Genomic DNA, 57,671 nt, shown 5'->3' with positions numbered 1-57,671 from the left:
GAGCTCGCTAGATGGTCGCCACGGGGCCCTGGAAGTCACCGACATTGCCAACCTCGCCGGTGTATCCCGGATTTTGCTGGCCGATGCGTCAGACCTTTTGGTGGCAGCACGCCGACAGGCAATGAAGAAATCCCCTCGCCGTGCAGGGGGTGGCCATGTCTGAAGTCATCGTCAAGATCCAGCAAGTGGCAGAAGCCGCTTTGGCCTATGCCGATACCCTAACCAGTGAGTGGCTGCCGGAAGGCAGCCGCCAGGGGAGCGAGTGGGTCGCCCGAAACATGACACGCGGTGATCGCTCGTGCGGCTCCTTTGGTGTTTCCCTCGACACCGGCAAGTGGAATGACTTTGCCGACCGCAGCGCTCATGGAGGAGATCTGGTTTCCCTTTACAGCTACCTGAACGGGTGCCGCCAGGTAGACGCGGCCATGGCCATCGACCGTCGCCTAGGATTGGGCGTCTTTCGCTGGCACGGACATGCCGGCAATCCTGACAAGACCCTCGCGCGCCACCAGCAGAACGTGGCCGATAGTCAGCGACAGCGACGAGAAGCACAGGACACCGCAAGGGCGCTTGCTCGTCAGGAAGCGATAGGGCACGCCAAGTCGGCATGGGAAAGAGCGCTCCCAGCCAGCCCCCTCCATCCCTACCTTACCAGTCGTCAGGTCCAGGCCTTCGACTTACGACAGTGCCACCGTGGCTCTCTGCTCATCCCCCTGTATGCCGGTGGCGAGATCGTCAATCTCCAACGCATCCTGCCCGACGGTACCAAGCGGTTTCTCAAGGGTGGCCAGGTCCAGGGCGCCTATGCGCTGCTCGGCAGGCCAGTTCCTGGTGGCCGACTGTTCATCTGTGAGGGATGGGCTACGGGTGCAACCCTGCATCACCTAACGGGAGATCCCGTCGTCTGTGCCATGCATGCCGGCAACTTACTGGCGGTGGCAAAATCCATGCGTACCGTCTTGAACGGCTCCCTTGATCTGGTAATAGCGGGGGACGATGATCGCCAGACCTCAGGCAACCCGGGCCGCCAGGCCGCCAATGACGCAGCTCTTGCACTCGGGGCACTGGTGCTCTACCCCGAATGGCCGGACGACTGCCCGGATAACCTGACCGACTTCAACGACCTCTACCGTTGGTATCAGGTACAACGGCGTGACGCAGGGGGTGGCCATGACTGAGAGCCAGTCCCCACTACGCCTGATCGGTCAACCGGCCGCGCCGCAGATTGAGCGTCTGGAGCGCCCTTCCTATGCAGTCTATGACGGCCCGATCAGTGTCGGTGGCAAGGTGTTTCGTGCCGGCACCTGGTTCCACGGCATCAAGCATTCCCACGGTGACGAGGCTGGCCAGCCCTTCGACTTGTGGATCTGCGGCCCACTGCATGTCGACGCTGAGACCATCAACAGCGATGACAGCAGCGTCGGACGACTATTGCGCTTTAAGTACCGCCACCGGGAGGTGGAGCACGTCATGCCGATGGAGGCGCTTGCCGGTAAAGGTGAAGAGGTCCTGAAAGCGCTGATGCGACAGGGTCTGGAGATCGACTACACCCATCGTCGCTATGTTCCTGCCTACATCGCCAGCCACCATGGCCTGGAGCGGGTACTGGCTACCACCACTCGACCAGGCTGGCATGACGCCAGCGGTGCCTTCGTGCTACCCGGTCGCATCATCGGCAGCGCAGACGTTCGCTATCAGGACAGCGGCAAGGGCGCGCTGTTGTTTACCGAACGAGGCACGCTGACCGGCTGGCAGACCGAACTGGCGCACTATTGTCAGGGCAATCCGGTCCTGATCCTGTCGGTCTGCTGTGCACTAGCAGGCCCTCTATTGGCCAAAGTGGGCGTCAATGGTGGTGGTGTTCACCTGGTCGGTGATTCCTCAAGCGGCAAGTCGCTGGCCCAGGCCATGGCCGCGTCGGTCTGGGGCAACCCTGGTGTGTTCGCCGCGTCCTGGGACATGTCCAAGGGCGGCATCGAGATCGAGGCCGCATCACGCAACGATACGGTATTGATCCTAGACGAGATCAAGCGTGCCGACCCCAAACGGGTGCAGGAGATGGCCTATGCCATCGCCAACGGAACCGGCAAGGGCACCATGACTCGCGAGCGCGAAGGACGGCCCAAGCTCTACTGGCGGGTGCTGGCCCTGTCCAGCGGCGAACGCTCGCTTTCTGAGCATGCCGCCATCTCGGGCAATACCGCCCATGCCGGCGCCGAACTACGCATGGTGGATGTCAATGCGGGCACTCGGACCTACCGCGCCTTCGACAACGTTCATGACATGACTGGAGCTGTCTTTCATCGGCGCCTTACCACCGCGGCTTCTCAGCACTTCGGGCATGTCGGACCAGCATTTGTCGAGCGGCTGGTGCAGGAGAAGGACCAAGAGCAGGTCTACCACCGCTTCACCGAGATCCGAGGACTTTTCGAGGCTAGCAGCCCCCAGGCCGGCCGCGTCGCTGACCGCTTTGCCATCATCGGTCTGGCGGGCGAACTGGCCATCACCTATGGGCTACTGCCCTGGCCAGTGCAGACCGCCGCCCATGCCTGCCAGCAACTCTTTCAGGAGTGGCTAGCCAGTGTGGGGGATGGAAATGCCGAAGATCGTCAGATTCTCACGGCCATCGCGGACTTTATCGCCCTGCACGGCGACAGCCGCTTCTCCGACATATCGGCAGAGTTGCCCAACCCGAATGTCCGACAGCGCGCAGGCTACTACGAGATCGAGGACCGAAAGCGGTTCTATCTGTTCAACCGCGCTTCGTTGGTCGAGGCCTCCAACGGCTATGGGCGCGAACGCATCATTCGCACATTGGAAACCTACGGTGTGCTGGCCAAGACCGACGCGGGGCGGCGGCAGAAAAACTATCGCCTGCCAGGAGGAGGAAGTACCCGCTTTTTCGTGGTTGACCCCGACAGACTCGATACGGAAAGGAGTAGCGCATGAGCCAAGGCAATTCTTCACATGAACCTGATTTTCATGGCAACACCGGCAACGGGGCAACAACCCATAAACCATGCGGCTTACAGGCGTTGCCTATAGATAAGAGAGGTGGCAACAACGGCAACACATCTCTTTCTATACCAGTACCTATCCCAATTTCTGTTGCCGATTCAAAAACACCGGCTACAGGTTGCCATTTTCAATTCATTGAAAATAAAGCGTTTTACCTCTGTTGCCACGTTGCCACTAATTTTCAAAACCAGACAGAGGAATATAAGGAAGGTGCAACGCAATCAATAGGCATTCGCAACTCTGTCCCGCTTGGCGGCCACGCTCCCTCTCTGGCAGGCGAACCGTCAGTCCTGTGCCAGGGCACCCCACTTTCAGTTTCCTCCTACGCCGGCAACCACTGATCGAGAACACACGATGACCACGAGACAAGCGCAACGCACCTATAGCTCAGCTACTCAGGACGACAACACCATGACAACCACAAACCAACAGCAATACCTAGCGGATCCGGTTGATCTCCTCTCGTCCATCAGGCAATTTCCAATCCCGGTGAGCGTCAAGGTACTCAACCAGGAAAAGGCATCAGCACGTCTAGACCAGGCCATCAACGACTACCGCGAAAAGCGAGACGAGCTTGCCAACACCAACGAGACTCTGGAGAAGTTACGCAAGACGCATCGAGCTCTTCTAGAACAGAGCAAGGCTGCTGAGAAGGCATGGAAGCAGGACTTCATGTCGAGCCATGGCAAGCAAAGCAAAAGCGTCCTCGAGCAGCAAAAGCAACAAGCTGAGTCACGTGTGCAGGCAGAGCAACACGAGGACATGATCCGCCTGCTTGAACCCAAGGTCGAACAGCTGCAACTGCTAACCGCACTCGCTCGTCAGACATATGAGTCAGCGGCTCAAGCAGCCAAGGAAGTGCATGCCTACAGCGCGCTGTTACAGAACATGCAGGAGCTGGCCACCGCAGAACAAGCACAAGCAGTGCGCGATTGCCTTGAGCCGATGTTCGAACACGTCGCTATCGAGACCTGCAACGACCCGCTGTACATGGCCCAATTCGGCATCGATACCAGTAAGCGGCTCGGGCGAGGATTCCTCAGTCATCTCAACCGAGAAGAGACCCAGCAGGTCGACCATGACATTGAGCAGAGACAGTTGGCCGCTATCGGTGCTCTCTTCCTCAAGCTGCTACCGCTACCTCATCCCAGCGATAAGCAGCAAACAGTGATCCCAGCGCTGAGCTGTGAAATACCGAAAGATGCCATCCAAAACAGCATGGCGACCGTAAGACGACTGAAGGAGCTGGAGGCCGCTCTGGCAAGCGTTTCAGCCTAAGGGCAGTTACTACAAGCTCCCTACCCATCAACCCCGCCATACGGCGGGGTTGATCCGTTTCGGGCCCTATCAAAAGCGCAGCCCTGGGCGTCCTTGAGTAACCAGCTCTCCTGGCTCACCAGCGCCCAGTTGCCACCATCCCCCTCCTCACCCGTCCGCCACCCTGGCGCGCTGTCGACACCCCTCCCCGCCTGCGCGCTAAACCCGTCGGTTTTAATGCACTCATGCGCTGGCCACCAACACGCACCACTACTAAGCTCTGCCAGTGATAGAGGTACACCAGAACTCATGCGGAATCATGCGAATTTATGATGAGGATGCGACGCGTTGGAGTAGCGTCAGTAGCGGAAAGGGTAAATCTGTGCCAAGTTCGCAACAGTATGGTCCCACAAAGACCTGACTGGTCCGGAGGCTGCTTGCGACCCAAAGCGGCCTCTTCGGCAAAGACGGTAGGATTTTATATTCAAATATAGGATTGGCAGTCCGATACCTGTAGAGAGAAGAGATATGACTTCAATATTTGGGTGGATTCTTCTTGTCCTGGGACTTGCCGGAACTATGATCAACGGTCCGGTATACATACGGATAAAATCGAGCGCGCGCCGTATACGCCGAGAGTCAAACAACGATAGCGACACTTTCACACAGGCGTTGCCCTCAGTAAGCGAGTATTTCGGAGGGCTACTGGTCCTGTCACTAGTGTTTTTGTCACTGGGAGCGTTCTTGGTACTTCGGTAGCACGGAGAGAACATGACAATAGTGGGCGTCATCTTAATAATTATCGGCGCAAGCTCGCTGATCCAGTCATTCAGGAAGTATGATTCGATGAACGAGATCTTAAAGGCGGGACGAGATCCAGCATCGCTCCAATCGTCGATCTGGTCGCTTAGGCTAATTGGAACGGCGACTCTAGCTGGAGGATTATACCTTGTCGTATAGAACCTCTAACAAATGTCTTAAGGCGACTGATTTACGTTTCACTCAACCCAGCACCTTGGTCCTGCGTTGTATATTATGAAAATTTTAATGGCCGATCTTGGCTGAGGCTGTGTGAAAATATTTTTGGAAAGTTATGGCTGTCAAAAAATGATTAGCAAGTGTGTGCTCTCGTTCACTCAAGAGTAATTGCACAGCGAGAAAACTATCCAGATTTCGCTTACGAACGCCATCTTCAAGACGGCCTATGGGTTTTCACACAGCAGGGGGCGGTAGCGGAATTTCTGTGCAGATGCAATATAGCAGTTGACATAGCATTAATTCGTCATTCATAGCTAAAGCCCTGGGCGGAAGGTTTTAATCAAGATGTTCTTCGAACAGGGGGAGTATTTTCCAACCCTCACGGCAAGAATGTGGACCCATAATCTCACAATTAGACACGTCCCCAAAAGCATGTAAGTAGAAAGCACTGAGAGAGAGTACATTTTGATTGATCGAATGAAAATTCTAGTGAGCTCCCAGCCTTGGTTTTGGCATTTCAGAACATGGCTAAGGAATATTGCTTTTGTGTTCGAGCGCAGCGCATACAAATGTAACGTCTCAGCTACCGAATCAAAGACAAACTTATCCATTTTATTCTCCATTGCATGGATCGGAGTAAAAAGCCTATTTTGGGTCATTTTGGCTTTGACTGCACTGCATTTCATAGAGGGTTATATCAGGAGTAGTCAGTCTTGGCTCCCACCACTTAGTGCAGACGATAGAGATTTCAATATCGAGCAACTTAGGCTATATGCTCAATTGCTCACCGCAATATTCTCAATCTACTTCGCTACGATTGGCATTATACTGAGTACTGGCTACACCAGGCTTCGCCGAGATATCATCCGAATTCTCACCAGCGAGCAGGTGGGGAGTGTATATTCTCGACTTTTGGTGCTTACAGCGATTTTCTGTTTAGTTGCAACCGCCTTGCCTTTGTTTGGGTTCGCACCCAGCTTATTCGTATATATTGTCGGTACAATTTTGACATTATTGAGTGCTTTGGCATTGTTTCCTTTGGGTCAGAGGCTGTTCAATTTTTTTGATCTCAATCTGCTAATTCGCAGCGAAATACTCCCCAAAATTTCTCGTCACATCGAAGGTGCCTCAAACCCTCGGAACTCAATTTCTTTGGCTAGCCATCATTCGATGGCAGCACGACAGGCCCTTGAGCAACTTTCCTATATTGATGATCGTATTAAAGCGGGAAAAGAGGGATTGCAGGACAACCTTCCTGCGCTGAGCGACGCCTATACAGCATTGCTGCTCCGCTACCTTAATCAGAAGCACACCATCGACCAGGAGAGCTATTGGTTTCCGAGGCGAAAAAGGCACAAGCAATGGTTTTTTGCTGGTGATAGTGTGACATCTAGGGCGTTGCAAATGAGCAGCCAGCAAATACTAGTTGAGGAAAAGCCAGATCACCGATGGCTTGAAAAGCAGATCGTGAACAGGCTGGCAGGCCACATTGAGCTTGCCTTTAAAGTCGGTGACTTAGATCTTGCGTTAAAACTCATTAGTCGTTTCTCGACCCGTCTTTCAGCTTACGCAGTAAGCTTTCATTTCGACGTTGGCATTCAGGAAATAAAAAGATTTAAGGAGGTAATTGAGCAGGCTTTCACCTCATCGGTCGACGTAGCGGATGATGAGTCAACGAAACTAAAGATTGGCATAGCAGACACATGGGCTGCGCTGGGGGCCAGTCTCTGCTTAGAAACTCTACGCCGAATGATCACCTTTGAAAAAGAGCTGAAACAGTTCTTTGAGGCGGACGATTGGAGTAGGAGCTCCCTGCATTACCTCCCCCCGTTTCTGCAAGTTGAGCTCGCTTTCATTGTTGAGCGGATTGAGTTTGAGAAAGATATCGAGGGGCAACGCCTATCCAAGCCAAAATACGTCCAACAGCTAGCGGTCCAAAAGCTATTGCAGCACTACTCAAAAGTGCTACCTACTGTATGCGACTTTTACAATAATATGATTCCTGGTTTTGTGGATTTTTTGGCGCAGTTGAAAATGCCAGAGGCCGCAACACAGGTTGCCCTTGCAAGCTTGCATAGCCATTGGAAACTTCCATCCTGGTTTGATGAGCTCGCTAACCTAGTAGAGAGGTACCAGGATTATAGGCATTATAGCGAGGATCAATACACACTGTGTGATATTAATATTGCTGAGATGTCTGAGCAGCTTGCTTCTGCGCGAGCTGGAGCAATTGATAGACTCAGCAATGAAGCTATGGTGGGTCACATCTTTAGGCTAGAACACAACGATGAACTCCCCGATCATTTCGGGCAAATTTACTTCGAACTGGCCGAAGCTTGTATAAGCGCGATTGAAAATAATGATGAAAGCAAGCTGGACAGAATTCTTCCAATGTTTTTATACTTAGCATTTCTGGCGGCGGATTCAAAATTTATTGATCCAGCCCTTGAAATAAACGACGAATTTCGACTTCATCTAATTTCTACGGTGTTTAATGACTTGGCGTCTGTCTTGGGGTTTGCGATCCTCTATGGAGCCTATTTTGACAATGAGAAGTTGTCGGAGAATGCTCTTTCCCGGTTCGATGCTTGGATCGAGCGTTTTTCTGATAAGCAACAATACCTTAAACGGATGGTGCTCATATCAAATCCTTACAGCTTTAGCATGAGTGCGTCGCCACGCGACCTAATTCGGATTAACTGGAAGTTGTCGTTCGAACATCGCGCAAGACACGACGGATTTGGGGATCAAATGAGTATGGAGCGAGGTAATCATCACCCAAATAAAATCGTGAGAGAGTTTCTAATATCACTTTCAGATCCTTCTCATCTTTTTTTTGCACAACATATTATTCCGAAGCTTGAGATAGTTGACTTCAAAATCGACCACCACATCACCGCCCTTGCCAGCCGGTTTCGTCAAGGCAGCGAAGAGGAATAACATGAAGATTTTTAGAGCTGAGCCTTCGCGCTGGCATCACTTTGGTAAAAATGAAATCGGTTTAGTTGATCGCCTCTTCATAAAAACCGAAAGAGAGAAGCCAGACTTCTATCGCCGGATGTTTGATAAGGATTTTGCAACAGTTTTTTTCTCGCCAAACCGGCAAAGTGGTGATTTATTTGAGATTGTATCGAATGCAGAAGAAATCATGACAAAGCTAATCGGCAACACTAAAGTGAGATGCGCTCCACGCTCCATTGACGGAACAATACGTAAGTTGGTTGAGGAAATAGGTCAATCTCTAATCTGGTTTGGAAGAGCATACTACTTTCTTTACGATGATAAAAACAATGGACAAGTCCACATAGCTTCATTCAGTTCAGGCGGCGTTGTTCGCCTCTTGGGCACGCATATTCAGTGGGTACCGTCACGCAGAGAAAGTTACTGGGATCGAGATAATAAAATCCACCCAAGAGAAATACGCATCCTAGATGCGGCCAAAACAATGCGATTTGATATGCCTATACTATTCAAACGTATGCTATCCACGCAGAATAGGACAATTACTATCATTGATAAACACCAATATGAGGCTATCAAGTTTCAGCCTCTGGCTACACACGAGAATCCTAATCCGACTAACCATTTCGATTTCCGTATTTGGAGAGAAATTCAAGAGCGCGCTTTGTATCGTGCCACGCGAAAAACTGGATGGAACGGTAGAGTACATGACTCGTCAAATCTCTCAGACTTCTTTGTTTGTCACCGGCTTATCCGCTTTCGTCGAAACCAACTATTGCTAAGAGACGAAATTTTGAAACAACTCAGCAGTGAGCTTTCTAGGATTGGTAAAAGTTACAACGCTGAATTCTCAGTTAATATATCACCAACTGATAAATTGCCTACCGTTGCACACTTGAACGAACTGGAGGTGAAACTGACGCGTGAAGAGGTTGGGTTCAACGAAATCATCGAATATTGCTACACATGCTAAATGACGTTTTAAGCGCCGCAGTGCAGTTTTCTGCAAGCCTGATAAATGCTTATAATGGTCCCGGTGCGGTCGCGGATAACAACATTTGTTAACTCTTTATTTCATAAAAAACAATCAGTGCTTTTGACTTGACACGCAAGCACACACTCGAGGCAAACTTTATATCAATATGATCTAAAGGACCGCTTCTGGCCGAGAGAGGACTGGAGGGCGAAACCCTCTCTACCAAGGCGTTGATGCACTGCCGTGTGTTGGGGGAAGGTGGTATAGAAGGTGGTATACCAAGAGTAGCCTTCGCGAATAAAAAACTTTAGAATCAACACCTTATGACCAATTATTGAATCCTGCAGAGACGCCATCGCCTACTTCTTGAATACCCAGCATCACTTCACGGCCCACGCTCACTAGCGATCCTCCTATCACGTGTTGATGTTTCGCCAACCACACTGCTCAGACAGTTGTGCTCTGGGCTGTCATACGGCATTCGAGTGCTCTGTGCGATGTCAGAGACAGCGAGCTTGATGTACTACCGCCTTCATCAAGGCCATGGTGCTGAAGACTATAGAGTCGTCTTGCGTCACTTCCTGCTAAGGGGCGCATTGCCCTCCTTCACCCCTCTGTTTTCATATGAAAGCGCTCTCGATAGACCCCAGGGCTAAGTCCTACGCGTTGGCGAAATAGCCTCGTAAATGAGCTCACGTCGCTATAGCCAACTTGAACCACAATTTCTTCAACACTATGGGAGCTGCTGTCGAGGAGCGCGCGGGCTGTTTCCAGTCGCAACTCCTGCAGGTAGACCAGCGGTGTCTGGTTCATGACGGCGCGAAAGCGCCTGATCAGCGTTCTATCGCTGACAGCAAGTGCTTTTGCAAGATCCGTCATCCGCACACGTTTCGACATATGGCGTTGCAGCCACTGCTGAGCCCGGCTTACCAGAGCATCTGAGTGCTGCTTCCTCGCCAGCAAGGGGAGGTAGGGAATCTGGCTCACCTGACTCACATCTATCAGCATGGTCTTCGCACATTGCGATGCGAGAACAGGTCCGGCACAGCGCTCGATAACACGTATCGTCTGAATCAAGTACGACGCTGAGGCGCCTGCGCACATCAGGCGATCATCTTCCGTCACTACGGACTGAAGCCGAAGGTCCACCTCTGGGAACCTCTCACGAAACTGGCGCTCAAGCCACCATGTGGTAGTGGCCACTCGCTTATTCAGCAGGCCTGTTTGTGCAAGAACAAACGTACCGGTGCAATTGGCTGCCACCCAGGCCCCTGCTTTCCATTGCTGCAACAGCCACTCACTTGCCCCCGCTTGCTGTGCGAGGAAGTGATCAAACTCACGCGAACCGCCATAAAAAACGCTAGGCACGAACACCAGATCATAATGCTGCCGTGTGTCCAGCGGATGCGTTTGCAAAGGAAGGCCATTGCTCGCGGTGACGGGGCCTCCCGCGGCTGAGACAAAGTCCCAGTGAAAGTAAGCCGACACCGGCGCCTGAGCGAGACGCAGATGGGAATTTGCCACATTCAGGATGTCGGCAAAGCCCGCCGCAGTCGATGCATAGCACTGATCAAGAGTGAGAATGGCTGCGTGGGGCATAGGATGTCGTAAATCGCATACTTTATGTCATTTTACACACTGTATGTGGATGCCATAGGCCTGTCCAATGTCGATGACCACCGTCGTATCCCATCTACCGGAACAGGACCCTTCCTCATGGAGCGAAGCGAAGCCATTCAGTGCAGTGTCCAGGACAGCATCATGCACATACGTATTGACCGGCCTGAAAAACGCAATGCGATCACCATGCCGATGTTCACTTCACTTACCGCAGCCCTGAAGGATGCCGAACAACGGGATGATGTGCTCTGCATTGTGGTAACAGGCAATGGTGAGAGCTTCTGCGCAGGTCATGACCTGAAAGCCTTCGAGGAGTGGCCCCAACAGCCCGAAGACCCGGTGCCATGTTTTTTGCATGCCATCGCCAACGTGCGCAAGCCGCTAGTCATCGCTGCGCATGGCTCTGCTGCGGGAATAGGCGTCACCTGGCTTCTTCATGCTGACTGGGTCGTCACAAGCGCTGAAACGACGTTCAAGCTACCCTTTGTCGCCCTGGGCATCGCTCCCGAGGCGGCAAGCTCTATGCTGCTTCAGCGCGCCATAGGGCTTCCGCGTGCCAAGCGTTTGATCTTCGGTGGAGAGGCCTTCACGGGTGAACAGGCATATCAGTGGGGGCTCGTCGCAGAGCTATCGCCGCCTGAAGAGCTTCAAGAACGGGCATTTGAGCGCGCAAGAGACTTCGCATCAAAGGGCCCCATCATACTTCGGCGCATAAAGGACTGGTTGCATCCCGGCGATGAAAATCACCAGCGCATTGACCAGGAAGTGGAAGAAATCAATGCGGCGGTGGTTCGCAGGACGGCATCCAAAGAGCATTAGGGAGTCAGACACGCAACATTGAGGCGAACAATCCCCTCCCCTGGGCTGTCTCTTCGATATGGGGAGAACCCGGGGCCAAGGATGAAAGGGACACCTGGCAGTCAATCGAGCAGGACTACCGTCGAGATAACTCCCGCACTACGTCCAAGCAAACGATAAAGGCGCGCCCCTAGGCACGCCTTTCACTGCGATTCTTCTACGGCTTCAGTTGATCAATGCTTCGCGCAAATCAGCCTTCGCAGCTTTCGCCCAACCAGCGGCCTTCCTGATGAATGGTGACCTGCTGGCCGTTATCCATGTCGATCACGCTGGCGAAGTGCTCGTCGCTGTGGAGGGTGATGTCCGCATCGAAGCTGGTGCTGCGTGCACCCGCGGTGCATGAGGCCTGGGCGTCGATGGAGTTACCATCACGGTCGATGGTGATGCCCTCACAGCCAGATTCGGTCCAGTCCTTGCGCATGGTGGCGGCCAGGTCATCGGACTCTTCTGCGGTCATGCACTGGGTAGTGGTTCTTTCTTCGGTCATCTCGGCGGGCAGCTGTGCGCCTTCCATGCTCTGGGTGATCTCCCACTGGCCCGGCTTGAGATCTGCAGCCAGGGCGGTGGATGATACGGCAACGAGCAGTGTCGCAAGCAGAAGGTGACGTGACATGGATCCATCCTGTCGATAAGTGAAGCTCAGTATCCTATCAACGCCAAGGACACACTGCATAACTTACGGCGCTCGACATCTCGACTGCTGGGGGGTGCTAAAGATCCTTGTTTTACCGCATGAAAACTCCGGTCTTTCCGCTCCGGCAGCGATCGACCTGTCATCGCTCGAAACATGTATTCAGCGTTTCCCTAAGACACTGTGAACACCGTGTTCGGCAGATCACACGGCTAGCTCGACCGCGCCTTCTCTGGGCCTGCTCAGGGGCTACTCAGGGGCTACTCAGGGCCTGCTTATGCCAGGCTGACGGCGGCGGCATCTGCTGGAGCGATGACGTGGCTCAGCATGGAGGCCACCTTGGCGGTGTGGGACTGCGCCATGCGTGTCGCGGTTTCCTCGACGTAGGCTCCCACCTCGTGCGGGTCCAGCGCACGCTGCACCATTCCCAGGTACTCGGCCTGATCGGCACCATAGTCACGGGTGCCCAGGGCTACCTGGCCGACGCCGTAGTCACGGCCGAAGGCGCCGAGATAGATCGATGCCAATGAATCGCGCGCGTCACTCTGTTGGAGACCCGCCATGGCGGTTTCCATCGGCATGAAGCGGGCTTTGCCTCGGGCAGCGATACAACTGTCACAGGCCATGGCCAGCTCGTGACCACCGTAACGGGCAATCCCTTCTACCCGGGCGATGGTCACCTGGGGCAGTTGACCAATACGGGTCAACAGTGCCTTGAAGTCCTGATAGGCGTATTCATTGCGGACGTTGAACTTTCCATCCAGCTTCTGGCAGCTGCTGCCACCAATCTGGGCGTTGAAAATATCGGGATGACGCGACTGAAACACCACGACGCTGATAGTGACGTCCAGCTCCAGCTGCTGTACCACTGTGGTCAACTCTTCCAGTGCCAGCTCACTGGAGTGTTCGGTGGGCGCATCGCTGAAGCTGATCCAGGCGATGGCGTCGTCGATCTGAACATCTAGGGTGGCAAGCTTCTGGTAGCGCATGGGGTGTCTCCGCTGGCATGGTCGCTTGGCGATGTTGGCTTAGCGATACTGTTCTGTTGTCGTCGTTGTCTAAGCCAACTTAGCGCGCCGTTGGACCAAGCAGAATAGCTACTTTCCGCTTTCAGAATTTAGGTTTTCTATATAATGCCAGAGCACTTGATGTAAACGCTTGAAGCCGCGCGATAATACCCTCCCCTCATCTTTCAGGAGTCAGCGCATGGATACCGACGGCTTGCGCCTGTTTGTCCTGGCGGCAGAAACACTGAATATCAGCGCAGCCGGACGTCAGCTGGGAATCGCCCCCGCCGTAGCCAGTGCTCGACTGTCGAAGCTGGAAACCCAAGTGGGGGCCGACCTGCTGCACCGCTCGACCCGCAAGGTCTCGCTCTCACCGGAAGGCGCCGCCTTTCTGCCTTTTGCCAGGGAAATGCTGGCCCAGGCCGATGCCGGGCTTGCGGTGCTTGGCAAGGACAGCGAAGACGTGGTCGGCCGACTGCGTTTTGCAGCCTCCAGCACCTTCGCCCAGCAGTACATTGCTCCTATCCTCCCGGAGTTTCTGGAACGTTATCCGGGCATCAGCGTCGATCTCCGACTCTCCGATACCCAGATGAACCTGATCGAGGGCGGTTATGACCTGGCCCTGCGCAACTATCCCATCGAGGACAGCAGTCTCAAGGCGCGCAAGCTGGCCGACGATCGCCGTATTTTGTGCGCCTCCCCCGGTTATCTGGAGCGCTACGGGGTGCCCACATCCCCCCAGCAACTGGCCGAACATAGCCTGTTGGTATTCCAGGACGGGGCGCCCCGCGCGCTGGCCAAGCATGGCGTCAGAACCCCTCACACCTTTCCCCCCGCCGGGATCAAGCCGCGGGTGTACTGCGATGACGGCGCCAGCATGAGATACGCCGCGGTGGCGGGAGTCGGCATCACCATGCATGCGCTCTGGAGCGTTCGCCACAACCTCGACCAGGGCAATCTCATTCGCGTGCTGCCGGACTACGAAGTGGACGATCGATCGGCAATTTGGCTGGTCTACCCAAAGTCCAGCGTGGTCACGGCCAAGGTCCGGGTGTTTATCGATTTTCTGCTGGAAAAGATCGGCGACCCGCCGGTCTGGGAGCGCTAACGACGGCGCGGGCTATGTCGTCACGGGCCAGCTTCGCGAAATGGAAGAAACTGATTCCGGCCTCATGGCGTTTTTCTGCCGTGGCGATTCGGACATTCTGAGCAGCAACTCAACCCCTGACTCAGGAGTCGCACCATGTCCGCAACTACTCTCTCTGCCAGCACCCTCTCCACCAGCACCCTCTCCACCAGCACCATGCACGCCATGGTCCTCAACAGCTACGGCCTCGACGCACCCTTTGAGCCGGCGACCCTGCCGCGCCCCACGGTGACACCGGGTCACGTGCTGGTGCGCGTCAGCGCCACCAGCGTCAACACTATCGACACCATGATCCGGCAGCTCGGCCAGGAAGAGCTGCCCATCGCGCCGGCCCTTCCCGCCGTGCTCGGCATGGACTTCGCCGGTACCGTGGTCGAGGTCGGCGAAGGCGTCACCGACGTTGCACCGGGGGATGAGGTCTACGGCTGCGCTGGCGGCCTGGGTGATCTGCAAGGCACCCTTGCGGACTACATGCTGGCAGATGCTCGGCTGATTGCCCGCAAGCCTGATCGCCTGTCCATGCGCCAGGCAGCAGCACTGCCGTTGGTGGCGATCACTGCCTACGAGGGTCTGACGCGGTCAGGCGCAGGTAACGGCCACAAGGTGCTGGTCCATGGCGGCGCCGGTGGCGTTGGGCATGTGGCAGTGCAACTGGCCAAGCACTTCGGCTGCGAGGTCTTCGCCACCGGGTCTGGCGCCGCCCAGCTGGCCCAGATCGAGGCCTTCGGCGCGACCGCCATCGACTTCAAGGAACAGTCCGTCGAGGACTACGTGCAGCGTTACACCGACGGCGCCGGTTTCGATGTCATCTTCGATACTGTCGGGGGGAGCAACCTGCTCAACTCCTTCAATGCCGTAGCGCTGAATGGCCAGGTGACCACTACCCTGTCTCTGGCAGAACTGGACATGTCGGCGGCACACTTCAAGGGCGCATCGCTGCACGTGATCTTCATGCTGATTCCGATGATTCACAATGTCGGCCGCGAGGTTCATGGCACGATCCTGGCGCGCCTGGCCGAGATCATCGATGCCGGTGCACTGACCCCATTGGTCGATGACCACCGCTTTGGCCTTGGCGATGTCGGCCAGGCGTATGCTCATCTCACCTCCGGCAAGGCCGTGGGCAAGGTGGTGGTAGAGCTGGACGCTGAAAGCGACGCCTGATCGCCTCGCCAGGTGCCCCGGCCATCCATGCCTGGCCACGGCGCGATTATTGCGTCCTGAAAGACAAAGGGCTCGCCATCAGGCGAGCCCTTTATCTATGGCAAACGCGAGTGGCGACCTGTGCAGCATACGCAGGGGCCAACCCCGGCTCCTGTCCTGTCACCGCTCCACTCTCTTGCTCTAGGAAAACCACCGCGCCAGCTTGACCCGCGCCAGTTGTCGATGCTCTTCCTTGACGTAGGAGGCCACGGTGATCAGCGCCACCGCCAGCATGCCCATGTCGTCGGTGTAGCCGACCAGCGGGGTCAGATCCGGCAGCGCGTCGATGGGGGAAATAAAGTAGCCAAGCGCCCCATAGATGGTGGTCTTGGCCCACACCGGGGTGTCCTTGTCGCGAGCGGCGTAGTACAGCGTCAGCGCCCGTGACAGGGTGACCTCGCCAGCGGCCTTGGCATAACGGCTGACCTTGGCCCAGAAGCGTTCGTCCGAATAGTGTTCCGCGTGATCTGGTTCATCGGCCAGAATCACTTCTTGCCTGGTGTTGTCATTCATCTCATCAACCTCCTGATCAGCTACCGGCAGCCTGGCCTCATTCCGTGAGCCAAGCCAGCACTGCGTCAATGCCTGCCTGGACGAGTCGCTGGATGGCACGCCATTGCATGCCTTACCTGTACCGCATGGGCTGTGGGGTCTGCCCCGCGGGCGCCGGGCACCGCTCGGCAGAGGTATGCAGCGCTTGCTTAGTGAAGCAGGACTGCCGCGGCGACTTCAATGGGTCTGCTGGGCGGGCACTGGCATCGATCTGCGTCCGCCCAGGGCTCATCCATTACCTAGGGTCCAGTATGACGCCAGCATAGCGCGATCTTCCTTAACCCCGGATAGATTGTTGTCGCAAACGAAAAAGTGTTTCGGCTCCAGGTGCCTTTTTCCCGTCAGCTTGCGACAGCACACTCGTGCCATGACCCTTCTGTTGATGCCTTACATAAGGCAGGAGCCACAATGAGCTTGCAACGTTTGACCCAGGGGCCTCTCACCATTGGTCTTGAGCTCCCCCTGGATAACGACTGGAGCCAGCCGGGCGAGGCGTCGAGACGACGGGACGGTCGCCCCTTCGGCGTACCGGATCTGAGCGCTCACCTGGAGCGCGCCCAGCTGGCGGACCAACTCGGCTTTCGCGCGCTGTGGCTGCGCGATGTTCCCCTCTACGACCCCAGCTTCGGTGACGCCGGCCAGGTGTTCGAGCTGTTCACGTACCTGGGGTATCTCGCGGCATCTACCCGGCAGACCCTGCTGGGTACCGCGGCAGCCGTGTTGCCGCTGCGCATGCCGTGGCTGGTAAGAAAGGCCGCTGCCAGCGTGCAACACCTCAGCCACAACCGCCTGCTGCTGGGCGTCGCCAGCGGAGACCGCCCGGTGGAATACCCCTTGTTCGGTGTGCCGTTCGAGCAGCGAGGTGAGGCCTTTCGCGATGCGGTAGCGGTGCTCAAGGGCGATGCCGACCAGCGCCTTGACGCGGGACAGGCCCTGCTGCCGGAGGCAGAGCAGCCACCATTGCTGGTCGCCGGTCTGGCTCAGCAGCGCCCCGACTGGGTCGGGCAGCACATGGACGGCTGGCTGGCCTACCCAGGCACCCCCGACGACCACGTTCGAAGAGTCGACCTGTGGCGCAGGGTGGCCGGCGACAAGCCCTACGTCAGCTTCATCCACCTGGACCTGGCCGAGAACCCTGAGGAACCGCCACGCCGACATCGCTTCGGCCTGCGGGTCGGCAGCCAGGGCCTGATTCAAGAGCTGACGGCCATGCAGGCTGCAGGTGTCAACCACATCGGGCTTAACCTGCGGCGCACCCAGGCCCCGATCGAGGATACCCTGCAGCGCCTGGCTGCCGAGGTACTGCCCACCTTTCACCACGACGCTGAGGCGTCGTCGTCTTCTACAACGCAACAGGATGTTACCCATGCCCCAGCATGACACCTTCAAGGCCTGGACTTGGCACGAGCCGGGGGAGCCGCTGTCCCTCACCCTGGAAGATCACGAGATGCGCCCCGCCGAGGCCGGTGAGGTCATCGTCGATACCAGGGCCATCGGCCTGAACCCGGTCGACTGGAAATTCATCGCCATGGAAAGTCGCCTGTGGCAGCCCGGTCAGATTCCCGGTGTCGATGCGGCCGGCGTGGTGATTGACGCCGGCCCTGGCGTCGACCACCTGGCACCCGGCGACCGTATTGCGGTACACACCTCACTGGCCGGGCCCGGCACCTTTGCCACCCGACTCAGGCTGCCCGCCCGTGCGGTCATGCGGCTTCCGGATGGTATCGACTTCATCACCGCGGCGGCGTTCCCGTGCCCGGTGTTGACCGCCTGGCAGGCCATCGAAAAGCTGCCCGACACGACCGGTGCGCAGCTGCTGGTGTCCGGCGGCTCAGGCAGTGTGGGGCGTATCATCGTGCAGCTGGCCAAGGCGCGTGGCTTCCACGTGATCGCCATGTCCTCTCCCGAACGTCATGAACTGCTGTACGCCCTGGGGGCCGACGAGGCCATCAGCTCACCCCATCAGCTGACGGCACCGCTCTTCGCCGTCATCGATACCGTGAACGGCGAGCACGCCCGCCAACTGTCACAGCATCTGGGCGCCAATGGCCATGTCGTATGTGTACAGGACCGCTTGGACGGCCCAGTGGCGCCGCCGTTCGAGCGTGCCCTGTCCCAGCATGAGGTGGCGTTGGGCGCATTACACATGACCGGCACCGACCAGGACTGGCAGGCGCTGGTCAACGCTGGAGAGACACTGCTGAACCAGGTGGCCGAAGGCGCCCTGTCGCTGTCCGATGTGGCGGTGGATGAGTTTGATGCGCTGCCGATCCGCCTGAGCGAGCTCAAGCACGGCCCGCGGCAGGCAGGCAAGCTGGTCATCCGCGTAGACGGCTAGGCAGTAGACGGCTTAGCGGCGCAAGGGCTGGCGACAGAGCGTCGCCCGCCTCAGTCAGATGGTGCGGTCAGGCGGAGCGGTCCGCCACTGGGCCAAGGGGTCCGGCCGCCTTGCCGTACATCTCGGCAAAGCCTGGGATATACGCCTCCCACTTGGGGGGCGTGCCGACCATCTCGCGCAGAATCTCAATAAAGCGCCGGGTCCGCAGCGGCATCTCGCGATGGGGATACAGCAAGGTGATGATGCCAAAGGCCGGTAGCGGCAGGTCGGTCATCAGCGGCACGATCTTGCCCTCCTTGACCTCATCACTCATGGCAAAGGCTGGCAGCACGCCAATGCCCATCCCAGCCATCACGCCCCGTTTCACCACTTCCGCCTCACTGGTACGCATCTGGCTGTTGAGCGGCAGCTTCTGCTCTCGTCCCTGTTCGTCCAGATAGGGCAGGTAGTCCACCTGAAACTCGAGGGAGCTGAAGGTCAGCGCGGGCAGCCGCGACAGTGTGGCGAGATCGCGGGGCTCTCCATGGCGCTCGATAAATTCCGGGCTTGCACCAATCAGCAGATGGTTCGGTGCCAGCGGCGAGGATACCAGCGTCGAGTCCTGAATATCCCCCACTCGCAGGACCAGGTCGTAGCCCTCCCCGATCACGTCGACCCGGCGCTCCTCCAGCTGCAGATCCACTTCGACGTCGGGATAGTGTTCGCGAAAGCGACGCATGGCCTCGAAGCCCAGGCAGCGACCAAGAATGCCGGGAGCACTGATCTTCAACCTGCCGCTGGGTGCCTGCTGCAGGTTCTCTGCCAGCGCCTGAGTGTTATACATCCATTCCCGCAGCTCGCGGCCCTGCTGAACCATGGCGAAGCCTGCCTGGGTCAACGACAGCGAGCGGGTAGAACGATTGAGCAGGCGGACGCCCAGCTCCTGCTCGAGCCTCGCGATATGCTTGGACACGACGGACCGATCCAGCTCACGCCGCTTTGCCGCCTCAGAGAAACTGCCAAGTTCCGCTACGTCTACCAGCAGCAGCAGTCGGCTGGGTTGGTCCATCGTGTCTTTCCTCGTGTGGGGGTTGGGAGCAGGGGTCCCGGGGCTGAGGTCCCGGCGCTGGGATCTCGGGGCTGGGATCTCGGCCTGAGACTGTGGGGGCGATTGATTCAGCATAAAACCGTGCATATGTGGCAACAATAATGTGCGACCAACCGGTCTAATACAACCCCCAATCAACGATTACACTGGCCAACCTTTTTTCGAGGAGTCGCCAGATGTCACATCTCAGCCCCCCGCGCGACCCCCAGGTGGCGTCGCAATCTATCTCTCGCACCCTGCCCAGTGCCAGCATTCCCTCTGCTGGCCGTCTGCTTATCGGGGTGCTGGGGATGGCCAGCCTTGGCCTGTTGCTGGCGGCTTGCCAGCCCAGCGAGGGCCAGTCGGACCAGAACGCCTCAGACGCGGCCAGCGAGGCCCCCGCCGTCGAGGTCGTCGAGGCCGTGCGCCAGCCGGTCTCGAACTGGTATCGCTACACCACGCGCCTCGAGGCACCGGAGCGTGTCACCCTGCGTCCCCGGGTGACCGGCCAGGTCGCCGACATTCTGTTCGAGGAAGGCAGCCTGGTCGAACAGGGACAGCCCTTGGTGCGCCTGGACCTGGCCCCCTTCGAGGCACGTGTGCGTGAGCTGGAAGCCCAGCTCGCCCGAGGCAAGGCAGAGCAGGCCCGGGCCAACGGCGAGGCCAATCGCGCCAATCAGCTGGTTGGCCGCAACCTGATGGCCCGCGAGGAAGCCGAAGCACGCCGGGCAGGCGCCCAGGCCCAGGGTGCACAGGTCGCGTCCCTGCAGGCCCAGCTCGACAGCGCGCGCCTGGACCTGGCACACGCCGAGGTCACCGCGCCGATCAGTGGGCGCGTCTCGCGTGCCGACCTGACCGTGGGCAACGTGGTCAGCGCCGGGCAAAGCGTGTTGACCACGATTGTCAGCACCGACCAGGTCGACGCCTACTTCGATATCGATGAACGCACCTGGAATCGCGACTTCGCGGCGGTGACAGCCGACCAGGGCTGGCCGGTGGAGCTGCAGCTCGCTGGCCAGGATGAGTTTGCCTTCGAGGGCCAGCTCGACTTCATCGACAACCAGGTGGATGAAGCCACCGGCACCCTGCGAGTGCGTGCCCGCTTCGATGCGGCGCATCCGTCCCTGCGTCCCGGCGCCTTTGCCAGGGTGAGACTCGCCGCTGCACGTGACCGCGAGGGTGTGCTGGTGCCCGACCGTGCCATCGGCACCGACCTGGACGCCAACTTTGTGCTGGTGGCTGGCGATGACGGCACCCTTGCCTACCGCAAGGTGACCACCGGTGCCCGTTTCGGCGCCTGGCGCGAGATCACCGAAGGCCTGGAGGGTGGCGAGCCGGTGGTCGCGGCAGGACCGTCGAAGTTTGGCCCCGGCATGGCGGTGTCTCCCCAGGTCATCGACGGGCCTGACCGCTCCACACTGGAACAGCTGCGCCAGCGCACCGAGCGCCTGGCCCAGCGGCTGGGCGGTTCGTCCAGCGAGATTGCGGACACACAGCCAGCGCCGAGCGCCAAGGGCCCTGCTGACGCACTTGCCGCGGACAGTGCCGCTGGCGGCGACGAAGCACAGGAGCGTTCATGAATCTGTCGAGTTTCTTCATTCGCCGTCCGGTGTTCGCGGCGGTCCTGTCGATACTGATCGTGGTGGCGGGAAGCCTGGCGCTGGTCAAGCTGCCGATCTCGGAGTATCCCGAGGTGGTGCCGCCCACGGTCGTGGTCAAGGCCAACTATCCAGGCGCTAACCCCGAAGTCATCGCCAAGACCGTGGCGACGCCCCTGGAGCAGGAGATCACCGGGGTGGAGGGAATGCTGTACATGGATTCCCAATCCACCGCCGATGGCAACCTGACGCTGACCGTGACCTTCGCTCTCGGCACCGACCTGGACCAGGCCCAGGTCAACGTCCAGAACCGTGTTGCCCGTGCAACACCCCGCCTGCCCCAGGAGGTACAGGCCCTGGGGGTGACGACCGAGAAGTCGTCTCCCAACCTGACGATGGTGGTCCACCTGACCTCACCCGACGGTCGCTACGATCAGCTGTGGCTATCGAACTTCGCGCGGCTGAACCTGCAGGACGATATCGCTCGCCTCGATGGTGTCGGTGATGTGCAGCTGTTCGGCGCCGGCGAATATGCCATGCGGGTGTGGCTGGATCCTGACGCGGTGGCTTCCCGTGGCCTCAGCGCCAGCGATGTGGTGGCCGCCCTGCGCGAGCAGAACCAGCAGGTCGCGGCGGGTAGCCTGGGCGCACAACCGGCGCCCAGCGAGAGCCAGTTCCAGCGCCTGCTCAACGTCAAGGGACGGCTGTCGTCACCGGAGGAATTTCGCGACATCGTGATCCGCGTGGACGACGATGGCCGCATTACGCGCCTGGGTGACGTGGCGCGGGTCGAGCTGGGGGCTGACCAGTATGCCCTGCGCGCTCAGCTCGATGGCAAGGACGCGGTCGCCATGCCGGTCTTCCAGCGCCCCGGCTCCAATGCCATTGCGCTGTCCGATGGCGTGCGCGACTACATGTCCGAGGCGGCCAAGGCCTTCCCCGATGGCGTGGGTTACGACATCGTCTATGACCCCACCGTCTTCGTGCGCGGCTCCATCGAGGCGGTGGTCCACACCCTGCTCGAGGCGGTGCTGCTGGTGGTGGTCGTGGTCGTGCTGTTCCTGCAGACCTGGCGCGCCTCCCTGATCCCGTTGATCGCGGTACCGGTCTCGCTGATCGGCACCTTTGCGGTGATGCAGTTGATCGGGGTATCGATCAACACCCTGTCGCTGTTCGGACTGGTGCTTGCCATCGGCATCGTGGTGGATGACGCCATCGTCGTGGTGGAGAACGTGGAGCGTAACATCGAGCTCGGCCACTCCCCCTACGAGGCGACCCAGATCGCCATGCGTGAAGTGACCGGTCCGATCATTGCCATCGCCCTGGTACTGACCGCCGTGTTCGTGCCGACCGCTTTCATCAGTGGACTGACGGGCCAGTTCTACCAGCAGTTCGCCCTGACCATCACCATCTCGACGCTGATCTCGGCCTTCAACTCGTTGACCCTGTCACCGGCGCTGTCGGCCCTGTTGCTCAAGCCGCATGGGGCGAAGCCGGACTGGCTGACCCGGGTGATCGATGGTCTGTTCGGACGCTGGCTGTTCGCCCCGTTCAACCGTGCCTTTGCCGCCATGTCGCGGGGCTATACAGGTCTGATTCGCCGCCTGCTGCGCTTCGGTCTGATCGTCGGCCTCGGTTATCTGGCGCTGCTCGGTCTGACCGGCAAGCTGTTCCAGGAAGTGCCGGGCGGCTTTATCCCCTCCCAGGACAAGCAGTATCTGGTGGCGATGGCCCAGCTGCCTGACGCAGCAAGCCTTGAGCGCACCAGTGAGGTCATCAGCGAAATGCAGGAGATTGCGCTGTCGACCCCGGGTGTCGCCCATACCGTGGCCTTCCCTGGGCTATCGGTGAACGGCTTCGTCAATGCCTCGAATTCGGGCATCGTGTTCACCCCGCTGGATGCGTTCGAGGATCGCCAGTCGCCGGAGCTGTCTGCCAGCGCCATTGCGGCTCGCTTGAACGCCCAGTTCAGCCAGATCGACGAGGCCTATGTGGCGGTCTTCCCGCCGCCGCCGATTCTGGGACTTGGCACCACAGGAGGCTTCAAGTTGCAGCTGCAGGACCGCGGCAACGTGGGGTTCACCGGCCTGTTCGACGCTACCCAGGCGGTCGTGGCAGCGGCCAACCAGGATCCGCGCTTGGCCGGCGTGTACTCCAGCTATCGGATACAGGTGCCGCAATTTGACGTGGAGGTGGACCGCGAGCAGGCGTTGGTGATGAATGTCTCGCTGGATGCGGTATTCGACACCCTGCAGATCTATCTGGGCTCGCTCTACGTCAATGACATCAACCGCTTTGGCCGCACCTATCAGGTACGCGCCCAGGCCGATGCCGAATATCGCCTGGATGCCGAGGCCATTCGTCAGCTCAAGGTGCGCAGCAACGACGGTCGGATGATCCCGCTGGGCAGCTTCGTCGACGTCAGCCCCACCACGGGACCTGACCGGGTGATGCACTACAACACCTTCGTCAGCGCTGATATCAACGGCTCACCCGCGCCCGGCATGTCCAGCGATCAGGCCAAGCAGGCCATCGAGGAAGTGCTGGCCGACACCTTGCCTTCCGGTGTGGACTACGAGTGGACCGAGGTGACCTATCAGCAGGTGCTGGCAGGTAACACCATGATCTACGTCTTCCCGCTGGTGGTGCTGCTGGTGTTCCTGGTGCTGGCGGCCCAGTACGAGAGCTGGTCACTGCCCTTCTCGATCATCCTGATCGTGCCGATGACACTGCTGTCTGCCATGGCCGGGGTGTGGCTGACCGGGGGAGACAACAACATCTTCACCCGTATCGGACTCATCGTGCTGGTGGCGCTGGCCTGCAAGAACGCGATTTTGCTGGTGGAGTTTGCCAGGGAACAGCAGGACCAGGGGCAGTCGCGCCTCGACGCCGTGCTGACCGCTTGCCGCCTGCGCCTTCGTCCGATCCTGATGACCTCGGTGGCCTTCACCGCGGGTGTTATCCCGCTGATGCTGGCTAGCGGCGCCGGCAGCGAGATGCGTCAGGCCATGGGCGTGGCGGTGTTCTACGGGATGATTGGCGTCACCGTCTTCGGCCTGCTGCTGACTCCGCTGTTCTACGTTGGCGTGCGCCGCATGGTGGAACGCAAGCGCGCCAACGCTAGCCCCAGCGCTCCCGCACTGGAGGGCGATGCCCCTCATCATTGACCGCGCGCAGTGCGCGAGCACTGCAACGAGTTCCAATGCTGTTTCGATGACAGCCCTCTTGCCCCGGCCTACCCCAGCCGGGGCTTTTTTGGTCCATCGCCGACAACGGTAAACAGGTAAGGCTTGGGACAAGGGGAACACAGAACTGGCGGCGCGCCCACGAAAGCCCATGCCGGCCACCTCGGCGAGGCGGCCCACAAAGGATGAATCAGCAAGGATGTATGAGGAAGACCGGCTCAGGAAGACTGAATCAGGAAGGATAGATCAGTGCGGACGATCCTGGCGCAGGGCTTCAATGGCATCGGCCATATCCTCGGCGAGGGCGTGCACCGCAGCGCTGTCGACATCACGCTGAGCAAAGGCCCGCAGTCCCATCACTTCGGCCTGCATCCGGCGGCCGAGGCGCACCGGATCAGCCCCAGCGGGAAGCTCCTGGGCCTCACGCGCTGCTTCAAAACGTTCGACAAAGCGCTGCTCCATCGCCACCAGCAGGGTCTCCGCCTTGGACAACGCCACCTGTTCACGCTCGCCCAGCTCCAGCAGGCTCTTCATCAACATGCAGGCGCGGCTGGGCACTTCGCTGTCACGCAGGCCTCCCAGCTTGCGCAAATAGGCGGCAAGCCCGGATAGCGGTGACGGGTGCTCGGCCATGATGCGTTCCAGCTCTACCAGGGCCAGACGGGCATAGCGTTCAAGGGCTTCCTGAAACAGCGCATCCTTGCTGCCAAAGGTGGCGTAGATGCTGCCAGGACGCATGTCGAGCACCCGTTCCAGATCCTTGAGCGAAGTCGCATGAAAGCCTTTCTGCCAGAACAGGTGCAGCGCTCGTTCCAGTGAGTCCTGGCGATTATGCAGTGTGGCTCGCGGCATGGTGAATCCGATGTTCCCGGTCAGTGGCTGACCTTCAGAAAATTGAGTGTTCGCTCAAATTTTATCTTGAGTGATCGCTCAGGTATAGCTAGAGTATGCCGGAACGGCTTTCAGCACGGTCTGCTGGCGGCCAATTTTGAGCAATCGCTCAACAAAACGGACTCAATGGCGGGTGCAACGCTTTAGGCTGCCACGGCCTGCGCCCTGACCACAGACGCCATCACACAGGAGGCAACATGACTCGCTTCACTCTCCATGACAAGCAAAGTGCCCCAGCCGACAGCCAGGCACTGCTCGACAACTCCGTCAAGGCGTTCGGCATGGTCCCCAACCTGCATGCGGTCATGGCCGAGGCGCCGGGCCTGCTGGAAGGCTACCAGCAGCTGCACCAGCTGTTCCTGGACTCCAGTTTCGATGCGGACGAAACCACCGTGGTGTGGCAAACCATCAACGTGGAGCACAACTGCCACTACTGTGTGCCGGCGCACACCGCCATCGCCAAGCAAATGGGCGTGGACGACGCGGTCAGCGATGCCCTGCGCAACGAGACCCCGCTGCCCAACGAGCGCCTCGAAGCCCTTCGCACCTTCACCCTGAGCATGGTACGCGAGCGCGGTTTCGTGGATGCCGATGCGGTCCAGGCCTTCCTGGATGCCGGCTACACTAAGCGCCAGGTACTCGAGGTCGTGCTGGCACTGTCACAGAAGGTGATGAGCAACTACACCAACCACCTGGCCGACACTCCAGTAGACGAACCCTTCGCCAAGTTTGACTGGCACAAGGCAAAGTAAGTCGTGACTGGGCAACGGGCCACCCTGCGATGCCCCCTTGGCCCGTTGCCCATCACACTGCCCTCCTCGCCATCTGTGCTGCTCTCAAGGACCGATCGTCCATGATGCAGATCGCGCCTGGAACCGATAGCTTAGGTGCGAGACAGCTGAGGAATAGCGAGTCAAGGCAAGCTCGTCCATTGCAAGGAGGTGATATGAGTGATCACGCAATTCCCAAGGTGCTGGTCTTCGACGTCAACGAGACGCTGCTCGACCTGACCCACCTGGAGCCACTGTTCGAGCGGCTGTTCGGCGACCCTGGAATGCTGAGGGAGTGGTTTGCCCAGTTGATCCTTTACTCACAGACCATGACCCTGTCGGGGCTCTACACCCCGTTTGGACAGCTCGGCGCTGGCGCGCTGCGGATGACAGCCGATATCCATGACATCTCCCTTGAGCAAAGCGATATCGATGAGCTGGCATCTCGCATCGGCTCCATGCCCGCACATCCGGATGTGGCCCCAGCGCTTGAACGGCTGAAGGCAGCAGGCTTCCGCCTGGTGACCCTAACCAACTCTGCCCCGGGCGCCTCACCGTCGCCACTGGAAAGGGCCGGGCTGAGCGACTATTTCGAGCGCAGCTTCAGTGTCGAGCCGGTCAGGCAATTCAAGCCCGCCGCATCCACCTATGCTCAAGTCGCCCAGGAGATGCAGGCCGAAGGGCATGAACTGTGCCTGATAGCGTGCCATTTGTGGGACACAATTGGCGCCCAGGCATGCGGCTGGCAAGGGGCACTGGTCCTGCGTCCCTACAACGCTCTGCTACCGGCGCAGAACGTCCCGATGCCTGACTATATCACCGACAACCTGTCACAACTGACAGATCAATTGATTACTTAACCATATATTCCACTGTGATTTTTTACATCCCAGGCACTAATAAGACAATGCAGGGACGACTGCACTGACGATTTGCCGCCTCGGAGGTTACGCGAACGATGTATCTATAGCCGCAAAGATCCGGGTGTTGCGCTGGAGTCGACTGACGACTTCAGCGTCTCTCACTCAGCCCACCTAGGCATCAGCGACAACCAGGCATATTGATAGGCGGCTATCAAAAGAGCGATTAGCCCATATGTGACAATTGTCACCTCAAGATACCGCGACTGACTTTTTTCTTTTGCCTGGTCTTGCCAGATCTTCTCGCTTTTCATCTCTCTTGTTTTTTCTTGCGCTGTTGCCCCCCTCTTTCTCTCTCCCCTCTTTCCTCTCCCGTGGCGCCTCTTACAGTGCCTCGCTTCTCCGGGCGCTCGTTTAGAATGCGCTGCGACATCTGGTCAACCACTCACTGCAAGATGCACCCAACCGCAGGTGTCCTTAGGAGCATTAGGAGCATTAGGAGCATTAGCGGCATTTACAATAAACCTACAAAGTAACAATGCCGTCGATCTCGTCAGTAAATACCGGGAAATAATAGGGTTAATCAACGAATCGGAGTCATTCTCACCTGTTGCCGTAGCGGAGATCTGGCTCAGCCGAGGTTTTCAGCACATAAACTCAGCGAACGTTATCTATACTCGGCCTGGGAACAAATAAGAACCCATCGCTAGATTTCGTGATTCAGAGCAAGCGCTATCGTCAGGGAGACGTCAAGGTGTTCAAAAATCCTAAGTTGCCAACAGGCTCGGCCCACTGGTGCCACTGGCTGACGGCCAGTCTGGCGCTGTCCATGTCGGCCTCTGCCCTCGCCCAGGACGACAGTGCGTCACAGGAACAGGACTCCGAGAGTTCGGGCAAGCCGAACATTCTGGTGCTGTGGGGTGACGACATTGGCCAATCCAACATTTCTGCCTTTACCCACGGACTGGTGGGCTACCAGACCCCCAACATCGACCGCATTGCCGACGAAGGCATGATGTTCACCGACTACTACGGTGAGCAGTCCTGTACCGCCGGCCGCTCCTCGTTCATCACCGGGCAAAGTGTGTTCCGCACGGGTCTGTCCAAGGTGGGCCTGCCGGGTGCCGAACAGGGTATCAGCGAAGAAGATCCGACCATCGCTGCCATGCTTAAGGCAGAAGGCTATGCCACCGGTCAGTTCGGCAAGAACCACCTGGGTGATCGCGACGAGCACCTGCCCACCAACCACGGCTTTGATGAGTTCTTCGGCAACCTCTACCACCTGAATGCCGAGGAAGAGCCGGAACACCCCGACTATCCTGGCGATCTGGAAATGGCAGACGGTCGCACCTTCCGTGAGACCTATGGTCCCCGCGGCGTGATCAAGTCCACCGCCGATGGTCAGATCGAAGACACTGGTCCGCTGACCAAACAGCGTATGGAAACCGTCGACGACGAGACCTCCGCTGCGGCACTGGACTTCATCGAGCGCAAGACCGCTGAAGGCACCCCGTGGTTTGTATGGTGGAATGCCACGCGCATGCACTTCCGTACCCACGTCAAGGACGAGCTGCGCGGCGTCTCCGGCCAGAACGAATACGCCGACGGCATGGTCGAGCACGACATGCATATCGGCCAGTTCCTCGAAAAACTGGACGAACTGGACATCGCCGACAACACCATCGTGTTCTACTCCACCGACAACGGGCCGCACATGAACACCTGGCCTGATGCGGGCATGACCCCGTTCCGTGGTGAGAAGAACACCAACTGGGAAGGCGGCTGGCGTGTTCCGGCCATGGTGCGCTGGCCGGGCCACATCGAGGAGGGCGCGATTTCCAATGAAATCATGCACCACATGGACTGGATGCCCACCCTGCTGGCGGCGGTCGGCAACGACACCGTCAAGGAAGACCTGATGGAAGGTGGCGTAGAAGCCATCGGCCGGGAGTACAACGTTCATCTGGACGGCTACAACTTCCTGCCGCTGCTGACCGGCGAGACAGAAGAAGGTCCACGCAACGAGGTGTTCTACTTCTCGGACGACGGTGACCTGACCGCCCTGCGCTACGACGACTGGAAGCTGGTGTTCATGGAGCAGCGTGTTGAGGGCACCTTCGAAGTCTGGGCCAACCCCTTCACACCGCTGCGCGTGCCGCTGATGTTCAACCTGCGCCGCGATCCCTATGAGCGTTCACAGCTGACGTCCAACACCTACTATGACTGGCTGCTGGAGCACTCCTTCCTGCTGGTGCCGGCCCAGGCCTACGTGGGTACCTTCCTCGAGACCTTCAAGGACTTCCCGCCCCGCATGAAGGCGGCAAGCTTCAGTCTCGACCAGGTCATGGAGGCCCTCGAGCAACCCGCCAGCGTTCAGTAACGCTGCATTGCCAGGATACAGGCCGCTCCCCAGGGAGCGGCCTGTTGCGTCATGACGACCGATCGCACCAGCGACCTGCCCTTCATCGAGGATGCTTCGCCATGAAAACCTTCATTACCCCCCGCATGCTGCCAGCCTTGCTGGTGGCCGTCCTTCCTTCCCTCGCTCAGGCGGATCCGCTGCCGTCCTGGAATGCGGGTCACAACAAGAACGCTATCGTCGACTTTGTCGAGGCCGTCAGCGATCCCACCAGCGACGACTTCGTGCCGCAACAGCAGCGCATTGCGGTATTCGATAACGACGGCACCCTATGGGGCGAACAGCCCGCCTACTTTCAGCTGATGTACGCGCTGGATCGCGCCAGCGAGGCAGAGCCGGAGCAGCTGACCAGCGAGCTGCACCAGGCCGCAGCCGAGGGCGATATCGAGACCGTTCTGGAAGCCGGCGAAGAAGGCATTCAAGCGCTGCTGTCCTTGTCTCACCAAGAAGTCTCCCTCGACGAGTTCGAGGAAGATGTGTCCGACTGGCTGGCCAACGCCACCCACCCGGACACCGGTCGCTTCTACGCCGACATGATCTACCAGCCCATGCTGGAACTGTTGAGCTACCTGCGTGACAGCGGCTTCTCCACCTATATCGTCTCCGGCGGCGGACTCCACTTCATCCGCACCTTCGCCGAGGACGTCTACGGCGTTCCTCCGCAGAATGTCATCGGCAGCACAGGGGGCCTGGAAGTCAAGGATCTGGACAGCGACCCCAGCCTGTACAAGCAAGAGGGTGATACCTGGATCAACGATGGTCCTCTGAAAATCGTGTCGATCGAACGTCATATCGGCCAGCGTCCGATCATGGCGGTGGGCAACTCCGACGGCGACGTGCCGATGCTGATCTGGACGACCCAGGGGGATGGCCCGCGGCTGGGCGTGCTTGTCCACCACACCGACGCCGAGCGCGAAGTGGCCTACGACAGGGACAGCCATATCGGTCGCCTGGCCGACGGCCTGGACCAGGCAGAAGACCGCGGCTGGCAGCTCATCGATATGGCCAGCGACTGGCAGCGGGTCTACCCGCAAGCGCCCTGAGCCTGATTAGAACTAGCAAGAAAGCGGGAAGCAGAAAAGAACAGGGGGAGAAAGCTGCGAGACGGCCCGGATTCAGAAAAAATTCGTAGCAACACCGTTCGCTGTTCATTCCCACGACCGGAAGCTTAGGCAGTGAGATATCTGCGAAAAAAGCTCACCAGCCGTTGATGATGCAGTGTTTCGGCCTCCGGCGAGAGCACGTGGTCTTCACCGGGATAGAGATAGACCTCGTGCTCACCGCCTCGCTCATCGAGGCGTGCCTTTAGCCTCTGGCTGCTGGCAACCGACCAGATACTGTCGGCTTCACCATGGGAAACCAGTACCGGTCCTGCATAACGCTCCACCTCAATCGGCGTTGAGGGCAGCAGGCCGTCATAGCTTCCTTGCCAGGTCCAGGCACGCTTGCTGGGGTCCCAGGGTTGCCTGCCCGGATCGTCGCAGGGCAGGAAGTTGGCTGCTTGAAATGCCCCGCAAACACAGTCACTTGGGCTATGTACTGCAACCGCATCCGGGATGGCGGAGCGGTCATGAACTGACGACAGCACGGCAATCAACAGCGCCAGCTCTGCCCCACGAGACAGTCCATAAATCCCGGCGGACTGGCCGCTGAGCGAGTGCTGCTTTAATCCCTTGAAGGCATCCACGCAGCGATCAATGGAGCAATCTTCGATATCCCCGGCCCGCCATGCATTACCTCCCCGCGAGTAGCCAAGCGGGAACGCCAGGAAACCATGGGCGGCAAGAAGGACGGCGTGACGATGGCTCCACCCGGACCAGGCCCCCTCAGAGCCATGCAGCAGCATCACCGCAGGAAATGGCCCCTCGCCACTCGGTGCATAGACACACCCAAGCCCCTCCAGCGTGTGACACTCGACCAGCAGTGACATCGTTCACTCCCCTTACCCAGTCCGCCCCACTCCGGCCGCCGCGGAAGGTCTTATGGTAAACGACCCGATCCCCTTGCGCCGTCAACCACTTTGCTCTAACATGCGCCCCCTCTTGACGTCACCACTCGTGTGACGACTGTGCGCCCGTAGCTCAGCTGGATAGAGTACCTGACTACGAATCAGGTGGTCGGAGGTTCGAATCCTCCCGGGCGCGCCACTTTTTTACTTCTCCCTTGTTTACTGCCCCCTTATCCCTCCTGCCATCTGCTCCGTCCCCTGCGTCTTTTCTCCTGCACCTTTTCCCGAACCGTTCTCCTGCACCTTTCTCTTAACCGTTATCCTGCTTGTGTCTCGTGCCTCCACGGGAACCGAGACAACACCGAGAGAAAGCCGAGAAAACTCGGAAACGTCGCGCCAATATTGATGTACATCATTTGAGCCTCTAGCTCGACCCGTGGCAGCAAGAAAACTTACATTTTGCTACCAAAAAAGACATTCCCATTATTTACCGCTATCGAAGATAACCACGGCGAACGTGTCGATAAACATGCGACAACGTGCGACATGTCGAAAACTCCCTCAGCAAGAGCCACGGATAACTCTCCCCTCTGACGTAATGACGTCAGCTCGGACCCTCTTATACTGCGACAGGCAGTCGACAGGATATGACGCGTCATAGTAGTTACCAGGGTAAATATAGTCCCGACAATAGTCCCGACACGAGGCATACTGAATCATTCTTCAGGTCGCGATGCTTCGCTCACCGGGATCAATAACGACGATAAAACGAGATGTTAGCGACACATCTGAACAGTAGCCTCAAGCTCGCTGATAACGCACTTTCTGACGTGCGGTAATCATCGCCATGCGAGGCCAAGCGGTGTCGGCATCCACGATGGCCATATCGATGTGGTCGCGGAACGTGACCACTGTCTCAAGGATACGAGCACATGGGCGCAGCCAGTTACCTGCGGCAGGACCCTCTTCATACAAGCGCAGACGGTGATATCGCCTGCGCTCGGCAAAGCCTGTTCGGGCATCGCTACAACATGGTCTCGACGAGGCCGCTGCACGCCATTGGCAAGTGGTCGACATGGCCACGGACTGGCAAACCATCTACCCGGAGGTTCCATGAGTCTGCTTGAGGATATTCGGGGGCTCGAAGCCGCCGTTGGAGAGTCCATCGTTGGCCAGCGCGAGGTGATCCGACGCCTGCTGATCGGCCTGCTGGCGGGGGGCAACCTGCTGATCGAGGGACTGCCAGGCCTGGCCAAGACCCGCGCGGTCAAGGCCATGGCGCGCAACCTGGAGGCTGACTTCAGCCGTATTCAGTTCACGCCGGACCTGTTGCCCTCCGACGTGACCGGCAGCGAGATCTATCATCAGAGCGAGCAAGGCTCGGTGTTCCGCTTTCAGCCGGGGCCACTGTTCGCCAACCTGGTGCTGGCAGATGAGATCAACCGGGCCCCAGCCAAGGTGCAGTCCGCCCTGCTGGAAGCCATGGAAGAGCGGCAGGTGACGGTGGCGGGCAAGACGCACCTGATGCCGGAGCTGTTCATGGTGCTGGCGACCCAGAACCCCATCGAACAGGAAGGCACCTACCCGCTGCCCGAAGCGCAGATGGATCGCTTCATGATGCACGTGCGGGTGGACTACCCGAGCCGCGAGGAGGAAGTCGACGTCATCCGGCTGGTGCGCCAGGAAGAGCAGGCCAAGGCCGCCAGGGATGCCGCAGCGGAAGGTGATCGCGCCGTGGCGGCGACTCCGGCGCCGCTGGCCCAGTCAGCCATCTTCGCCGCGCGCCGCGAGATCGCCATGCTGCATGTGGCCGAGGCCATGGAGCAGTACATGGCGACGCTGGTAGATGCCACCCGCCACCCCGCCGATTTCAGCGAGGAGTTGGGCCGCGCCATTGAACTGGGTGCGAGTCCACGCGCGTCACTTGCCCTCGATCGCTGCGCGCGCACCCACGCCTGGCTCGAGGGGCGCGACTATGTGGATCCCCAGGACGTGCAGCAGGTGGCTCCCGATGTGCTGCGCCATCGAATTGCACTGAGCTTCGAGGCCCAAGGACAGGGCATGACCAGCGATGACGCCATCGCCACCCTGCTGGGCTGCGTCGCGCTGCCCTGAACCGTCCAAGGAAGGTCACCATGCGCAACCCACACACCGCCAGGAAGGCTGACCCTCGCCCCGGCTCTGACCGGCGCGTGCACGTCGACCTGCAGCATCTGGCAGGCCTGGAGCCCCACGGCAACCGCCTGGCACTGCTGCCGCGGCAACCCGCGCGCAGTGTGCTCAATGGCCGCCACGGCTCGCGCCTGCGCGGTCGCGGCCTGGACTTCCTCGAGCTGCGTGACTATCAGCCGTCAGACGACGTGCGCAGCATCGACTGGCGCGTCACCGCTCGCACCGGTTCCCCCTACGTGCGGGTGTTTACCGAGGAGCGTGATCGTCCTGCCCTGCTGGTGGTGGATCAGCGCATGTCGATGTTCTTCGGCAGCCGCCATGCGATGAAGTCGGTCGTCGCCGCCGAAGCCGCCGCTCTGCTCAGCTTTGCGGTGGTGCACCAGGGAGATCGACTGGGAGGCATCGTGGTGACCGATGACGGTGTCGAGGAGTTCAGGCCGCGCCGCTCGCGTGCTCAGGTCATGCGCTTTTTGACCTCTTTGGCGAATGCCAACCAGCGCCTGGAAGCCCGTCGTCCGGCCCCCTCGCCCACTTCTCTCGATCAGGTACTGGTCTCGGCGTCACGCCTGGCCAGCCGCGATCACCTGGTCATTGTATTGAGCGACTTTGACGTGCCAGGGCCGCGCACCGAGGCCATGCTCAGCGCGCTTCGGCGCCATAACGATGTCATCCTGGTCGCGGTCAGCGACCCGCTGGCCGATGCCCTGCCAGACGACATGAGCTGTCTGGCCACCGACGGGCGCCAGCACGCGCGCCTGGACACCGCAGAAGCGGCCCAGCGTGAGGCGCTGGAAGGTGTCGCCCACAGGCGCCGAGCCGCACTGGACGCCTGGTCTCGCAAGTTCGCCATCAGCCTGGTGTCACTGTCCGCCGGTGCGCCGACGCTGCCCCAACTGCGCCGCCTGTTGGGGCTCGCTCCGACCCAGGATGACGGCCAGACCTCGGGCAAGGAGAGGCGGACATGACGCCGAGCGCTGACGTGAACGACATTACCCTGCTGTCGGATTTGATCGATCAGCTGTCACCGGCGCCGCAACCGGCGCCGATTGCCTGGATCCCTCAGACCTGGGGCTGGGCAGTGCTGGCCATGGGGCTGCTGGCCCTGCTGCTGTTTATCGGAGTGCGCCGGTGGCGTCACTGGCAGGCCAATGCCTATCGCCGAGACGCGCTGCGGGAGCTGGATCTTCGCCTCTCCCAGGAAGGCACCTCCGTCTTGGCGGAGGTGCTCAAGCGAACCGCCCTGAGCGCCTACCCCCGGGAGCTGGTCGCCGGACTCAGCGGGTCCCGCTGGTGGCAGTTCCTGGACCAGACGCTGCCGACGACGCCCTCGCCCGCCTCTCGGCGTTTTGATGGTCCGCTGGGGCAGGAGGTGTCGGCAGGAGCCTATCGCGACAGCGCCGCCTCGCCGTCCGCTGCACTGACTCAGCTTGCCCGTCAATGGATACGCAAGCACCGCACGGATGCCCCGACGCCGCACCACGACCAGGGAGCCGATCGATGATGGAGCTGGCCAATCCCTGGGCCTTCGCACTGCTGCCCCTGCTCTGGCTGGTCCGCTGGTTACCCGCCTACCGCCGCCCACTGGCCGCCCTGCGCCTGCCCTTCTTTGATCAACTGGTGGATGCGGCAGGCAGCTCGAAGGCCGGCGAACAACGCCGCTCCCCTTTAAGCCGTCTGTTACAGCTCACGATCTGGGTGCTGATCGTGGTGGCGCTGGCACGCCCGGAAAAACTCAGCGAACCCATCGTCTGGCAAAGTGCCGCCCGTGACCTGATTCTGGCGGTGGATATCTCCGGCAGCATGGACGAGCGAGACCTGATCGACAGTGAAGACCAGCCGCGCCAGCGCCTGGCGGCGGTCAAGGACGTCATCCGCGACTTTGTTGCTGACCGCGAGGGCGAGCGTCTGGCGCTGATCGTGTTCGGCACCCGCGCCTACGTTCAGGCGCCACTGACAGAGGATCTCGACACCCTCACGGCGCTGCTCGACCAGACCGAGGTGGGCATGGCCGGCCCCCACACCGCATTGGGCGATGCCATGGGCCTGGCGATTCGGCAATTCGAGGCCAGCGAGGTGGAACAGCGCCTGTTGGTATTGCTCTCCGATGGTGCCGACACCGGCAGCAGGATGAGCCCGATCAATGCCGCCAACATCGCCGCCCAACGTGAAGTTCGTGTGGTCACCATTGCAATCGGTGACCCTGACGGCAGTGGCGAAAATCGGGTCGATACCGATACCCTCAAGGCCATCGCCGACACCACCGATGGCGCCTTCTTCACCGCCGCGGACCAGCAGGCCCTGGCCGCGGTGTACCAGCGCATCGACGAACTGGCTCCGCGCAAGGTGGCGACCCATAGCTACCGCGAACACCACTCACTCAGTCACTGGCCGCTGGCGCTTGCCGGCCTGCTGGCGCTGCTGATGCTGACCCTGGATCGTCGTTCGCGCCCGCCTGCTACGCCCCCCCAAGCCGCGTCGGCAAGACCAGAGGAGGACGCCGCATGAGCGATTGGATGGCGGGTCTCGCTGACTTCCACCTGCTGCGTCCGCTGTGGTGTCTGCTGTTGCCGGTGGTCGCCGCGCTGTGGTGGTGTCGCCGTCGCATACCGGCCGACCAGCTGGGTGGAGGCCATGTTGCGCCACACCTGGCCGACGCGCTGCGCACCGACGCTAACCGCCGCAAGCGCCTGTCACCGGTGGATACTCTGGCACTGCTGGCCTGCCTGCTGATCCTGGCCGCCGCGGGTCCTTCCTGGACCCGCCTGCCAAATCCGCTGGTGGCCCATAGCGCTCCCCTGGTGGTGGTGCTGAAGGTGACGTCGAGCATGGAGGCAACCGATGTACCGCCCAGCCGCCTGGAGCGCGCCAAGCACAAGATTCAGGACCTGCTGAAGCGCAGGGATGGTGCTCGCACCGCCCTGGTGGCCTATGCAGGCAGCGTCCATCAGGTCGTGCCCTTGACCGACGACCCCACCTTGATGGCGCCCTACCTGGAAGGGCTGTCGACAGATGTCATGCCGAGTGGCGGCGGTGATGCGGGCGCTGACGCCTTGGCCCTTGCCAGTGATATCCTTGCCAAGGCCCAGCAGAGCGATGGCAGCGTGGCGGGTTCGGTGTTGCTGGTGACCGATACGCTTCCTGACGCGCCCAGCGCGGGCACGTCCACGCCTTCGCCAGACTCGCTGAACCAACTGATCACCCTCGCCGTTCAGCCTAGCGGTGCGCCGTCCCTTGGCGACATGGCGCCGGGCCCACTGTTCGCCGATGTGCAAAGCGTCAACCTGAGCACCGACGACAGCGACCTGGACCAGATCGTGGCCAGCCTGGATGCGACGTACCAGCAGGCGCTCAACAATGACGAGCGACTGTCCTGGGAAGATCGCGGCGTGTGGCTGGCCTGGCCGGCGGCACTGCTGGCCTTGCTCGGGTTCCGGCGTGGCTGGCACCTGACGCTGGCCGGCCTGGTGGTACTGCCGAGCCTGTGGTTGGGTCCCGTCCCGCAGGCCTTCGCCCAGGAGGCCTCCCGCGCGGTGGACCAGCATGTGGCGACGCCGCTGGAGCGCGCGGCGCAATCTGTCGCCAATGCGTTTCTGACGCCGGACCAGCAGGGCCGCTGGTGGGCAGATCGTGGCGACTACGGCCGCGCCGCCGAACACTTCCAGGATCCCGCATGGCAGGGCTATGCGCTCTATCGCGACGGCCAGTACGACGCTGCTGCCGAGTGGCTGGGACGCCAGGACAGCGCCGACGCCGCCTTCACCCAGGGTCTTGCGCTGATCAAGAATCGTCAGTATCGCCCCGCCATCACCGCCTTCGAGACCGTGCTCGAACGAGATCCCGACTACCCAGAGGGTGAGCGCAACCTGGCCCTCGCCCGGGAAATTCTCGAGTACGTCGAAAAGACCCGGGAACAGTCTGACACCGGCGAGGATCAGGGAATCGGCGCTGACGACGTGGTCTTCGACAACAAGGAAGCCCGCGGTGAAGAAACCGAGACGCCCGTCGATGAGCCCAGCGGCCAGATCAGTGCCGAGCAGTGGATCGAGACCCTCGACAGCGACACCAGCGACTACCTGCGCCAGCGCTTCGCTATTGAGGCGTTGCAGGATGGCCAGGCGATGATGTCGAGCGATACTCCCTTTCTGGACCTGGCAAGGACGACGCCATGACTGCCACACAACGCTCAAGCGTGTCCTCCGCCCTGCTGCTGACGCTACTGCTCACCTCTGGCAGCCTGGCCACGACCGCCCTGGCAGAGCCCGAGCCTACTGCAGACCCAGCGGCGGCATCAGCGAGCCCCGAAACCGCAGCGGACAGCGCGGACGCCAACCAGACAGCCGCTACACAGCCCCGCGTTGAGGCGAGCCAGTCCGAGGACAGCCTCGCCCCCGGGGAAGATTCAGTGGCGGCATCAGCGAGCCCCGAAACCGCAGCGGACAGCGCGGACGCCAACCAGACAGCCGCTACACAGCCCCGCGTTGAGGCGAGCCTGTCCGAGGACAGCCTCGCCCCCGGGGAAAGCAGCGAGCTGCGCATTACCGTGCTGGTGCCCACCTGGATGCCAACACCGGTCGAGTTCCCCACCCTCGACCAGCCTGGCCTGCGGGTGACCCTGGGCGAGCGTTCAACCACGCCCGTCAGCCAACAGGTCGACGGCAAGACCTGGTCTGGCGTATCGCGCCGCTATCAGCTGACGCCGCTGAGTGCGGGACGCTTTGAGCTCGGCGGCGGCACGCTGGATGTCAGCGTTGCCACCCCAGGCAGCCAGCAGGCCAAGGTTCAGCAGATAGTCCTGCCGCCTATCAGCCTCACCGCGAGCCTGCCTGAGGCCGCCCGTGGACTGGAGCCCTACCTGGCGGCGACGCGCATCGACCTGGAGCAATCCCTCGAGATCACCCGTGCCGATGGCGATAGCGAGACGCTGGATGAGATTGACCCGGACACCCCCCTCGAGCTTGCCCCCGGGGACAGCATCCGCCGCACGGTAAGCGCCACCCTGGAAGGGGGCAGCGCCCTGTTGTTGCCCACGCTGCTGGAGGCACCAGACAGCAATGATTCAGCCAGCTTCGCTAACCTGGGCGTCTACCCCCAGGCGCCGCGCCTGGAAGAGAGCCGAGGCGGCGGTCGCCGCACCGACACCCTGACCTATGTCGCCGAAGCCGGGGGACAGACAGAGCTGCCGGGCGTCACGCTTCGCTGGTATAACCCGATAGAGCAAGAGCTCGATAGCACCAGCCTGGAGTCGGTCCCGGTGAGCGTTTCGGGTTCCGCCGCGATCGGCGGCCAGCTCAAGAACCGTGCCCCCCTGCTGGTCGGCCTGAGCCTGCTGGCAGCGGTGCTGCTCGGACTGGCCGTCTGGCTCTATCGCCGTCTGGGACCCCGCGGACGCCTCTTGCTGGAGCAGCGCCGTCGCCGTCAGCAGGCACACAGGGAAGCCAACGGTCATGCAGACCGTGAACGACTCAAGCAGGCCATCGCTAGCCGCGACCTGGTCGCCTGCCGGCGCCACTGGCAAGCCCTAGGCAGTAAGTTGCCGGTCGACAGTCGCGCCCACCAGCAGGTGAATGATGCGCTGGATCGCCTGTGCAGACGAAAGCTGGGCCCGGATACCACGGCGTCGTCAGACCCTGACCCAGGCGTGGCTGAGGACTGGCAACGTCTTGAGCAGGCGCTCCCTCCCGTGCGCGAGCTGGCACGGCACACGCAGGGAGCCTCCCCCTTTTCCTCTGCTTCCATGAAGCCCTTGAACCCGATGGCAGAAGTGACTCGACGTAATGCATAGACCCCGTGGCTATTTCTCGACACGCCCGCCCCTCATTGTCGCTCTGCTCGGCTGGAAACAGCGCTCTATCGGCCTGCTGGTGGGGCTGACGGTACTGTTGGCAATGTCAGGACTGGGATTTCCCCCCACGGCTGCGGCCAGTCAACCCCAGGGGACCTTGCCCACTCTCGCCAGTGCCACCCAGGGCTATGCCCCCGAAGGCAGCTGCGCTTCCTGTCACGAGGCAGAGACCCAGGCGTGGCAGGACTCGGACCACGGTTGGGCCATGCGCGAGGCCACTCCGGCCAATGTGCTTGGCGACTTTGATGATGCGGTATTCGAGGATGGCGAGGTAAAAGCCCGCTTTACACGTGACGGCGAGACCTTTCTGGCGATCCTGGAAGGTCCCGGTGATCCCGCCGAGACCTTCGAGATTCTCTACACCTTTGGCTTCTCCCCGCTGCAACAGTACCTGGTGGCTCAACCGGGAGGACGCTTGCAGGGGCTGACCATCGCCTGGGACTCACGCCCCGAGAGCGAAGGCGGCCAGCGCTGGTTCTCCCTCTACCCCGGCCAGGCCTTCACCCCAGACGACCCACTGCACTGGCGCGGGCGCTATCAGAACTGGAATGCCATGTGCGCCGACTGCCATTCCACCAACCTGGAAAAGCACTACGATCTGGAGAGCGACAGCTTCGCCACCACCTGGCACGAGCAGAGTGTGGGCTGCCAGAGCTGCCATGGGCCCGCCCAGTCACACCTGGATTGGGCCGAGCAGTGGAGCGCGGAGGACAACGCACTGGATGCAGCTCAAGCATCGGCTAATAACGGCGACAAGGGCCTGCCGCTATCACTGAGTGAGATGCCTGGGCCTGAGCTGGTCGAGCAGTGCGCACGCTGCCACAGCCGTCGCCAGATGCTCGGCGCCGGGCCGGTTCACGGGGCTCCGCTGACCGATGCCGCTCTGCCCAGCCTGCTGAGCGACGGCATGTACCACGCCGATGGCCAGATCGAGGGAGAGGTCTATGTCTACGGCTCCTTCACCCAAAGCCGTATGTATCAGGAAGGGGTCAGCTGCGTCGACTGCCATGACCCACACACCAACAAGGTCAGGGTCGAGGGCAACGGTCTGTGCATGCAGTGCCACAACCCGTCACCCCCGCCGCGCTTTCCGACGATGAAGGCCGCTCACTACGATACGCCGGAGCATCACCATCACGAGCCCGGCAGCCCCGGCGCTCAGTGCGTCAGCTGCCACATGCCGGAAACCACCTACATGGTGGTGGACCCCAGGCGCGATCACAGCTTCCGCGTACCGCGCCCGGACCTGGCCGCCGCCACGGACAGTCCCGATGCCTGTACCCGCTGCCATGAGGACCTTTCCCCGGAACAGGCAGCCGACCAGATTCGCGACTGGTTCGGTGACCAGCGTCGGGCCGCCAGCGAATCCCACTATGGCGTGGCGCTGCAATCGGCCCGCCAGGGGCGTCCCGAAGCCCCGGACTACCTCAAGGCGCTGATAGATGACAGCGATACCCCTGACATTGTCAGGGCCACCGCCGTCGACGAACTGGCGCCATTTGCCAGCGAAGCGCTGCCCACCCTTGAACAAGCACTCAGCGATGACAGTGCTCAGGTCCGGGCTGCCGCCATCCCGGTCTTCGCCCAGGCGCCAGAACATGCTCGGGTCGAACTGCTGCTGCCGCTGGTCGACGACCCCCGCCTGGCGGTTCGCGATGAAGCCGTCAAGGCCCTGGCAGGGACCTCGTTGATGGTCATGCCCGAAGACCGGCGCGACGCCTTCCTCGAGGCGCGACGGGACTATGAGCGACGCCTGCGCGAAAACGCGGACCTGCCCGGCAATCGCCTCAACCTGGCGGTGCTGCTGGCACGTACCGCCCGTGAAGACGAGGCCGAAGCGCAGTATCGGGCGGCGCTGGAGATGGACCCCTACTTCCTGCCGGCCCGTGCCAATCTGGTGACTCAGCTCAGCGCTGAGGGCCGGCGAGAGGACGCCCAGGCGGTGCTGCGCGATGGCATCGATAGAGACGCCATGCCCGCGCCGGACCGTGGTCATCTGGCCTACCTGCTGGCCCTGTCGTTGTCGGAGAGCGGCAATATGGAAGAGGCGGTGGAGTGGCTGGAGAAAGCCGCCGAATGGCGCCCGGGACACGCCAGAACCCACTACAACCGCGGCCTTATGCTGGACCGTCTGGGCAGGAAGGACGAGGCCCGGGATGCGCTGATGCAAGGGCTTCGCCAGGCTCCCGGCGATGCCGACCTGCTGTACGCGCTGGTCTACGTCAACGCTACCAGCGGCCGAATCTCCGAGGCCTTGGCCGCACTGGCGGAGTTGCGAAGGCTGCGACCTGACGACCCCCGGCTTGGCCAGCTGGAGCGCCAGCTAAGGGCCAACTGACGGTCAGGCGTCGACAGACCTCATGAGCGAACAAAGCGAGCGAACAGGGTGAGCGAAAAAGGCGAGCGGAGACGACATACTCCGCCGCCTTGGCACGCGCCTCAGGCGCTGCTGGCATCGACCACCAGTCGGTTGCGGCCTTCCCGCTTGGCGGTATAGCTGGCCGCATCGGCTCGCTCGACCAGCGCCGCGACATCGACATCACCGGGGCGAAACTCGGTGATACCGAGACTGGACGTCACCCGATACTCGTGGCCTTCATGCACCACACAGGTCCCGTGAATGGCAGAAAGGATAGCCTCGCCGATGCGTCTGGCCTGAGCCAGGGAACAGCTTGGCAGAAGCACCGCGAACTCGTCTCCCCCCTGACGGGCAACATGATCACTGCTGCGCACACAGCCCGACACTTCCCTGGCGATACGCTTGAGCATCTCGTCGCCCAGGGGGTGGCCGCCTTCATCGTTGATCGGCTTGAAGCGATCCAGGTCGAACAGGATCAGCGCAGAGGGCGTCGACGTCTTGCGCCAGTCCACCATGGCCTCCTCCAGGCGCCGCTCGAAGCCACGCCGATTGAGTAGTCCGGTCAGCGGGTCATGCTCGGCCTCCCATTGACTCATGGCCTCCTGCTGGCGGCGAGCCGTGATGTCCTTGACGGTACCCACGAAACCGAAGATATCGTCGTCAATCGCCACCTGGCTGGCATGCACCTCAAGCCACAGCAGTTCTCCGTCTTCACGCCAGTAGCGATACTGACGCAGGAAGGTCTGACCAGACATCAGGCTGTAGCGCCACAGCTCGATGGCGGACTCGCGATCTTCTGCATGGATGGCCTGAACCCAGGCCGAACGGTCCATGTCATCCGGCGAACGCCCGGTCAGCTGCACCAGGGCATCGTTCACATAGGTGATACGGCCCTGGGTATCCGTCACGAACATGCCGATGGGGGAAGACGCCAATACCCCGTCCAGAAAGGCTTCACGACCGCGCAGGTCGGCCAGCGCCTTTTCGCGTTCCACCTCGACGGCATTGAAGGCCGAGGCCAGCTGGACCAGTTCCTTCATCTGGGTATCCAGCACCACGCGACCGCGGGTGCCCTTGCCCACCTGGGCGATCTGCGACTGCAACTGGTACAGCGGTCGCAGCAGCAGCCAGACCATCCATCCCAGCAACGGCAGCAGCAGCAAGGCAATCCCGATGCCCACCGCTCCCAAGCGCTCGAGTAGTCCTCGTAGCGGCGCGAGTACCTGGTTTTCCGGCAGGAAGACTCCCACCACCCAGTTGGCAGGCCACACCTGACGATAGGACTGGAAGGTCATCTCACCACTGAAAGCGGGACCATAGCGCTCTCCCTGCCAACCATACAGAGCAAGGTCGAGGGCCGGATTATGATTGAGCTCACCCTCGCGCCCCAGTTCCCCCATCACCTGGCGTTGATCCGGGTGGTAGAGCACCTGACCGGCGGCGGAAAATACCGCAGCGTAGCCGTCATTGCCGATTCTGACTCGACTCAGGCGGCGAAAGATGCCTCCGGCGTTGACTTCCACCACCCCCGCCAGAGCGCCCTCGAAACGCCCCTCGTCGGACACCAGCGGGACCATAAGCAGAACCAGCGGCAGCCCGATGACGCGTCCATAGATGGGCTCACTGACGTACGGGCGGCGCACCTCGCGCATAAAGCTGAAATATTCCCGGTCACTGATATCAAGGCCCTGGCGCCCTGGCGTAGGCGGCCAGTCGGCGGCCACCTTGCCGGTTGCGTCCATCACGACCAGAGCATCGAACAGCTCGAGCAGGGCCCCACTATCGCGAAGGGCCTCACTGGAGGCGTCCAGCAGAGCCCGGTTATCACGCAGCGCTGCCAGTCGACCGAGCATATCGAGCCGGGTATCGATTTCCTCGGTCACCTCATCGGCGATCAGTCGGGTTTCGTAACGCAGGTGGGAAAAGTTGACCTCGCGAACCAGATCCTTCCCGGTGTACCAGCCCCAGACCAGCAGAATCGTGATCACTACCAGCCAGGTGGCTGCTAGACCGATCAACATTCTCACTTGTAGTGACAGCGTTGCCACGACACTGAACAGCTTGGCCACGAAGGTTGGTCCTCAGGATATGTCAGCGAGTTATCACATCCGTCGTGAATAACATAAATACTACTCCTAAACACTCATTTCCTATAACCGAAATAGAAAGGAATCATTGTTCCCATGAGACATCAGTCTCTATCTTTAAGACGTAGACCGTGATCAGTGAACAATGGAGACGCCTCATGACCCGCAAGACCATGACCACCAGCGCCGGAGCCCCCATCGGCGACAACCAGAACAGCCTGACGGCCGGTCCGCGCGGGCCCTTGCTGCTTGAGGACTACCAACTGCTGGAGAAGCTCGCCCACCAGAACCGCGAGCGCATCCCCGAGCGTACCGTCCACGCCAAGGGCTGGGGCGCCCACGGCACCCTGACCATTACCGGCGACATCACTCGCTATTCCAAGGCCAAGGTCTTCACTCCGGGCAGCCAGACGCCGATGCTGGCGCGTTTCTCGACCGTTGCCGGTGAGCAAGGCGCAGCCGATGCCGAGCGCGACGTGCGCGGCTTTGCGCTCAAGTTCTACACCGAGGAAGGCAACTGGGACCTGGTCGGCAACAATACGCCGGTGTTCTTTATCCGCGACCCGTACAAGTTCCCGGACTTCATCCACACCCAGAAGCGCCATCCCCGCACCAACATGCGCTCCGCCACGGCAGCCTGGGACTTCTGGTCACTGTCGCCTGAGTCACTTCATCAGGTCACCATGCTGATGTCGGACCGCGGTCTGCCCACCGATGTGCGTCATATCAATGGTTACGGCTCGCACACCTATTCATTGATTAATGCTGACGGCGAGCGTGTGTGGTGCAAGTTCCATTTCCGCACCGCCCAGGGACACCAGCACTTTACCGATGCCGAGGCGGAGGAAGTGGTCGGCAAGAGCCGTGAAACGACTCAGGAAGATCTCTACAACGCACTCGAGAACGGTGATTACCCGCGCTGGAACGTCTTCATTCAGGTGATGACAGAAGACGAGGCCAAGCGCTGCCCCTTCAACCCGTTCGACCTGACCAAGGTATGGCCCCACGGCGACTATCCGCTGATTGAGGTGGGTCACTTCGAGCTCAACCGCAACGCCGATAACTACTTCGCCGAAATCGAGCAGGCCGCCTTCTCACCGTCCAACAAGGTGCCGGGCATCGGCTTCTCACCGGACAAGATGCTGCAGGCCAGGGTCTTCTCCTATGCAGACGCCCACCGCTATCGTCTCGGCACCCACTACGAGGCGCTGCCGGTGAACCAGCCGAAATGCCCGGTCCACCACTACCACAAGGATGGCCCGATGCGCTTCTTCGCCAATGGCGAGGAAAACCCGGACGCCTACTACGAGCCCAACTCTTTCGGAGGCCCGCAGGAAGACCCCAGCGCGGTCGAGCCGCCGCTGCCGCTGGAAGGTGACGCCTGGCGCCACAACCATCGTGACGGCAACGACGACTACAGCCAGCCGAGGGCCCTGTTCGAGCTGATGAGCGATGAACAGAAGCAGCGTCTCTTCGGTAACATCGCCCGTCATATGCAGGGGGTTCCAAGCGAGATCAAGGAACGCCAGCTGGGCCACTTCGAGAAGTGTCACCCGGAGTACGCTGCTGGCGTACGCGAGGCCATCGCCCGAGTCGGGGATTGATCACCAGTCCTGACGACGCCTTCACCACTAAAAAAACGGGCCCCGAGGGGCCCGTCCTTTTATTACTCTTTGCCACAACCGGCCCACCGGGGCTCAGTTGTCGAGCACAACCTTCAGCTCGTAGTTATTGGGGCCGTCCATCGAACTGCCGAACTTCTGTCCAGTGACGCGGATGTGGTAGGTGCCCGGATCCAGCTGGGTGGATAGGTCCACATTACCGTTAAAGCCTTCACCAGCGCCTTCGGCAACAATGCGACCAGAGCCATCCGCCACTTCCATGGTCAGACGATAGGTGTCTTCATCTCCCGGCGGGAAGGTGGAGGTAGTGATGCGCACCTGGCTTGGCTCGGCCACGTTGAACGACAGCACCTCACCGCGGGCACGAATCTTGACGTCGGTCTTGACGCTCTGTACCTGACGTTCGTCAGGGTTATTACTGCGTGCTTCACTGCCGCTGACGCTTTCGGAGGCCCCGGCAACCGCCGCCGTACCGGCCACCGCAGCACCGCCGGCCGCTGCACTGGTGGCTCCAGCACTGGAGGCAGCCGCACTGGAAGCCGTCGCGCTTGACGATGCAGCCGCCGCACCGCTAGCCGTCGCGGAGGCAGAAGTCGCAGCGGCAGATTCGCCACCCAAGGTCACCACGGCGTCACGGCTGGTGACAAAGGCGCTCTGATTGCCTTCTCGATCAGCCCCGGTGAACTGCAGCCCCATGCCATCATCGACCTCGATCCGGTTGCCCTGGCTATCCAGGCCCACCACGGCAATGCTGTAGCCATCACCGGCGCGGCCGCGACGGCCAAAGCGGGTGCCCTTGACCTGCAGCTCATACTTGCCTGGGGTCAGGCGGCTTTCGAGCTGCAGCCCACCATCCTGGCCGTATCCCTTACCACGAGCGATCACATTCCCGGCATCGTCCATCAGCACCGCGTCAATCTGGTAGGTATCCTCGTAGCCGGCGCTGACGCTGCTTTCGAAACGGTAGACCCCCTCTTCCTCTACCTCAAAGTCGTGTGCCTGCGGGGACCCGAACAGAAAGGTCTGACTGCGCGCGTCGCTTTCCGGCTTGAAGAAGCCGGTCAGGTCGAGCTGGCGATTTTCCTCGCGGAAGCGCTCGGTCACGGCGCTATCGTAGGCCTGGACAGTGGAGCTGGCCAGAGCAACGCCAAGCGCCAACAGCGCCGCGGGTAGGGTGACGTCTTTCATGGATCCTCACATGCTTGCGGTCGAGTGCAGAAAAAAAGCCGATCCCTGAGGATCGGCTTTCGTTTATAGCGTCACAACGCTAAGGGGTCAAACCTGTTGGATTAGAACAGGTAGGTCAGACCCACGGCGTAGCCATCACCTTCGTTGGCTTCGCGATCGTACCAAGCACCTTCAATGTAGGTGTACATGGCGTCGGAGATGTTGTAGGTCACGCCGGCAACGAATTCGTTGTAGCTATCGTCGTTCTCGTCGTCGTCATCAGCAGCGTCGACGTCGAAGCCATCGCCACCCACGTCGATGTACTGGTAGGAACCGTAGACATCACCCATGCCGTCCAGGTAGCCATAGCGGGCACCGATGGCGTAGTAGTCGGCATCTTCGAGGAAGCTGTTGTCAGACTCGAAACGCTCGTACTTGAGGGCAACGCGCAGGCTGTCCCACTGGTACTGCATGGTGACACCGTACTGGTCGCCCAGATCTTCATCGTCAGCGATGTCAAACTTGATGTCGTCGCCCGTGGCGCCTCGCGGATAGGTGCCACGCTCGAGGTCATAGATGCCCAGGTCATCATAGACACCGGCGACAGAGAAGCCGCCGTAGGTGTACTTCAGACCACCAAAGATGGAAGCCTCACCGCCATCTTGCAGCAACTCGGACTCAGCATCACCCTTGTACTGGGTACCCACGGCGAACTGGAAGCCGCCCCAGACCGGAGAGGTGTAGGTGATCTTGTCGCCTTCGGGATCGCCGGCAACAACGTCCTCGTCATTCGCTTCCTGGCCCGGTGCACCCTTGAAGGTGTTGGAGTCAGAGACGTCGAAGTATTCGTTGTTGGAGATCGGATCCTGGATCCAGTCGTCCAGCAGGGAGTCGTAGGAACCGATGCGCGCGTCACCGAAGTTGCCTTTCATACCGATGTAGGCGGTGTCGCCTGCATCACGGCCAGCAACCTTCATCTCGTCGGCCTTGAAGTCGTCGATTTCGATCTTGGCGTAACCGATCAGACCGTTGTAGATGACGTGCTCAGCGGCGAAACCGAAGGTAGAGCCGTTGTCGGCGATTTCGTCGCGACGCTCACCTTCATCGTCCTTCTGACTGACGTAAACCAGCTGAACGTTACCGTAGATGTCGAGCTTGGTGCCGTCTTGGTTGTAGACGGTAGCAGCCTGGGCGCCAACGGCGGTGAAGGCAGCAGCACCAGCGATGGCAGTCGCTAACAGTGTCTTTTTCATTGCTGAGTTCCTTTTGACTAGCTTGCTGTTTCGATCGTTGCTGCGCTTGGCAGCCTTGGCTTGCCGGTCATTGCCGGCTCGTATTTCTGTCCTGACGGGTTCCTGGCAGGGAACCTGAACAGCGAGCCTGACAGCGGCGAAGCCTTGTTATAGTCCAATGCTCGCAAGGGCAACCATATACCGGGTTTCTCAGGAGCGCAACAAGAAAAAAACACTGTTTTCGTTCCAGCTGCCCATCGCTTCGACACCGATCCCTGCGAAAATGCTACCCGAGCAGAAACTGCAAAAGGCAGTTAACGAACATTGTTCGCCAACTGTTTACCGATTCTGCATAGAAAGCTGCATCGGGCGTAGCGCTAACATCATGCCCCGCTGATGTGACGCTTTCAAGTCAATGAGAGAGCAAACGGGTTGAACAGCCGCCCCTGCTATCAACGGCCTTGACCAACACCGCAGCGATGCCTGCACCGGCGCTGCGCTGCGTTGTGCTGTGTTAGTGCTTCACGGATAGTCGGAAGCTGGGCGGCAGGGGTCAGGCACTGCTCGACGGCTGACGTCAGCGCTTCTTTAGCGGCTGCTGTTGTGACGCGCCAGCAGTTCATCCAGCTTTCGCTGAAGGCGCGTTTCCTCGCCATCACCCTGAGGGTCCGAGGTGACGGCGGAGGTCACGCTTTCCGTGGGGCGAGCGGGCTTCGCGCTCACACTGCCAGTGTCCCGGTGGCCAGCGTGAGTCAAAGCCTTGGCGGATGCGGAGGTGTCGCTGTTGCCGGTGCCTGAAGGCTTGCCGGAATCGGAACGCTTATCGGAGTCTGAGTGGTTGTCGGAGCCTGAGGGTTTGTCATTGCCGTGCCCCTTGTTGCGCCGACGGCGCGACATTGTGCCGCGCCCACGCTGCTCCGCCTGCAGTCGGTCCAGCTTGCGTTTGGCATGCTCCGCCGCCTGGGCATCGACCTGGCCGACCAGTTCGCCATCCAGGCCAATCCGCTCCGCCCCTTCACGCACGGACTTGAGGTAGCGAGGCAGGTTCACATAGCAGGCCAAGGCGCGGCGGACGAGCTTTTCCGGCCAGGGTTCCCGGGCAGCAAGCTCCTCATGGATGCCCACCTTAAGCGGCCGGGTGTGGCCCTTGAAGAAGGTCTGGTCATAACGACGATACCAATCCCCCAGCAGCGCCTGGGGAGACGGCGCCTTGTCAAAAGCGAGGTCGCCCTGCACTCCCACCTCTGTATCAGGCTTTTCTGCGACCTGGTCATCGCTGTGACTGGACAGCGCAGCCGTGTCGGCCGTCGCCGTTGGGGGGTTCTCGGTAGCAGTCACCTCGGCAGCAGTCGACTCCTGTGCCCTTTCATCTTTCACCGGCTCGCTGCCATGGCCCAAAGAGGCCGGGCTCTCCTGGCCGGGCTGGGACGCGATCGTCGGCGCGCTGGACGAAGCGCCCTGCTCTCGTTCATCGCGTGCAGGGCTATCGATAACAGGGCTATCGCTGACAGGACGTGGACGATGCTGCATCAGGGCAGCCAACCCCTGGGCTCGGCGCTGGGGGGGACGGAAGGCAGTGATGTCAGGTTCGTGATCCGGGTGCTCGACGCGGTCACGCAGTCGGGCATTGTGCGCCTCAAGCTCGCGATTCTGCTCATCGAGTTCGCGGTTTTCTTCCTTGAGCTCGCTATTTTCCTCGAACAGCGCGGTGCGCTCTTGGATCAACGACGTGCGTTCCTCAATCAGCGACGCGCGTTCCTCGATCAACGACGTGCGCTCCTCAAGCAGCGACTCACGCTGGGACGCCAGGGCACGATGCTCGGTTTCCAGGGTCTGCTGCGCTTGCCGCAGGGCGTCGAGCTGTGCTTCCAGATCACCCAGGCGCTCCCGTGCAGCGTTCAATTCGCTGGCCAGGCGCTGCTTGTCATCCAGCAGCTGGCGCTGGTCGCTGGACAGCTGCCGCTCGCGCAGGCGACCTTCACGCAGTCCGTCCAACAGCGACGCCGTTCGTTGCTCAAGCGCCTCCAACGGGTGTTCTGCGCGTGTCTCGCTCACGTCGACTCCTCCAGGCTCACCAGGTTACTGCGATGACGGGGCCGCTGATGTCAGCGCCCGCTATTGTCGGGATTATCGACACAGTCTGTGCCAGGCCCGGCGATGTGGCAATTGTCGCCTGTCTGCGACGATCGGCACCCACTCTATTTACCGGGCGTTCAGGCTGACATGCCGTCTTGCGAGCGGGACCGCTCGTAGCGCACAAAACGATAGTGGGGCTGGCCTTCGGCGGGCGTACCGGCGTCGCTTGCCTGTTCGGTCCAATCGTCATCGAGGGCCGGGAAGAAGGCATCTCCCTCGATCTCGATATCGACCTCCGTCAGATACAGTCGTGACGCCAGCGGCATGGCCTGGGCATAAATCTGAGCGCCCCCCATCACCATGATTTCCTCGGCGGCTTCGATGGTGGCCTGCTGGTCTGCCAAGGCAATGGCGCTGACCAGATCGTGACATACCCTGACGCCGTCATGGGCGAAGGTCTTGTCCCGCGTCACCACGATGTTGAGGCGATTGGGCAGCGGACGGCCAATGGACTCGAAGGTCTTGCGCCCCATCACCAGGGGCTTGGCCTGAGTCATGCGCTTGAAGAACTTGAGATCCTCCGGCAGGTACCAGGGCAGCTGGTTATCCACACCGATCACTCGGTTGCGCGACATGGCGGCGATCATGGCCACCGGCACAAAGGTGTCGAGCTCCGCGATCCGCTGGGCATCACGGTCAGGATGAGACTGTTCCGTCGTCGGCGCCTGGGTCATACCGCCACCTCTGCCTTGATATGGGGATGTGGTTCATAGTCTTCGATGGCAATGTGTTCGAAGCGGAAATCGAACAGGTTGTCGACGCTCGGGTCCAGCACCAGCCTGGGTGCGGACGTCGGCTGACGACTCAGCTGCAGCTCGGCCTGCTCCAGATGATTGAGGTAAAGGTGGGCATCTCCCAGGGTATGCACAAAGTCGCCGGGCTTGAGCCCAACCACCTGGGCAATCATCTGCGTCAGTAGCGCATAGCTGGCGATATTGAACGGCACGCCCAGAAAGATATCGGCGCTGCGCTGGTAGAGCTGGCACGACAGCTTGCCGTCAGCCACATAGAACTGGAACAGGCAGTGGCAAGGGGGCAGCGCCATCTCATCCACCAGGGCAGGGTTCCAGGCAGAGACAATCAGGCGACGGGATCCGGGATTCGTGGCGATCTGTTCCAACAGCGTTTCGATCTGGTCCACATGGCCGCCCCGCGGGTCGGGCCAGCTGCGCCACTGATAGCCATACACAGGCCCGAGGTCGCCATCCTCATCCGCCCACTCATCCCAGATACGGACACCGTGTTCCTTCAGGTAGGCAATATTGGTATCACCCTTCAGAAACCACAGCAGCTCGTGGATGATCGAGCGCAGGTGAAGTTTCTTGGTCGTCACCAGCGGAAAACCACGGGACAGGTCAAAACGCATCTGGTGACCAAAGATCGAGCGGGTGCCCACGCCGGTGCGGTCTTCCCGCTCGACGCCGTTGTCCAGCACGACGCGCATCAGATCCAGGTACGGCTGTTCCAAGGCGGGCAGAGAGGCGGTTTCAGGGGCGACGACAGACATGGGCAATCACTCGTTGGAACGTTTCAAGACGAAGCTGGCCGGTCATTCTACTGACCGGCCAGCCGTGATACCAGAAGCGGCAGCACTCGTCCTGAAAGCGATTTGTCAGCGCGGATCGTCGAGCAACAGGCGCGCCCTCATCCGGCGCTCGGGCTAAGCCTGGCATCCACTGGCTGCCGACGGGACCAGGCCACCAGCAGCACACCAAAAACGATCATCGGCAGACTGAGCAGCATGCCCATGGTGACCCAGTCGAAGGCAATGAAGCCTAGCTGAGGGTCGGGTCTGCGCACGAACTCCACCGAGAAGCGGAAGGCGCCGTAGCCCAGCAGGAACAGACCCGATACCAGGCCCCGACGTCTGGGCGTGGCCGACACCCACCACAGCACCACAAACAGCACCACGCCTTCCAACAAGGCTTCGTACAGCGACGATGGATGGCGCGGTTCAGGGCCATAGCCGGGAAACGGCATGCCCCAGGGCAGGTCAGTGACGCGCCCCGGCAGCTCGTGATTGATGAAGTTACCGATACGTCCTGCCCCAAGGCCGATCGGTACCAGCGGCGCTACGAAGTCGGTCAGCGTGAAAAACGCCAGCTGCTTGCGGCGGGCGAACAGCAAGGCTGCCAGCAGCACCCCGATCAGGCCGCCGTGGAAGCTCATGCCGCCATCCCACACCTTGACGATCCACAGTGGATCCGCCAGCCACTGGTCCAGTCCGTAAAACAGCGCGTACCCCAGTCGTCCCCCTGCCACGACACCGATGGCGGCGTAGAACAGCAGGTCGCCCACATCGTCACGGGTCAAACCGATCCGATGCGCTCGGCGACAGCCCAGCCACCATGCCGCGACAAAGCCGACGACATACATCAGTCCATACCAGTGGACCTTGAAGGGACCCAGCGCGATGGCCACCGGGTCGATTTGAGGGTATGACAGCATGCTCGGTTATGTCCCTGATCAGTAAGAGAGTGAAATCGATATGGCGGAAGACTCATGTGACCGCGAAACCCTGCTCGGGTTCGCTACAGCAGGAAGCCGAGTCCGACTACCGTCAGCAGCAGCGCGAATGACAGCTTGAGCACCCGTGCCGGCAGCCGGTGGGCCAGGCGCACACCCAGCCTGGCGCAGGGGACGCTGGTCAGGGCAATGCCGAACAGGGCAGGCAGCATGAGAAAGCCTACCGCCCCCTGGGGTAGCCGAGGATCGCCCCAGCCCACCGCGACAAAGGTCAGAGCCCCGACCAGCGCAATCGGCAGGCCACAGGCAGCCGAGGTGCCCACCGCCTGGGTCATGGTGGCGCCACACCGAATCAGCCAGGGTACGCTCAGAGTGCCCCCGCCGATACCGAACAGTGCAGAAATCCCCCCGATGACGCCGCCAGCGACGATCATGCTGCGCCGCCCCGGAGCGCTGCTGCCGGCCTTGGGTGAGCGCCCCAGTACGAGCTTCAGCGCAACCAGCAGCAGGAACACCCCAAACAGCGTGCCCAGCATGCCGCCGGACAGGGCTCCCGCCACGAAGACTCCGGCGATGGCCCCCAGTACCAGCCCTGGAAGCAGGGCTACCAGCCAGTCGCGGCGAATGCTGCCGCGCCGATAGTGTCCCAGGGCCGAGGAAGAACCGGTGATGACGATACTTGCCAGGGAGGTGCCTACGGCCAGGTGCATGGAAATCTCCGCAGGCACTTGCTGCAGTGCAAACACGGCCATCAGGCTGGGTACGATGATCAGTCCTCCGCCCACGCCATACAAGCCGGCAAGCGCCCCTGCGACCGCCCCGAGCGCCAGATAGGACATGATGGCCATGAGCATCAGGACAGCCTCGCGGATTGAGGCAGCCAGGTGTCGAGCAATTCGAGCAATGCCTGGGGACGATACGGCTTGGCCAGGAAGGCATCCATGCCGACCTCCTTGAAGCGCTGTTGGTCTTCATCGCTGGCATTGGCCGTCAGCGCGATCACTACCGCACGAGGGCGTTCCGGGTGAGCGGCCTCGACAGCGCGCAAGCGACGAGAAGTCTCGATACCGTCGATATCAGGCAGCACGATATCCATCAGCACCAGGTCCACCACATGGGCATCTAGCCACTCCAGGGCCTCTTCGCCGCGGGTTGCGGTAACCACTTCCACCCCACGCCGTTCCAGCACTTCGCGTGCCAGCATCAAATTGACCGGGCCATCGTCGACGATCAGAACTTTCGGTGCCTGGTGTCGCGGGGATGAATCCCGAGCGGCGCTTCTCTCTTCCTCGTCGCCCGCCTCCAGGTTGTCCAGCAGCAGGCGTATATCGCCCAAGCGGCGCAGCAGCTCGCCGGAGGGCCTTGCCACACCATCGACGGTCTCAGTGTCGGCTGCCCGACGGCTGTCCTGCTGACTGCCGGCCTGCGGTGAAGGGCTGCCATCTGCTTGCATCAGTGATTCCAGCTCGACCACCAGCGGCGCCAATGCCTTGCTCAGGTGGCTCAGATAGCTCGACTTCAAGCGCGATTCCTCGCGAGCACGGGATAGTGCAGCTTCCAGCCGGCGGCTTTCCTGCTGCCAATTGTTGACTTGATCGGCATGAATGATCGGCCCCAGGCCAACCATAGGGGGCGGAGCTTCCGCCACGGGAGGAGCGCTGGACTCGAAGGCGTCCAGCAGCGTTTCGACTCGGTCAACGGGAGCGCCGGCAGCATCAGCGGGCTTTCCTGTCCTCGTCTTGAGTACCTGATGCAGGCATGCCTCGACTCTGTCGAGCAGCCCGCCAAGATCCCGCTCCACTTCGGCTAGTCGGTGCTTGAGCAGCACCAGGAACACCATGATATTGAGCGCGGTGCCCACCAGCAGCCCCGTGATCATCCACAGCGTCGTGCTCCAGCTGGATGCCGCCGGCATCAGCCAGTGCAGCGATAGCGCCAGCACCAGGCATAGCGCCAGCAGTACCCCCTGGGCAGCTGCCACTGGCCACAGGATGGGAATGACCAGCCTGCGCCACAAGCGTTCCTTGCCGTCGTCGCCTAGCATCATCCCTACCGTTATGTGAAGGAACCACGAGTTTACGTCGCCAGCTGCCGACTGTCATGGTGGCACAGGCGACGACATAAACGCTGTCCTCGCGGATTCCCATCGGCGACATATGCCGCTACCCTGCATCGATGTGTCTTATCGCCCTGCACCACGCCCCAGCTGACAGCGTCCCCGATAGCCGGCACGCTGTTGTTCTCATCGCCAATCGCGATGAGCTACACGCTCGCCCGACCGCCCCGCTGGCGGCCTGGGACGATGCTCCCGGCCTGGTCGCAGGACGTGATCTCGAGGCCGGAGGCACCTGGCTTGGCGTCCACCGCCGCGGGCGCTTTGCCGCCATCACCAACGTCCGCGACCCCGACTTTATCCCCGAGCCTCCGGTGGCGAGCCGCGGCCTACTGGTGCGACAAGCACTGGAAACCGACGACCTAGAGCACTGGCTGCACCGTCAACAGTGCGACCATGCCCTGGCATATGCCGGTTTCAACCTGCTGGTCGGTGATGGGGAACATCTCTGGCATCTGCGCCGGGATCGTCATGGCGCTACCCTTGACCGGGTCACGCCAGGTACCCACGGGCTGTCCAATGCGTCACTGGATACGCCATGGCCAAAACTCGAGAAAGTGACGCAGGCCCTGACTGACGATGTCATCCACCAACGGGTCGAGACACTTCCTCAGGCCCGTCGAGGGTTCAGTGACCAGCGGCGCCCGGAGGACGAGCGCCTGCCCGACACCGGCGTCGGGCTCGACCTTGAGCGCTTCCTGTCACCTGCCTTTATCGTCGGCGATGACTACGGCACCAGGGCGACCACCAGCGTGGTGCTCGTGCGGGGCGATGTGAACAACGGCGTCGATGAGCACTTTGTCATTCACGAACAACGTTTTGGCCCTGGTGGCAGCTTCCTCGGGGAAACGCGGCTGACATTGCCCATCAGCCGTCGCTAACCCAGCGCAAGCCAGTAGGTACCTGGCACTGCGCCTAAGTATCTCGATCCCGTGGCGGCCTCAATCCCGTGGCGGCAGCAGATGGGCCAGCTGCCAATCTTCCATTCGCTGCGTCAGGTGGGCACGCACCTGGGCCGGGGTATCCAAGGCCAGCGTCTGCGTGACTAGCTCTGCCGCGTCCTGACGGGTCACGCGACGGATGGCAGCACGCACCCTGGGCAGGTTCGGGCCGTTCATGGACAGCACTCTGAAGCCCATTCCCATCAGCAGCAGTGCTCCCGCAGGATCACCGGCCAACTCGCCGCACACCGACGTTGGCACACCCAGCTCGTCACTTTCTGCTGCCAGACGATACAGTGCCGACAGCACCGCCGGATGGCAGGAGTCATAGAGATCCGCCACGCGTGGATTGTTGCGATCCACCGCCAGCAGGTACTGGGTCAGGTCGTTGCTGCCCACCGAGAAGAAGTCGACCCGAGCTGCCAGTGCCTTGAGCTGATACAGGGTCGCCGGCACTTCCAGCATCACCCCCAGGCGCGGACGACGCACATCGACGCCTTCCTCGCCCAGCTCGACGATGGCGCGCTCGATCAACCTCAGGGTGTCGTCCACCTCGTTGACGTTGGTCACCATCGGCAGCAGCAGCTCCAGGTTGTCGAGGCCTTGTGAGGCTCTCAACATGGCCCGCAGCTGCACCATCAACACTTCGGGGTGATCCAGGGTCACGCGGATACCACGCCAACCCAGGAACGGATTGGCCTCCTCGATCGGGAAATAGGGCAGATCCTTGTCGCCACCGATGTCCAGCGTACGCATGACCACGGGCAGAGGGGAAAAGCTCTCCAACTGCTCGCGGTAGAGGCGTGTCTGTTCCTGCTCGCCGGGGAAGCGCTCGGTGATCATGAAAGGCACTTCCGTGCGATACAGCCCCACCCCGCCGATGCGCGTCTTCAATGACGCCACGGTATCGACCGTCAGGCCGGTGTTGACCATCAGGGTCATGGCGTGGGCATCCGGCGTCACGCTGGGCAGGTCCTGCTCGTGCTCGAGCATGGCCGCCAGGGCCTTCTCCTCATTGATCAGGCTCTGGTAATGGGCCACCAGCTCTGGCCCGGGCCGCACGAATACGCGCCCGCGGTGGCCGTCCATGACCAAGGGGGCACCGTCCAGGCGAGGCAGCGGCAGGTCGACCATCCCCGACACCAGCGGAATACCCATTGCTCGGGCAATGATGGCCACATGGGAGTTGCTGGAACCCCGCACCGAAATCAACCCACCGAGGCGCTCCCGCGGGACCTCGCCCAGCAGGGCAACGCTGATCTCGTCACCGATAAGAATGGCGCCCTTGGGATAGTGCTCCGGCAGGCGTGGGGATTCCTCCTGGAGGTGCGCCAGCACGCGCCGCCCCAGGTCACGCACGTCCGCCGCGCGCTCCCGCAGGTAGTCGTCATCCACGCGCTCCAGGTACTGCACGTGACGGCGGACCACGTCGGCCAGCGCCCCGGGCGCCCATTGCCCTTCGCGGATGCGCTTTTCGACTTCCTGGGATAGCGCCGCCTCTCCCAGCATCTGCTGGTACACATCGAACAGCGCCAGCTCCTGGGTAGAGATACGATTGGCGAGGCGCTCGCCTGCCGCGCGAATCTCGTCACGCACCCGCGCGATGGCCTCCTTGAGGCGAGCGATCTCGTACTCCACATCGGTGGGAATCAGGTCAGGCACGCTATCCAGATCCGCCGGGGGTGACAGCACCACCGCTTCACCGATGGCCATTCCCGGGGATGCCGCCACCCCGACAAAGGTTGCCTGGACACCGGGAAAGGCCGGACAGGTCAGACCACCGGTGGCCAGCGCATGGGCCAGCACACCCGCCAGCTGAGCGCCCATGGTGACCAGAAAGGCCTCATCGGATTCGTCATAGCGTCGTCGTTCGGTCTGCTGCACCACCAGTACGCCGAGCATGCGCCGCTGGTGAATGATGGGAACGCCAAGGAAACTGGAATAGCGCTCTTCGCCGGTGGCCTCGAAATAGCGGAAGCTGGGATGCGCCTGGGCATCTTCCAGGTTGAGAGGCTCTTCCCTGCGTGCAACGGTACCTACCAGCCCCTCGCCCACCGGAAGCGCCACCTGGCCCACGGCCTGGGTACGCAGGCCGATGGTCTCCATCAGGACCAGGGCTTCACGTTCGCTGTCGTAGAGATAGAACGAGCAGACGTCGGTCTGCATCGCCTTGCGCGTGCGCCGAACGAGGGTCGCCAGCGCAGCGTCCAGGCTGCGCGCGCTGTTGACCTCTTGAATGATGCGTTGAAGG

At 60.8% G+C, this 57,671-nt stretch carries 44 protein-coding genes and 1 tRNA gene (2 of these 45 cut by a window edge); 28 read left to right on the top strand and 17 right to left on the bottom strand.

What is annotated here, in order from left to right; translation table 11 throughout:
* From KUV86_RS12245 to KUV86_RS12215, 7 genes are all read left to right on the top strand, one after another.
* Positions 1-163 carry the 3' portion of a hypothetical protein gene (locus KUV86_RS12245; RefSeq protein ID WP_222484948.1) on the top strand. 137 nt of this gene lie to the left of the window's left edge, so only the last 163 of its 300 coding nucleotides appear in the window; its start codon lies beyond the left edge, outside the window; the stop codon is at positions 161-163.
* On the top strand, positions 156-1,178 hold the full coding sequence (locus KUV86_RS12240; protein WP_222484946.1) for a toprim domain-containing protein: 1,023 nt from the start codon (positions 156-158) through the stop codon (positions 1,176-1,178). Before KUV86_RS12245 ends, KUV86_RS12240 begins: the two co-directional genes overlap by 8 nt.
* Positions 1,171-2,949 carry a DUF927 domain-containing protein gene (locus tag KUV86_RS12235; protein ID WP_222484945.1) on the top strand — a complete coding sequence of 593 codons (1,779 nt, stop codon included), beginning with the start codon at positions 1,171-1,173 and terminating at the stop codon, positions 2,947-2,949. Before KUV86_RS12240 ends, KUV86_RS12235 begins: the two co-directional genes overlap by 8 nt.
* Positions 2,946-3,359: a hypothetical protein gene (locus tag KUV86_RS12230; RefSeq protein WP_222484943.1), complete on the top strand. Its 414-nt coding sequence runs from the start codon at positions 2,946-2,948 to the stop codon at positions 3,357-3,359. Before KUV86_RS12235 ends, KUV86_RS12230 begins: the two co-directional genes overlap by 4 nt.
* 70 nt (positions 3,360-3,429) lie before the next feature.
* The gene (locus KUV86_RS12225; protein WP_222484942.1) at positions 3,430-4,296 is read left to right on the top strand and encodes a hypothetical protein; all 867 of its coding nucleotides are present in this window, start codon (positions 3,430-3,432) and stop codon (positions 4,294-4,296) included.
* Between the two features lie 1,503 nt (positions 4,297-5,799).
* Entirely contained in the window at positions 5,800-8,193 is a 2,394-nt protein-coding gene (locus KUV86_RS12220; RefSeq protein ID WP_222484941.1) for a hypothetical protein, read from the top strand.
* 1 nt (position 8,194) lies between these two features.
* Complete coding sequence (locus KUV86_RS12215) at positions 8,195-9,187, top strand: hypothetical protein (RefSeq protein WP_222484940.1); 993 nt, start codon at positions 8,195-8,197, stop codon at positions 9,185-9,187.
* Between the two features lie 609 nt (positions 9,188-9,796).
* On the opposite strand, the gene KUV86_RS12210 is transcribed toward KUV86_RS12215, so the two are convergent.
* Entirely contained in the window at positions 9,797-10,789 is a 993-nt protein-coding gene (locus KUV86_RS12210) for a GlxA family transcriptional regulator (RefSeq protein WP_222484939.1), read from the bottom strand.
* Positions 10,790-10,951: 162 nt separating this feature from the next.
* On the opposite strand from KUV86_RS12210, the gene KUV86_RS12205 reads away from it, so the two are divergent.
* Entirely contained in the window at positions 10,952-11,629 is a 678-nt protein-coding gene (locus tag KUV86_RS12205; RefSeq protein ID WP_222484938.1) for an enoyl-CoA hydratase/isomerase family protein, read from the top strand.
* 229 nt (positions 11,630-11,858) lie between these two features.
* On the opposite strand, the gene KUV86_RS12200 is transcribed toward KUV86_RS12205, so the two are convergent.
* Both KUV86_RS12200 and KUV86_RS12195 read right to left on the bottom strand, forming a co-directional pair.
* Positions 11,859-12,281, bottom strand: coding sequence for a DUF3617 domain-containing protein (locus tag KUV86_RS12200; protein WP_222237522.1), 423 nt, complete (start codon positions 12,279-12,281; stop codon positions 11,859-11,861).
* 293 nt (positions 12,282-12,574) lie between these two features.
* Positions 12,575-13,288, bottom strand: coding sequence for an enoyl-CoA hydratase/isomerase family protein (locus KUV86_RS12195; RefSeq protein ID WP_222484936.1), 714 nt, complete (start codon positions 13,286-13,288; stop codon positions 12,575-12,577).
* A gap of 217 nt (positions 13,289-13,505) precedes the next feature.
* Here KUV86_RS12195 and KUV86_RS12190 point away from each other — a divergent pair, with 217 nt between their 5' ends.
* Positions 13,506-14,414, top strand: a complete 909-nt coding sequence (locus tag KUV86_RS12190) for a LysR family transcriptional regulator (RefSeq protein ID WP_222483971.1) — start codon at positions 13,506-13,508, stop codon at positions 14,412-14,414.
* A gap of 135 nt (positions 14,415-14,549) precedes the next feature.
* Complete coding sequence (locus KUV86_RS12185) at positions 14,550-15,617, top strand: zinc-dependent alcohol dehydrogenase family protein (protein WP_261397622.1); 1,068 nt, start codon at positions 14,550-14,552, stop codon at positions 15,615-15,617.
* A 180-nt stretch (positions 15,618-15,797) separates the two neighbouring features.
* On the opposite strand, the gene KUV86_RS12180 is transcribed toward KUV86_RS12185, so the two are convergent.
* On the bottom strand, positions 15,798-16,169 hold the full coding sequence (locus KUV86_RS12180; RefSeq protein ID WP_222484935.1) for a YkvA family protein: 372 nt from the start codon (positions 16,167-16,169) through the stop codon (positions 15,798-15,800).
* Positions 16,170-16,616: 447 nt separating this feature from the next.
* Here KUV86_RS12180 and KUV86_RS12175 point away from each other — a divergent pair, with 447 nt between their 5' ends.
* Complete coding sequence (locus KUV86_RS12175) at positions 16,617-17,588, top strand: TIGR03571 family LLM class oxidoreductase (protein WP_222484934.1); 972 nt, start codon at positions 16,617-16,619, stop codon at positions 17,586-17,588.
* Entirely contained in the window at positions 17,575-18,546 is a 972-nt protein-coding gene (locus KUV86_RS12170) for an alcohol dehydrogenase catalytic domain-containing protein (RefSeq protein WP_222484933.1), read from the top strand. The genes KUV86_RS12175 and KUV86_RS12170 overlap by 14 nt, the downstream gene beginning before the upstream one ends.
* Before the next feature lie 67 nt (positions 18,547-18,613).
* Here the strand turns inward: KUV86_RS12170 and KUV86_RS12165 are convergent, their stop codons facing one another.
* Entirely contained in the window at positions 18,614-19,594 is a 981-nt protein-coding gene (locus tag KUV86_RS12165) for a LysR family transcriptional regulator (protein WP_222483977.1), read from the bottom strand.
* A gap of 215 nt (positions 19,595-19,809) precedes the next feature.
* Here KUV86_RS12165 and KUV86_RS12160 point away from each other — a divergent pair, with 215 nt between their 5' ends.
* Both KUV86_RS12160 and KUV86_RS12155 read left to right on the top strand, forming a co-directional pair.
* Entirely contained in the window at positions 19,810-21,192 is a 1,383-nt protein-coding gene (locus KUV86_RS12160) for an efflux RND transporter periplasmic adaptor subunit (RefSeq protein WP_222484932.1), read from the top strand.
* Entirely contained in the window at positions 21,189-24,377 is a 3,189-nt protein-coding gene (locus KUV86_RS12155) for an efflux RND transporter permease subunit (RefSeq protein ID WP_222484931.1), read from the top strand. The genes KUV86_RS12160 and KUV86_RS12155 overlap by 4 nt, the downstream gene beginning before the upstream one ends.
* 264 nt (positions 24,378-24,641) lie before the next feature.
* Here KUV86_RS12155 and KUV86_RS12150 read toward each other — a convergent pair whose 3' ends face one another.
* Complete coding sequence (locus KUV86_RS12150) at positions 24,642-25,247, bottom strand: TetR/AcrR family transcriptional regulator (protein ID WP_222484930.1); 606 nt, start codon at positions 25,245-25,247, stop codon at positions 24,642-24,644.
* A gap of 236 nt (positions 25,248-25,483) precedes the next feature.
* Between KUV86_RS12150 and KUV86_RS12145 the strand changes: the two genes are divergently transcribed.
* The 4 genes from KUV86_RS12145 (at position 25,484) to KUV86_RS12130 (ending at position 30,378) form a co-directional block, all read left to right on the top strand.
* On the top strand, positions 25,484-26,038 hold the full coding sequence (locus KUV86_RS12145; protein WP_206941068.1) for a carboxymuconolactone decarboxylase family protein: 555 nt from the start codon (positions 25,484-25,486) through the stop codon (positions 26,036-26,038).
* A 194-nt stretch (positions 26,039-26,232) separates the two neighbouring features.
* Positions 26,233-26,916 carry a haloacid dehalogenase type II gene (locus tag KUV86_RS12140; RefSeq protein WP_222484928.1) on the top strand — a complete coding sequence of 228 codons (684 nt, stop codon included), beginning with the start codon at positions 26,233-26,235 and terminating at the stop codon, positions 26,914-26,916.
* Positions 26,917-27,670: 754 nt separating this feature from the next.
* On the top strand, positions 27,671-29,296 hold the full coding sequence (locus KUV86_RS12135) for an arylsulfatase (protein ID WP_222483991.1): 1,626 nt from the start codon (positions 27,671-27,673) through the stop codon (positions 29,294-29,296).
* A gap of 101 nt (positions 29,297-29,397) precedes the next feature.
* Entirely contained in the window at positions 29,398-30,378 is a 981-nt protein-coding gene (locus KUV86_RS12130; protein WP_222484926.1) for an HAD family hydrolase, read from the top strand.
* Positions 30,379-30,503: 125 nt separating this feature from the next.
* Here KUV86_RS12130 and KUV86_RS12125 read toward each other — a convergent pair whose 3' ends face one another.
* Entirely contained in the window at positions 30,504-31,265 is a 762-nt protein-coding gene (locus KUV86_RS12125; RefSeq protein ID WP_222484924.1) for an alpha/beta hydrolase family protein, read from the bottom strand.
* Positions 31,266-31,405: 140 nt separating this feature from the next.
* On the opposite strand from KUV86_RS12125, the gene KUV86_RS12120 reads away from it, so the two are divergent.
* The 8 genes from KUV86_RS12120 to KUV86_RS12085 all read left to right on the top strand — a co-directional run bounded on the left by KUV86_RS12120 (position 31,406) and on the right by KUV86_RS12085 (position 41,635).
* A tRNA-Arg gene (locus tag KUV86_RS12120) sits at positions 31,406-31,482 on the top strand.
* A gap of 914 nt (positions 31,483-32,396) precedes the next feature.
* Entirely contained in the window at positions 32,397-33,398 is a 1,002-nt protein-coding gene (locus KUV86_RS12115; RefSeq protein WP_222237540.1) for an AAA family ATPase, read from the top strand.
* A gap of 20 nt (positions 33,399-33,418) precedes the next feature.
* Entirely contained in the window at positions 33,419-34,420 is a 1,002-nt protein-coding gene (locus tag KUV86_RS12110; protein WP_222237541.1) for a DUF58 domain-containing protein, read from the top strand.
* Positions 34,417-34,956 (top strand): DUF4381 domain-containing protein, encoded by a 540-nt coding sequence (locus KUV86_RS12105; protein ID WP_222237542.1) that lies wholly within the window; start codon positions 34,417-34,419, stop codon positions 34,954-34,956. Before KUV86_RS12110 ends, KUV86_RS12105 begins: the two co-directional genes overlap by 4 nt.
* Positions 34,953-35,960 carry a vWA domain-containing protein gene (locus KUV86_RS12100; protein WP_222237543.1) on the top strand — a complete coding sequence of 336 codons (1,008 nt, stop codon included), beginning with the start codon at positions 34,953-34,955 and terminating at the stop codon, positions 35,958-35,960. The genes KUV86_RS12105 and KUV86_RS12100 overlap by 4 nt, the downstream gene beginning before the upstream one ends.
* Entirely contained in the window at positions 35,957-37,624 is a 1,668-nt protein-coding gene (locus KUV86_RS12095) for a VWA domain-containing protein (RefSeq protein WP_222237544.1), read from the top strand. The genes KUV86_RS12100 and KUV86_RS12095 overlap by 4 nt, the downstream gene beginning before the upstream one ends.
* Positions 37,621-39,237, top strand: coding sequence for a BatD family protein (locus tag KUV86_RS12090; protein WP_222237545.1), 1,617 nt, complete (start codon positions 37,621-37,623; stop codon positions 39,235-39,237). Before KUV86_RS12095 ends, KUV86_RS12090 begins: the two co-directional genes overlap by 4 nt.
* The gene (locus tag KUV86_RS12085; RefSeq protein ID WP_222237546.1) at positions 39,230-41,635 is read left to right on the top strand and encodes a tetratricopeptide repeat protein; all 2,406 of its coding nucleotides are present in this window, start codon (positions 39,230-39,232) and stop codon (positions 41,633-41,635) included. Before KUV86_RS12090 ends, KUV86_RS12085 begins: the two co-directional genes overlap by 8 nt.
* 101 nt (positions 41,636-41,736) lie before the next feature.
* Here KUV86_RS12085 and KUV86_RS12080 read toward each other — a convergent pair whose 3' ends face one another.
* Complete coding sequence (locus KUV86_RS12080) at positions 41,737-43,725, bottom strand: diguanylate cyclase domain-containing protein (protein WP_315857848.1); 1,989 nt, start codon at positions 43,723-43,725, stop codon at positions 41,737-41,739.
* Between the two features lie 176 nt (positions 43,726-43,901).
* Between KUV86_RS12080 and KUV86_RS12075 the strand changes: the two genes are divergently transcribed.
* Entirely contained in the window at positions 43,902-45,347 is a 1,446-nt protein-coding gene (locus KUV86_RS12075; protein WP_222484923.1) for a catalase, read from the top strand.
* A 93-nt stretch (positions 45,348-45,440) separates the two neighbouring features.
* Here KUV86_RS12075 and KUV86_RS12070 read toward each other — a convergent pair whose 3' ends face one another.
* From KUV86_RS12070 to KUV86_RS12035, 8 genes are all read right to left on the bottom strand, one after another.
* Positions 45,441-46,553, bottom strand: a complete 1,113-nt coding sequence (locus KUV86_RS12070) for a hypothetical protein (protein ID WP_222484920.1) — start codon at positions 46,551-46,553, stop codon at positions 45,441-45,443.
* 101 nt (positions 46,554-46,654) lie between these two features.
* Positions 46,655-47,785: a porin gene (locus tag KUV86_RS12065; protein WP_222484012.1), complete on the bottom strand. Its 1,131-nt coding sequence runs from the start codon at positions 47,783-47,785 to the stop codon at positions 46,655-46,657.
* Positions 47,786-48,352: 567 nt separating this feature from the next.
* Positions 48,353-49,819 (bottom strand): ProQ/FINO family protein, encoded by a 1,467-nt coding sequence (locus KUV86_RS20085; protein ID WP_315900986.1) that lies wholly within the window; start codon positions 49,817-49,819, stop codon positions 48,353-48,355.
* 158 nt (positions 49,820-49,977) lie between these two features.
* Positions 49,978-50,487 (bottom strand): dihydrofolate reductase, encoded by a 510-nt coding sequence (locus tag KUV86_RS12055; RefSeq protein ID WP_261395903.1) that lies wholly within the window; start codon positions 50,485-50,487, stop codon positions 49,978-49,980.
* 83 nt (positions 50,488-50,570) lie between these two features.
* Positions 50,571-51,407 carry a thymidylate synthase gene (locus KUV86_RS12050; protein ID WP_222484918.1) on the bottom strand — a complete coding sequence of 279 codons (837 nt, stop codon included), beginning with the start codon at positions 51,405-51,407 and terminating at the stop codon, positions 50,571-50,573.
* A gap of 137 nt (positions 51,408-51,544) precedes the next feature.
* Positions 51,545-52,348 (bottom strand): prolipoprotein diacylglyceryl transferase, encoded by an 804-nt coding sequence (lgt, locus tag KUV86_RS12045; protein ID WP_206941099.1) that lies wholly within the window; start codon positions 52,346-52,348, stop codon positions 51,545-51,547.
* Between the two features lie 83 nt (positions 52,349-52,431).
* Positions 52,432-53,220: a sulfite exporter TauE/SafE family protein gene (locus tag KUV86_RS12040; RefSeq protein ID WP_222484014.1), complete on the bottom strand. Its 789-nt coding sequence runs from the start codon at positions 53,218-53,220 to the stop codon at positions 52,432-52,434.
* The gene (locus KUV86_RS12035) at positions 53,220-54,410 is read right to left on the bottom strand and encodes a response regulator (RefSeq protein WP_222484917.1); all 1,191 of its coding nucleotides are present in this window, start codon (positions 54,408-54,410) and stop codon (positions 53,220-53,222) included. The genes KUV86_RS12040 and KUV86_RS12035 overlap by 1 nt, the downstream gene beginning before the upstream one ends.
* 131 nt (positions 54,411-54,541) lie before the next feature.
* Here KUV86_RS12035 and KUV86_RS12030 point away from each other — a divergent pair, with 131 nt between their 5' ends.
* Entirely contained in the window at positions 54,542-55,360 is an 819-nt protein-coding gene (locus KUV86_RS12030) for an NRDE family protein (RefSeq protein WP_222484016.1), read from the top strand.
* Between the two features lie 60 nt (positions 55,361-55,420).
* Here KUV86_RS12030 and ptsP read toward each other — a convergent pair whose 3' ends face one another.
* On the bottom strand, positions 55,421-57,671 hold the 3' portion of the coding sequence (gene ptsP, locus KUV86_RS12025; protein WP_206941114.1) for a phosphoenolpyruvate--protein phosphotransferase. Its footprint extends 11 nt past the window's final position; the window shows 2,251 of its 2,262 coding nt (coding positions 12-2,262); the start codon falls outside the window, past its right edge; it ends in the stop codon at positions 55,421-55,423.

Origin of the sequence: Halomonas sp. DP8Y7-3 (genome assembly GCF_019801675.1) — a bacterium.
GTDB classification, from domain to species: Bacteria; Pseudomonadota; Gammaproteobacteria; order Pseudomonadales; family Halomonadaceae; genus Halomonas; species Halomonas litopenaei_A.
The sequence above is the reverse complement of the archived record's forward strand: the minus strand, read 5'-3'. Positions and strand labels throughout refer to the sequence as shown.

What these genes read in the sequence shown, in the direction of transcription:
- KUV86_RS12240 (WP_222484946.1), top strand. Translation starts at nt 156, where the DNA reads ATGTCTGAAGTCATCGTCAAGATCCAGCAAGTGGCAGAAGCCGCTTTG.
- KUV86_RS12235 (WP_222484945.1), top strand. Translation starts at nt 1,171, where the DNA reads ATGACTGAGAGCCAGTCCCCACTACGCCTGATCGGTCAACCGGCCGCG.
- KUV86_RS12230 (WP_222484943.1), top strand. Translation starts at nt 2,946, where the DNA reads ATGAGCCAAGGCAATTCTTCACATGAACCTGATTTTCATGGCAACACC.
- KUV86_RS12225 (WP_222484942.1), top strand. Translation starts at nt 3,430, where the DNA reads ATGACAACCACAAACCAACAGCAATACCTAGCGGATCCGGTTGATCTC.
- KUV86_RS12215 (WP_222484940.1), top strand. Translation starts at nt 8,195, where the DNA reads ATGAAGATTTTTAGAGCTGAGCCTTCGCGCTGGCATCACTTTGGTAAA.
- KUV86_RS12210 (WP_222484939.1), bottom strand. Translation starts at nt 10,789, where the DNA reads ATGCCCCACGCAGCCATTCTCACTCTTGATCAGTGCTATGCATCGACT.
- KUV86_RS12205 (WP_222484938.1), top strand. Translation starts at nt 10,952, where the DNA reads ATGCACATACGTATTGACCGGCCTGAAAAACGCAATGCGATCACCATG.
- KUV86_RS12200 (WP_222237522.1), bottom strand. Translation starts at nt 12,281, where the DNA reads ATGTCACGTCACCTTCTGCTTGCGACACTGCTCGTTGCCGTATCATCC.
- KUV86_RS12195 (WP_222484936.1), bottom strand. Translation starts at nt 13,288, where the DNA reads ATGCGCTACCAGAAGCTTGCCACCCTAGATGTTCAGATCGACGACGCC.
- KUV86_RS12190 (WP_222483971.1), top strand. Translation starts at nt 13,506, where the DNA reads ATGGATACCGACGGCTTGCGCCTGTTTGTCCTGGCGGCAGAAACACTG.
- KUV86_RS12185 (WP_261397622.1), top strand. Translation starts at nt 14,550, where the DNA reads ATGTCCGCAACTACTCTCTCTGCCAGCACCCTCTCCACCAGCACCCTC.
- KUV86_RS12180 (WP_222484935.1), bottom strand. Translation starts at nt 16,169, where the DNA reads ATGAATGACAACACCAGGCAAGAAGTGATTCTGGCCGATGAACCAGAT.
- KUV86_RS12175 (WP_222484934.1), top strand. Translation starts at nt 16,617, where the DNA reads ATGAGCTTGCAACGTTTGACCCAGGGGCCTCTCACCATTGGTCTTGAG.
- KUV86_RS12170 (WP_222484933.1), top strand. Translation starts at nt 17,575, where the DNA reads ATGCCCCAGCATGACACCTTCAAGGCCTGGACTTGGCACGAGCCGGGG.
- KUV86_RS12165 (WP_222483977.1), bottom strand. Translation starts at nt 19,594, where the DNA reads ATGGACCAACCCAGCCGACTGCTGCTGCTGGTAGACGTAGCGGAACTT.
- KUV86_RS12160 (WP_222484932.1), top strand. Translation starts at nt 19,810, where the DNA reads ATGTCACATCTCAGCCCCCCGCGCGACCCCCAGGTGGCGTCGCAATCT.
- KUV86_RS12155 (WP_222484931.1), top strand. Translation starts at nt 21,189, where the DNA reads ATGAATCTGTCGAGTTTCTTCATTCGCCGTCCGGTGTTCGCGGCGGTC.
- KUV86_RS12150 (WP_222484930.1), bottom strand. Translation starts at nt 25,247, where the DNA reads ATGCCGCGAGCCACACTGCATAATCGCCAGGACTCACTGGAACGAGCG.
- KUV86_RS12145 (WP_206941068.1), top strand. Translation starts at nt 25,484, where the DNA reads ATGACTCGCTTCACTCTCCATGACAAGCAAAGTGCCCCAGCCGACAGC.
- KUV86_RS12140 (WP_222484928.1), top strand. Translation starts at nt 26,233, where the DNA reads ATGAGTGATCACGCAATTCCCAAGGTGCTGGTCTTCGACGTCAACGAG.
- KUV86_RS12130 (WP_222484926.1), top strand. Translation starts at nt 29,398, where the DNA reads ATGAAAACCTTCATTACCCCCCGCATGCTGCCAGCCTTGCTGGTGGCC.
- KUV86_RS12125 (WP_222484924.1), bottom strand. Translation starts at nt 31,265, where the DNA reads ATGTCACTGCTGGTCGAGTGTCACACGCTGGAGGGGCTTGGGTGTGTC.
- KUV86_RS12115 (WP_222237540.1), top strand. Translation starts at nt 32,397, where the DNA reads ATGAGTCTGCTTGAGGATATTCGGGGGCTCGAAGCCGCCGTTGGAGAG.
- KUV86_RS12110 (WP_222237541.1), top strand. Translation starts at nt 33,419, where the DNA reads ATGCGCAACCCACACACCGCCAGGAAGGCTGACCCTCGCCCCGGCTCT.
- KUV86_RS12105 (WP_222237542.1), top strand. Translation starts at nt 34,417, where the DNA reads ATGACGCCGAGCGCTGACGTGAACGACATTACCCTGCTGTCGGATTTG.
- KUV86_RS12100 (WP_222237543.1), top strand. Translation starts at nt 34,953, where the DNA reads ATGATGGAGCTGGCCAATCCCTGGGCCTTCGCACTGCTGCCCCTGCTC.
- KUV86_RS12095 (WP_222237544.1), top strand. Translation starts at nt 35,957, where the DNA reads ATGAGCGATTGGATGGCGGGTCTCGCTGACTTCCACCTGCTGCGTCCG.
- KUV86_RS12090 (WP_222237545.1), top strand. Translation starts at nt 37,621, where the DNA reads ATGACTGCCACACAACGCTCAAGCGTGTCCTCCGCCCTGCTGCTGACG.
- KUV86_RS12085 (WP_222237546.1), top strand. Translation starts at nt 39,230, where the DNA reads ATGCATAGACCCCGTGGCTATTTCTCGACACGCCCGCCCCTCATTGTC.
- KUV86_RS12075 (WP_222484923.1), top strand. Translation starts at nt 43,902, where the DNA reads ATGACCCGCAAGACCATGACCACCAGCGCCGGAGCCCCCATCGGCGAC.
- KUV86_RS12070 (WP_222484920.1), bottom strand. Translation starts at nt 46,553, where the DNA reads ATGAAAGACGTCACCCTACCCGCGGCGCTGTTGGCGCTTGGCGTTGCT.
- KUV86_RS12065 (WP_222484012.1), bottom strand. Translation starts at nt 47,785, where the DNA reads ATGAAAAAGACACTGTTAGCGACTGCCATCGCTGGTGCTGCTGCCTTC.
- KUV86_RS12055 (WP_261395903.1), bottom strand. Translation starts at nt 50,487, where the DNA reads ATGATCGCCGCCATGTCGCGCAACCGAGTGATCGGTGTGGATAACCAG.
- KUV86_RS12050 (WP_222484918.1), bottom strand. Translation starts at nt 51,407, where the DNA reads ATGTCTGTCGTCGCCCCTGAAACCGCCTCTCTGCCCGCCTTGGAACAG.
- lgt (WP_206941099.1), bottom strand. Translation starts at nt 52,348, where the DNA reads ATGCTGTCATACCCTCAAATCGACCCGGTGGCCATCGCGCTGGGTCCC.
- KUV86_RS12040 (WP_222484014.1), bottom strand. Translation starts at nt 53,220, where the DNA reads ATGCTCATGGCCATCATGTCCTATCTGGCGCTCGGGGCGGTCGCAGGG.
- KUV86_RS12035 (WP_222484917.1), bottom strand. Translation starts at nt 54,410, where the DNA reads ATGCTAGGCGACGACGGCAAGGAACGCTTGTGGCGCAGGCTGGTCATT.
- KUV86_RS12030 (WP_222484016.1), top strand. Translation starts at nt 54,542, where the DNA reads ATGTGTCTTATCGCCCTGCACCACGCCCCAGCTGACAGCGTCCCCGAT.